The 57671-nt window shown below is 44.6% G+C and carries 37 protein-coding genes (2 of these 37 cut by a window edge); 15 read left to right on the forward strand and 22 right to left on the reverse strand.

Features of this window, described 5'->3' with window-relative positions; all coding sequences use genetic code 11:
• The 9 genes from cydA to sdhC all read right to left on the reverse strand — a co-directional run.
• Positions 1-265: the beginning of a cytochrome ubiquinol oxidase subunit I gene (gene cydA, locus IQ211_RS01070; protein ID WP_189758119.1), read on the reverse strand. 1307 nt of this gene lie to the left of the window's left edge; 265 of the gene's 1572 nt are visible here — the first part of the coding sequence; its start codon is at positions 263-265; the stop codon falls past the left edge of the window.
• Between the two features lie 644 nt (positions 266-909).
• Positions 910-1779, reverse strand: a complete 870-nt coding sequence (sucD, locus tag IQ211_RS01075) for a succinate--CoA ligase subunit alpha (RefSeq protein WP_099131146.1) — start codon at positions 1777-1779, stop codon at positions 910-912.
• On the reverse strand, positions 1779-2945 hold the full coding sequence (gene sucC / locus IQ211_RS01080) for an ADP-forming succinate--CoA ligase subunit beta (RefSeq protein ID WP_189758118.1): 1167 nt from the start codon (positions 2943-2945) through the stop codon (positions 1779-1781). Before sucC ends, sucD begins: the two co-directional genes overlap by 1 nt.
• A gap of 158 nt (positions 2946-3103) precedes the next feature.
• Positions 3104-4315, reverse strand: a complete 1212-nt coding sequence (gene odhB, locus IQ211_RS01085; protein WP_189758117.1) for a 2-oxoglutarate dehydrogenase complex dihydrolipoyllysine-residue succinyltransferase — start codon at positions 4313-4315, stop codon at positions 3104-3106.
• Positions 4316-4329: 14 nt separating this feature from the next.
• On the reverse strand, positions 4330-7137 hold the full coding sequence (gene sucA / locus IQ211_RS01090) for a 2-oxoglutarate dehydrogenase E1 component (protein WP_189758116.1): 2808 nt from the start codon (positions 7135-7137) through the stop codon (positions 4330-4332).
• Between the two features lie 335 nt (positions 7138-7472).
• Positions 7473-8189, reverse strand: coding sequence for a succinate dehydrogenase iron-sulfur subunit (locus IQ211_RS01095; protein WP_189758115.1), 717 nt, complete (start codon positions 8187-8189; stop codon positions 7473-7475).
• Between the two features lie 37 nt (positions 8190-8226).
• Entirely contained in the window at positions 8227-9993 is a 1767-nt protein-coding gene (gene sdhA, locus IQ211_RS01100) for a succinate dehydrogenase flavoprotein subunit (RefSeq protein ID WP_189758114.1), read from the reverse strand.
• A complete protein-coding gene (gene sdhD, locus IQ211_RS01105; RefSeq protein WP_189758113.1) occupies positions 9994-10341 on the reverse strand; it encodes a succinate dehydrogenase membrane anchor subunit in 348 nt (115 codons plus the stop codon). It lies immediately after the preceding gene.
• Entirely contained in the window at positions 10335-10724 is a 390-nt protein-coding gene (sdhC, locus tag IQ211_RS01110; RefSeq protein ID WP_074022583.1) for a succinate dehydrogenase cytochrome b556 subunit, read from the reverse strand. Before sdhC ends, sdhD begins: the two co-directional genes overlap by 7 nt.
• Positions 10725-11345: 621 nt before the next feature.
• On the opposite strand from sdhC, the gene IQ211_RS01115 reads away from it, so the two are divergent.
• The gene (locus IQ211_RS01115) at positions 11346-12629 is read left to right on the forward strand and encodes a citrate synthase (protein ID WP_189758112.1); all 1284 of its coding nucleotides are present in this window, start codon (positions 11346-11348) and stop codon (positions 12627-12629) included.
• A gap of 102 nt (positions 12630-12731) precedes the next feature.
• Here the strand turns inward: IQ211_RS01115 and IQ211_RS01120 are convergent, their stop codons facing one another.
• A complete protein-coding gene (locus IQ211_RS01120) occupies positions 12732-13517 on the reverse strand; it encodes an AraC family transcriptional regulator (RefSeq protein ID WP_189758111.1) in 786 nt (261 codons plus the stop codon).
• A gap of 120 nt (positions 13518-13637) precedes the next feature.
• Between IQ211_RS01120 and IQ211_RS01125 the strand changes: the two genes are divergently transcribed.
• Positions 13638-14786 (forward strand): multidrug effflux MFS transporter, encoded by a 1149-nt coding sequence (locus tag IQ211_RS01125; protein WP_189758110.1) that lies wholly within the window; start codon positions 13638-13640, stop codon positions 14784-14786.
• 84 nt (positions 14787-14870) lie between these two features.
• Here IQ211_RS01125 and IQ211_RS01130 read toward each other — a convergent pair whose 3' ends face one another.
• Both IQ211_RS01130 and IQ211_RS01135 read right to left on the reverse strand, forming a co-directional pair.
• A complete protein-coding gene (locus IQ211_RS01130) occupies positions 14871-15614 on the reverse strand; it encodes a type 2 GTP cyclohydrolase I (RefSeq protein WP_189758172.1) in 744 nt (247 codons plus the stop codon).
• A gap of 327 nt (positions 15615-15941) precedes the next feature.
• Positions 15942-16151, reverse strand: a complete 210-nt coding sequence (locus tag IQ211_RS01135) for a YbfA family protein (protein WP_189758109.1) — start codon at positions 16149-16151, stop codon at positions 15942-15944.
• A gap of 348 nt (positions 16152-16499) precedes the next feature.
• Here IQ211_RS01135 and kdpF point away from each other — a divergent pair, with 348 nt between their 5' ends.
• From kdpF to kdpD, 5 genes are read left to right on the forward strand one after another with little or no spacing between them, the layout of a single operon-like run.
• On the forward strand, positions 16500-16589 hold the full coding sequence (kdpF, locus tag IQ211_RS01140; RefSeq protein WP_065814091.1) for a K(+)-transporting ATPase subunit F: 90 nt from the start codon (positions 16500-16502) through the stop codon (positions 16587-16589).
• Positions 16590-18287, forward strand: a complete 1698-nt coding sequence (kdpA, locus tag IQ211_RS01145) for a potassium-transporting ATPase subunit KdpA (protein WP_189758108.1) — start codon at positions 16590-16592, stop codon at positions 18285-18287.
• Positions 18288-18303: 16 nt separating this feature from the next.
• Entirely contained in the window at positions 18304-20370 is a 2067-nt protein-coding gene (gene kdpB, locus IQ211_RS01150) for a potassium-transporting ATPase subunit KdpB (protein WP_189758107.1), read from the forward strand.
• A gap of 55 nt (positions 20371-20425) precedes the next feature.
• Positions 20426-21025, forward strand: a complete 600-nt coding sequence (gene kdpC, locus IQ211_RS01155) for a potassium-transporting ATPase subunit KdpC (RefSeq protein ID WP_189758106.1) — start codon at positions 20426-20428, stop codon at positions 21023-21025.
• Complete coding sequence (kdpD, locus tag IQ211_RS01160) at positions 21012-23729, forward strand: two-component system sensor histidine kinase KdpD (protein ID WP_189758105.1); 2718 nt, start codon at positions 21012-21014, stop codon at positions 23727-23729. The genes kdpC and kdpD overlap by 14 nt, the downstream gene beginning before the upstream one ends.
• 59 nt (positions 23730-23788) lie before the next feature.
• On the opposite strand, the gene pulA is transcribed toward kdpD, so the two are convergent.
• Entirely contained in the window at positions 23789-26587 is a 2799-nt protein-coding gene (pulA, locus tag IQ211_RS01165; RefSeq protein WP_223281540.1) for a pullulanase-type alpha-1,6-glucosidase, read from the reverse strand.
• A gap of 604 nt (positions 26588-27191) precedes the next feature.
• Between pulA and IQ211_RS01170 the strand changes: the two genes are divergently transcribed.
• Positions 27192-27620, forward strand: a complete 429-nt coding sequence (locus tag IQ211_RS01170) for an EamA family transporter (protein WP_189758103.1) — start codon at positions 27192-27194, stop codon at positions 27618-27620.
• Positions 27621-27658: 38 nt separating this feature from the next.
• Here IQ211_RS01170 and pgm read toward each other — a convergent pair whose 3' ends face one another.
• On the reverse strand, positions 27659-29299 hold the full coding sequence (pgm, locus tag IQ211_RS01175) for a phosphoglucomutase (alpha-D-glucose-1,6-bisphosphate-dependent) (RefSeq protein WP_189758102.1): 1641 nt from the start codon (positions 29297-29299) through the stop codon (positions 27659-27661).
• 81 nt (positions 29300-29380) lie between these two features.
• Entirely contained in the window at positions 29381-29914 is a 534-nt protein-coding gene (gene seqA, locus IQ211_RS01180) for a replication initiation negative regulator SeqA (RefSeq protein WP_189758101.1), read from the reverse strand.
• A 362-nt stretch (positions 29915-30276) separates the two neighbouring features.
• Between seqA and ybfF the strand changes: the two genes are divergently transcribed.
• The 4 genes from ybfF (at position 30277) to IQ211_RS01200 (ending at position 35020) form a co-directional block, all read left to right on the forward strand.
• Entirely contained in the window at positions 30277-31056 is a 780-nt protein-coding gene (gene ybfF / locus IQ211_RS01185) for an esterase (protein WP_189758100.1), read from the forward strand.
• A gap of 187 nt (positions 31057-31243) precedes the next feature.
• Positions 31244-31978 (forward strand): class I SAM-dependent DNA methyltransferase, encoded by a 735-nt coding sequence (locus tag IQ211_RS01190; protein WP_189758099.1) that lies wholly within the window; start codon positions 31244-31246, stop codon positions 31976-31978.
• Between the two features lie 402 nt (positions 31979-32380).
• Positions 32381-33412 (forward strand): methyltransferase, encoded by a 1032-nt coding sequence (locus tag IQ211_RS01195; RefSeq protein WP_420856228.1) that lies wholly within the window; start codon positions 32381-32383, stop codon positions 33410-33412.
• A gap of 69 nt (positions 33413-33481) precedes the next feature.
• Entirely contained in the window at positions 33482-35020 is a 1539-nt protein-coding gene (locus IQ211_RS01200; protein WP_189758098.1) for an FAD/NAD(P)-binding protein, read from the forward strand.
• Positions 35021-35236: 216 nt separating this feature from the next.
• Here IQ211_RS01200 and IQ211_RS01205 read toward each other — a convergent pair whose 3' ends face one another.
• The 7 genes from IQ211_RS01205 to rtxH all read right to left on the reverse strand — a co-directional run bounded on the left by IQ211_RS01205 (position 35237) and on the right by rtxH (position 52417).
• Positions 35237-36073 carry an inositol monophosphatase family protein gene (locus IQ211_RS01205; RefSeq protein ID WP_189758097.1) on the reverse strand — a complete coding sequence of 279 codons (837 nt, stop codon included), beginning with the start codon at positions 36071-36073 and terminating at the stop codon, positions 35237-35239.
• Between the two features lie 153 nt (positions 36074-36226).
• Complete coding sequence (locus IQ211_RS01210) at positions 36227-36448, reverse strand: hypothetical protein (RefSeq protein ID WP_189758096.1); 222 nt, start codon at positions 36446-36448, stop codon at positions 36227-36229.
• 379 nt (positions 36449-36827) lie between these two features.
• Positions 36828-37235: a type II toxin-antitoxin system VapC family toxin gene (locus IQ211_RS01215; protein WP_189758095.1), complete on the reverse strand. Its 408-nt coding sequence runs from the start codon at positions 37233-37235 to the stop codon at positions 36828-36830.
• On the reverse strand, positions 37235-37438 hold the full coding sequence (locus IQ211_RS01220) for a type II toxin-antitoxin system VapB family antitoxin (protein WP_189758094.1): 204 nt from the start codon (positions 37436-37438) through the stop codon (positions 37235-37237). Before IQ211_RS01220 ends, IQ211_RS01215 begins: the two co-directional genes overlap by 1 nt.
• Before the next feature lie 230 nt (positions 37439-37668).
• Positions 37669-51549 carry an MARTX multifunctional-autoprocessing repeats-in-toxin holotoxin RtxA gene (gene rtxA, locus IQ211_RS01225; RefSeq protein WP_189758093.1) on the reverse strand — a complete coding sequence of 4627 codons (13881 nt, stop codon included), beginning with the start codon at positions 51547-51549 and terminating at the stop codon, positions 37669-37671.
• A gap of 21 nt (positions 51550-51570) precedes the next feature.
• Complete coding sequence (rtxC, locus tag IQ211_RS01230) at positions 51571-52032, reverse strand: RTX toxin-activating lysine-acyltransferase RtxC (RefSeq protein ID WP_189758092.1); 462 nt, start codon at positions 52030-52032, stop codon at positions 51571-51573.
• A 34-nt stretch (positions 52033-52066) separates the two neighbouring features.
• A complete protein-coding gene (gene rtxH / locus IQ211_RS01235; protein ID WP_189758091.1) occupies positions 52067-52417 on the reverse strand; it encodes a protein RtxH in 351 nt (116 codons plus the stop codon).
• 642 nt (positions 52418-53059) lie between these two features.
• Here rtxH and IQ211_RS01240 point away from each other — a divergent pair.
• The 3 genes in view from IQ211_RS01240 to IQ211_RS01250 are tightly spaced (at most 2 nt apart) and all read left to right on the forward strand, a layout consistent with a single transcriptional unit that may run on beyond the window.
• On the forward strand, positions 53060-55165 hold the full coding sequence (locus IQ211_RS01240) for a peptidase domain-containing ABC transporter (RefSeq protein ID WP_189758090.1): 2106 nt from the start codon (positions 53060-53062) through the stop codon (positions 55163-55165).
• The gene (locus tag IQ211_RS01245; RefSeq protein ID WP_189758089.1) at positions 55158-56513 is read left to right on the forward strand and encodes an HlyD family type I secretion periplasmic adaptor subunit; all 1356 of its coding nucleotides are present in this window, start codon (positions 55158-55160) and stop codon (positions 56511-56513) included. The genes IQ211_RS01240 and IQ211_RS01245 overlap by 8 nt, the downstream gene beginning before the upstream one ends.
• 2 nt (positions 56514-56515) lie before the next feature.
• Positions 56516-57671: the 5' portion of a type I secretion system permease/ATPase gene (locus IQ211_RS01250; protein ID WP_189758088.1), read on the forward strand. It continues 1028 nt past the right edge of the window; 1156 of the gene's 2184 nt are visible here — the first part of the coding sequence; the start codon lies at positions 56516-56518; the stop codon falls past the right edge of the window.

Consider the following 57671-nt stretch of genomic DNA (forward strand, 5'->3'; position numbering starts at 1 on the left):
CAACATAATGTGAGAAATATGACCAGTTGGTTCCGAACTGGAACTCCATGGTCAAGCCCGTTGCGACACCCAAGGCAAAGTTAATACCAAATAACTTACCCCAGAATTTTGTCATATCTTTATAGATTTGTTTGCCAGAAAGGACATATACCGTTTCCATGATCGCAAGCAAAAACGCCATACCGAGCGTTAATGGGACGAATAGAAAATGGTACATAGCAGTTAAGGCAAACTGTAATCGTGACAGTTCGACAATATCAAACATCTTGACTCCTTGCTCCTAGCAGGAAGACACCGACTTGCGGCAACCCGACTTCGTAAAACGAAAGTCTCGTAACTACCAGCAATAAATGCCTCAAACACAACAATGAATTATTACAAAATCAAAAAACTCAATAGATACCACAATAATATTACGCCTATATTCACATACAATAAATAGCTTTTACGTGACTCAGCTTAGAATTCTGAATATAGGTCAACAATACTATACATTCTTAGGTTAATGCCTATATATACTAGATCAATTTAATCAAGTTTAGCGAATACAATCCAGAGTAATAAATTGATTTTAGTCAATTTTTTCCTTATTTTGTTAAGCTTTACAGTTATTATTTCATTATAGTTTATTTAGTGTTAATAAGTTGTTATTTGCAATGACTCGTAATTTATTTTTTGCTGTAAAACGCATTAGAAAATTAACTTTTCGTTTTCATTCTTTAAAAAATATATTTTTCCGATATTTCCAATTTAATTAATCAAATAAATAGATTTTACTAAAATCCAACTCAATTAAATTGAAAAAAAACTGATCTTATAAATGACTAACCTACTGTTAATATTATAAATAAAAATAAAAGGCCACCCCAAGGCAGCCTTTTTCTATAAAAAGAGTTTATTTTGTGATCTTTATACCAATAACGCTTTTACAGCATCACCAATGTCTGCAAGGCTACGTACTGTCTTCACACCCGCAGCTTCCAGGGCAGCAAATTTCTCGTCTGCTGTCCCTTTACCACCTGCGATAATCGCTCCGGCATGGCCCATGCGCTTACCTTTAGGTGCAGTCACACCCGCAATATAAGCAACAACCGGTTTAGTCACATGTTCTTTGATGTAAGCCGCAGCTTCTTCTTCGGCTGTACCACCAATTTCACCAATCATGACAATCGCTTCTGTCTGTGGATCTTCCTGGAACAGTTGCAGAATATCAATGAAATTTGAACCTGGGATTGGATCACCACCGATACCAACACAGGTAGATTGCCCTAACCCAGCATCTGTGGTCTGTTTAACCGCTTCATAAGTCAGTGTGCCTGAACGAGAAACAATACCCACTTTACCTGACTTGTGAATATGACCAGGCATAATACCGATCTTACATTCGTCAGGAGTAATGACTCCCGGACAGTTAGGACCAATCATACGAACACCAGCTTGATCCAGCTTTTCCTTAACGGTCAACATATCGAGTGTTGGGATGCCTTCTGTAATAGTGATGATCAGTTTAATGCCTGCATCAATCGCTTCCAGAATGGAATCTTTACAAAATGGTGCCGGAACATAGATTACAGAAGCGGTTGCACCCGTTGCTTCAACGGCTTCACGTACGGTGTTGAATACAGGTAATCCTAAATGCTCAGTGCCACCTTTACCTGGTGTTACGCCACCCACCATTTGAGTACCGTAGGCTATCGCCTGTTCCGAGTGAAAAGTCCCCTGGCTGCCAGTAAAACCCTGACAAATCACTTTGGTGTTTTTATCGATTAAAATAGACATTATTTATTCCCCGCTGCGGCTACTGCCTGTTTAGCTGCGTCAGTCAAACTGGTAGCGGCAATGATGTTCAAACCGCTATCCGCCAGCTTTTTAGCACCCAGTTCGGCATTGTTTCCTTCCAGACGAACGACTACCGGTACGTTAACACCCACTTCTTCCACCGCACCAATAATGCCGTCAGCAATCAAGTCACAGCGGACAATACCACCAAAGATATTAACCAAAACAGCTTTAACATTTTCATCTGACAAGATGATCTTAAATGCTTCGGTAACACGCTCTTTTGTGGCACCACCACCCACATCAAGGAAGTTTGCCGGTGCACCACCATGCAATTTGACAATGTCCATCGTTCCCATTGCCAGACCTGCACCATTCACCATACAACCAATATTGCCATCCAGCGCAACATAATTCAGTTCCCACTGTGCAGCCTGAGCTTCACGTGGATCTTCCTGCGAAGGATCGTGCATTTCACGCAATTCAGCCTGACGGAACATCGCATTACCATCAGCACTCAATTTTCCATCCAAACAAACCAGATCACCTTGCGTTGTGATCACCAGAGGGTTGATTTCGACCAATGCCAAATCACGCTCTAGGAACAAGTTAGCCAATCCCAAGAAAATCTTGGTGAATTGACCAACTTGTTTACCCGTCAAACCAAGTTTGAACGCCAATTCACGGCCTTGATACGGCATAGGGCCAGAGAGGGGATCGATAATGGCTTTATGAATTAACTCAGGCGTTTCTTCTGCCACTTTTTCTATTTCGACGCCACCTTCAGTAGAGGCCATGAACACTACACGACGTGTACCACGATCAACAACAGCCCCAAGATACAGCTCCTTGGCAATATCGGTAGCCCCTTCCACCAAGATCTGATGGACAGGTTGCCCCTGTGCATCTGTCTGGTAAGTTACCAGTCGTTTACCCAGCCATTGTTCAGCAAAAGTGCGGATATCTTCTTTACTGCTGACGACTTTCACGCCACCCGCTTTACCGCGGCCACCTGCATGAACCTGACATTTAACGACCCAAGGACCTGAACCAATCTTGGATGCTGCTTCTTCTGCTTCGCGCGGTGTGGTACAAGCATAGCCAGCAGGTGCTGGTAAACCATACCGTGCAAAAAGTTGTTTTGCCTGATACTCGTGTAAATTCATGATGTTCTATCCATAATTTAATTTAAGAAAGGTAAATTACCTTCTATTTTGTTGCTCTGGATATGACCAGCCCCTTGGGGCTGGCCTGCATATATTTTTACATCAACGTCGTACTACTTCAGACTTGGCGGAATTCACACTCTCCGCCGATAGTGATGCTATACATCCAGCAGCAAACGTGTTGGATCTTCCAGCATTTCTTTGATGGTCACTAGGAAGCCGACTGACTCACGACCGTCAATCAGACGGTGGTCATAGGACAGTGCCAGGTACATCATCGGAAGGATCTCAACCTGACCATTTACAGCCATTGGGCGATCTTTAATGGCATGCATACCAAGGATCGCGCTTTGTGGTGGGTTAATGATCGGGGTGGACATCAGAGAGCCGAAAACACCGCCGTTGGTAATGGTGAAATTACCGCCAGTGAGTTCTTCAACAGTCAGTTTACCGTCGCGGCCTTTGATAGCCAGCTCTTTGATGCTTTTCTCAATGTCAGCCATGCTCAATGCATCTGCATCACGCAATACCGGTGTAACCAGGCCACGTGGTGTAGATACAGCAATACTGATATCAAAATAGTTGTGGTAAACCACATCCGTTCCATCAATGGAAGCGTTCACTTCTGGATAGCGTTTCAACGCTTCAACAACCGCTTTCACATAGAAAGACATAAAGCCCAGACGTACACCATGACGTTTTTCAAATGCATCGCCATACTGCTTGCGCAATTCCTGAATTGGCTTCATGTTGACTTCATTGAAAGTCGTCAACATTGCCGTATTGTTCTTCGCTTCAAGCAAACGTTCTGCAACACGCTTGCGCAGACGCGTCATTGGAACACGTTTTTCACTGCGGTGTGGCAATAAAGATGGCTGTTCAGCAGATGTAACAGGCTTATCACTCACTTTTTTATTCGCAGCGACATATTTCTCGATATCCTCACGCACAATACGGCCACCAACACCACTGCCTTTAATGGCAGCAGGATCTAAATCATGCTCTGCAATCAGACGACGGACAGCAGGGCTTAGTGCATCGTTGCTTTCTTCTTCCAAAGACGCAGTCTGACGCTGTGCTGGTGTTGCCTCTGTTTTAGCTTTTACTTCGGCAGGTATACCCGTGCTGTCACCTAAACGGATACGACCTAATAGTTGCCTGGACAGTACAGTGGCGCCCTCTTCTTCCAAAATGGATTCCAAAACACCGGCTTCACTTGCTGGTACTTCCAAAACCACTTTATCCGTTTCAATTTCAACCAGCACTTCATCACGCTCTATGGTGTCACCTGGTTTTTTATGCCACGTTGCCACAGTGGCATCTGCAACAGATTCAGGAAGGTCTGGGACCAGAATTTCTACGCTACTCATTTTCTATCCTTAATTTATTCAACGTTCAGTGCGTCATTAACCAGTGCTTGCTGTTGCTGCTGGTGAACAGACGTATATCCCACAGCTGGGGAAGCAGATGCCGGACGACCTGCATAACGTAAAGAAGCCCCAAATGGGATTGCTTCACGGAAATTATGTTGACTGCAATACCAAGCCCCTTGGTTCAGTGGCTCTTCCTGACACCAGACGAAGTCATGAACATGGGCATACTGCTCAAGTTCAGCTTGCAGATGTTGACGTGGGAATGGGTACAGCTGTTCAATACGCACAATAGCAACATCGGTCTGTTCGTTCTTACGACGCTGTTCCAGCAGATCGTAATAAACTTTGCCAGAACAAAGCACAACGCGCTTAACACCTTTTGGATCTAAAGCGTCAATTTCACCAATCACTGGCTCAAATTTGCCATGTGCTAATTCATCCAGAGTAGACACAGCCAATGGATGACGCAGTAGTGATTTCGGTGACATCACGATGAGCGGACGGCGCATACCACGCAGAGCCTGACGACGCAGCATGTGATAAACCTGAGCTGGAGTCGATGGTACGCAAACCTGCATATTTTGTTCAGCACACAGTTGCAGATAACGCTCCAGACGTGCCGATGAGTGCTCTGGTCCCTGACCTTCATAGCCATGTGGCAGCAACATAACCAAGCCACACATACGGCCCCATTTCTGTTCGCCAGAACTGATAAATTGGTCAATCACAACCTGAGCCACGTTAGCAAAGTCACCAAATTGGGCTTCCCAAATCGTCAAAACACGAGGTTCAGTTGTTGCATAACCGTATTCAAATGCCAATACAGCTTCTTCTGAAAGGACAGAATCCCATACTTTAAATACACCCTGTCCATTGTGGATATTCGCCAACGGCACATAAACAGAAGCATTGTTTTGGTCATGAATAACAGCATGACGGTGGAAGAAAGTACCACGTCCCGCATCTTCACCAGAGATGCGGACAGGAATACCTTCATCAACCAAGGTCGCGTAAGCCAATGTTTCCGCAGCACCCCAGTCAAACAATTTATTGCCATTAGCCATTTCTGCACGGTCGCTATAGATTTTCGCAACACGTGAGTGCATTGACACTTTGGCAGGAACAGTGCTGATGCTTTTGCCAAGATCTTGCAGGCGTTTCATATCCATCTGATGTGGATACTCTTCATCCCATTCGTGGTTTAAGTAGGGTTCCCATGTAAACGAGTGCAGCCCCATTGGGCGCCATTCATCGACAACACATTCACCATGATCCAGTGCATCACGGTACAGGTTCGTTATCTCAGTAACGTCATTGGCTTCCAGCAAACCTTCCGCTACCAGCTTATCTGCATAGATCTTACGTGCAGTTGGTTGTTTTTTGATTTGCTGGTACATCAGTGGCTGAGTTGCACTTGGCTCATCAGCTTCGTTATGACCGTGACGACGGTAGCAGACCAGATCGATCATAACGTCACGTTTGAAGGTATTACGGAAGTCAAGCGCCAGACGTGTGACGAATGCAACCGCTTCCGGATCATCTGCATTAACGTGGAAAATTGGCGCCTGAACCATTTTCACAATATCAGTACAATACTGTGTTGAACGAGCATCTTTCGGGTTAGACGTGGTGAAACCAATCTGGTTATTCACTACGATACGAACAGTACCGCCAACTTCATAACCGCGAGCCTGAGACATGTTCAACGTTTCCTGAACAATCCCCTGCCCTGTGACTGCGGCATCACCGTGGATGGTGACCGGCAGCACCATGTTACTGCGACCTTCATCAAGACGATCACGGCGGGCACGTACAGAACCGATAACAACAGGGCTGACAATCTCAAGGTGAGATGGGTTAAAGGCCAGAGCCAAATGTACCAAACCACCTTCGGTTTCAAAATCAGACGAAAAACCTTGATGGTATTTTACGTCGCCTGTACCCAGATGCTCTTTGTGTTTACCCGCAAATTCATCGAACAGATCTACCGGTTTTTTACCCAAGAGATTGACCAATACGTTGAGGCGACCACGATGAGCCATCCCCAAAACCACTTCACGGGTACTTTGTTTACCTGCGTGGCGGATCAACTCTTTTAACATAGGGATAAGTGCATCGCCACCTTCCAGGGAGAAACGTTTCGCCCCTGGGAACTTAGCGCCTAAATAGCGTTCCAAACCTTCCGCTGATGTTAATTCTTTCAGGAAACGACGCTTTTCCTCTGCACTAAACTGTGAACTGACTGTCACTGATTCCAGACGTTGTTGGATCCAACGTTTTTCTTCCGTATTGGTGATGTGCATATATTCCGCACCAATTGAACCGCAATAAATGCGTTTCAACGCGTCATACAGATCAGCCAATTTCATGGTTTCTTTGCCAATGGCAAAAGAGCCTACATTAAACGTTTCTTCAAAATCCGCTTTTGTTAAATTATGGAAAGCAGGATCAAGATCGGGTACAGGTTCCTGTTTCCATAATCCCAATGGATCAAGGTTTGCATTTTGGTGTCCGCGGAAGCGGAATGCATTGATGAGCTGCAATACTTTGACTTGTTTTGCATCCATTGCTGGATCGCTGACTGAAGTGTGGTAACGCGTGGCATCCTTTGCCAGACGACGGAAATAATCGCGTGTCTGTGAGTGAAGTTGTTCGCCGCTAAGTCCTGCTTCCGGTAATTGTTGGAAAATTTCTCTCCAACTTGCATCAACAGAATTAGGATCGGTTATATAGTCTTCATAGATTTGCTCTATGTAAGACTGGTTTGCACCAGCCAGAAAGCTTGAGTCCAGCCAGTCCTTCATTGCGCCGTTCTGCATTGTGATCCCTTAAGCTTTAAAAGCTTTAGTTTTCGCCGTGGTTAACAAATACCGCTTAATTAGCGGTGTTGATAAAAGGTTCATTTGGACGTGCTTAATGCATGTTCTTCTATGGGTTTTCCTACCCTTCAAGGAACCTTTAAAAACCGAATATCAGTTTTTAAAGATCCCTTTATTTAGAAACAGACTTCGTCTTTAGCAGCAGGCAATTTATCATTTTTCATTCTTTAATGCCCTCCACTGATTTGATATTTATTTCAAAATTGTGGAGGGCAACATTATATGCACTATTTACACACTATTTATGTGTTATTTATGTGCAAATTGTTATTTTGCTATGCACTATGTTTCAGCAACATAGATTTAATATGACCAATCGCTTTGGTCGGATTCAATCCTTTAGGACATACATTGACGCAATTCATAATTCCATGACAACGGAACACACTGAATGCATCATTCAGATTATCCAATCGTGAACTTGTTTCTGTGTCACGGCTGTCAGTCAGGAAACGGTATGCCGCCAAAAGACCAGCCGGCCCGATAAATTTATCCGGATTCCACCAGAATGATGGACAGGACGTTGAGCAGCAGGCACATAAGATACATTCATACAAACCATCCAGCTTTTCACGCTGTGCTGGTGATTGCAGGTGCTCACGCGCAGGTGGATTTTTACCATCATTAATCAGATAAGGACGGATTTTCTCATATTGCGCGTAGAACTGCCCCATATCAACAACCAAATCACGCACCACAGGCAAACCAGGTAATGGACGAATAACGATTTTCTTATTGCCACGGCGCAGCGCTGAAATGGGGGTAATACATGCCAAGCCGTTTTTACCGTTCATATTCACGCCATCAGAGCCACAAACCCCCTCACGACAAGAACGGCGGAATGACAAGGTTGGATCTTGCTCTTTTAGCTGGATAAGCGCATCCAGCAACATCATATCGCGCCCTTCCTCTGCTTCCAGTGTGTAATCCTGCATACGAGGTACATCATCGACATCTGGATTATAACGATAAATTGAAAATTCAAGTTTCATAATCTATTTCTCCGCAACTGGAACATCAGCAATGCAATTAGTAAGAACGCACTTTCGGCGGGAAAGCTTCACGCAGCGTTGGCTGCATATTCACTTCACGACGAGTCATGCTCTCAGTTTGCGGTAAGTAGAGGCTATGGCACAGCCAGTTAGCATCATCACGCTCTGGATAGTCAAAGCGGCTATGGGCACCACGACTTTCTGTACGGAAATTCGCAGCAACCGCAGTTGAATAAGCCGTTTCCATCAGGTTATCCAATTCCAAACATTCAATGCGTTGGGTATTGAATTCTGATGAAGTATCATCCAGACGAGCATTTTTCAGACGTTCACGGATCACTTTCAGCTCTTCCAGTCCTCTTGCCATCGCATCACCTTCACGGAATACCGAGAAATTATGCTGCATACAAGCTTGCAATGCTTTGCGGATTTCCACTGGATCTTCACCTGAACGGGTATTATTCCAACGGTTCAGACGTTGAAGAGCCGCATCGACATCAGATTCGCTAGCATCACGGCTAGCACCCTGTTCCATCAGACACTCTTTCAAATGCAAGCCTGCGGAGCGACCAAATACCACCAGGTCAAGCAGTGAGTTACCCCCCAGACGGTTTGCACCGTGAACAGAGACACAAGCAATCTCACCCACAGCAAACAAACCAGGGATAACTACATCTTCGCCTTTTTCATTGACTGTCAGCGCTTGACCTGTGATCTTAGTTGGGATACCCCCCATCATATAGTGACAGGTTGGGATAACAGGGATTGGTTCTTTTACTGGATCGACGTGGGCGAAAGTACGGGATAATTCAAGAATACCTGGCAGGCGAGATTCCAATACTTCTTTACCCAGATGGTCCAGCTTCAGTTTAACGTGCGGACCCCATGGGCCTTCACAGCCGCGACCTTCACGGATTTCGATCATCATAGAGCGTGCGACTACATCACGGCCAGCAAGGTCTTTAGCATTTGGCGCATAGCGCTCCATAAAGCGCTCACCATCTTTATTCAGCAGGTAGCCACCTTCACCACGACAACCTTCCGTAACCAGAACACCCGCGCCAGCAATACCTGTTGGGTGGAATTGCCACATTTCCATATCCTGAACAGGAACACCCGCACGTAATGCCATCCCCACACCATCACCGGTATTGATATGCGCATTAGTTGTGGATTGGAAGATACGACCAGCACCACCGGTTGCCAAAATAGTCGCCTTAGCTTTGAAATAGACCACTTCACCGGTTTCGATACAAATCGCGGTACAACCGACAATTGCACCATCCTGATTCTTAACCAGATCCAACGAGTACCATTCGGAGAAAATAGTCGTGTGGTTTTTTAGATTCTGCTGATACAGAGTATGTAATAGAGCGTGGCCAGTTCGGTCAGCGGCGGCGGCAGTACGAGCAGCCTGCTCGCCACCAAAATTTCTGGATTGCCCGCCAAATGGGCGTTGGTAAATACGGCCATCATCCAGACGGGAGAATGGCAGCCCCATGTGTTCCAGCTCCAAAATAGCTTCTGGGCCAGTCTTACACATATATTCGATGGCATCCTGGTCACCAATATAATCGGAACCTTTCACCGTATCATACATGTGCCATTCCCAGTTATCGTCATGGGAATTGCCCAACGCAACAGTGATCCCACCCTGTGCTGATACAGTGTGGGAGCGAGTTGGGAACACTTTGGAAATCAAAGCACAAGATAAACCCATTTGTGAAATTTGCAGTGCAGCACGCATACCTGCGCCGCCAGCACCAATAACAACAGCGTCAAACTCTCTTACTGGCAGTTTCATTTATGCACCCCACACCACAATTGTTCCGTAAATCAAATAAGTTAACAGCGCTACGATAATCACCAGTTGCAAAACCAGACGCAGTGCGAGCGGTTTGACATAATCTGTCAGTACCTGCCACATTCCAATCCACGCATGAACCAGAATAGAAAGCAGCGTCAACACAGTGAATACTTTAGTGAGAGATGAAGAAAAGAAACCCCGCCAGACTTCATAGGTAATATCCGACGTTGTTGCGACAAAACTGACAAGATAGAGGACGTACAAAACAATAATAATTGCGGATGCGCGCAGTAGCAGCCAATCCTGAATACCTGTACGACCCAAAGCGGATGCGTTGCTTACCATAATAATACCCCAGCCAGAATAGACAGAATAACCGCGATTGCTATTGCTACTTTGGCAGATGCACTACCGGTAGCAAGATTCTCTTCCAGGAAACCAAAATCCATCAACACATGGCGAATGCCTCCACAAATGTGGTAAGCCAGTGCCGTCAATATCCCCCACAGGATAAATTTGGCGAAGAAGCCAGTCATGATTTCAGATGCTTGCAGGAAGCCTTCTTGCGAAGACAGAGACATCCCCAATAACCACAGTAGAATGCCAACTGCGATAAAGGTGATGACGCCTGAGATACGGTGCAAGATCGATGCTATCGCGGAGACGGGTTGGTTAATCGTCCGCAGATCAAGGTTGACAGGTCTTTGTTTTTTCACAATTTTGCCCACAAAGCTTTTTTTATTTTCCATCCTCCGGTCCTGGGCGGGAATCAGACAGCGCGAAGAGGATACAAAGACACAACATAATTAACTTAAACAATCCCTACTGTTCATCAAAAGTTGTGATTTGGTTACGCTGGGTGCTCCTACATCAGGATAATCCGGAGACCTGTCAGAAGTATAAGTACTTCACATTGTTATTACAATTGCCACACAATATGATTATTAACATTTAGCTTGAACAGTGAGAAAGATCACGCTTCAAACATTTTTCATGAAATTAACAATCTTGTTTGACAAAGATTAAACATTTATCTTACATATATGTCGTTATATATTATTTGCCATCATTTTATGATGCAAAATTAATCTTAACGAAAAATAAAAGTTATGCAAAAGTATCATATAAGCACAAAATGATAACATTTTATGTCAATAATACTTTAAACATAACTTCCAAAAACTTTTTAACAACCTGAAAACCATTGTCATCCGTAATGAGATTTCAGCGTTAAATGTGATACCAGCCTGATTTTAAATTCTCTCCGGTAGCACAATGCCTTCGGCACAGTATAAATTGCGCCTATCTGGTTGTTAGGGGTTATAAAAATAAGCGCTAAGGAGATATAAATGGCTGATAAAAAGGCTACGTTGAACATAAATGGTTCAGCTGCTATCGAACTAGACGTACTAACGCCGACCCTAGGTTCTGAAGTGATTGACGTTCGTACCCTCGGCTCAAAAGGCTTCTATACTTATGATCCAGGTTTTACTTCCACTGCTTCCTGTGAGTCGAAAATCACCTATATTGATGGCAATGAAGGCATTTTGCTACACCGTGGTTTCCCCATCGATCAGCTTGCAACGGAATCGACCTATCTGGAAGTCTGTTACATTCTGCTATATGGCGAACCTCCCACTCCCGAAGAATACGAAAAATTTAAAACTACGGTGACTCGCCATACTATGATCCACGAACAGATCACCCGTCTGTTCCATGGTTTCCGCCGTGATTCCCATCCAATGGCTGTACTTTGTGGTGTGACAGGCGCATTAGCGGCCTTCTATCATGATGCGCTGGATGTCCATAATCCTCGCCACCGTGAAATTACTGCTTACCGCCTGCTGTCCAAAATGCCAACTGTTGCGGCAATGTGTTACAAATATTCTCTTGGACAGCCTTTCGTTTATCCACGTAACGATCTATCTTATGCGGCTAACTTCCTGTACATGATGTTCTCAACACCGTGTGAGGAGTATAAAGTTAATCCAGTCTTAGAACGCGCGATGGATCGCATTTTCATTCTGCATGCAGATCATGAACAAAATGCTTCAACTTCAACGGTACGTACTGCGGGTTCTTCTGGCGCCAACCCATTTGCTTGTATTGCTGCGGGTATTGCATCCCTTTGGGGGCCAGCGCATGGTGGAGCAAATGAAGCCTGCTTGCGGATGTTGGAAGAGATCCAAACTGTCGAACACATTCCTGAATTCATCGCTCGCGCCAAAGACAAAAATGATTCTTTCCGCCTGATGGGCTTTGGTCACCGTGTTTACAAAAACTATGATCCTCGCGCAACAGTGATGCGTGAAACCTGCCATGAAGTACTCAATGAGCTTGGTCTGAATGACAGTCTGCTGGAAGTGGCAATGGAATTAGAGCGTATTGCCTTGCATGACCCATACTTCATTGAGAAAAAACTGTATCCAAACGTCGACTTCTATTCAGGCATCATCCTGAAAGCTATGGGTATTCCATCGACCATGTTCACCGTGATTTTCGCCATTGCCCGTACTATTGGCTGGATTGCACACTGGAATGAAATGCACGATGAAGGCTTGAAGATCGCACGTCCGCGCCAGCTTTATACTGGTCACTCGAAACGCGATTTCAAGAGCCAGCTGAAAAAATAATTGAATCAATAACACTATTCATATTCTGGCACATTTTGAATAGTGTATTTCTGCACCTCTTATGTCAGTTTTTTATTCTGATATTAGAGGTGTAGTTTTGTTTTATCTCTCTGAACCCGCCATATATTCCCTTGGCGGCCTTCCCATGATTTTGCGAAAAAATGTCACAAATGCACTATCATTGGCAAAACCGAGTTCCTGTGCAACATAGGATAACGTTTTATTCTGTGCCAATAACTCTATTGCCTTTACCAATCGCCATTGCTGCCGCCATTGTTGATAATTCATTCCTGTTTCACGCTGAAATATCCGAGTAATGGTTTTCTCACTGGCACCAATATAAGTCGCCAGACTGTGTAATGGTGGCGGCAATTGATCAAATGATAAATATGCTAAACGCCGATCAGAAGGTAACGGCAATAAAGTTGGTTCCCTACGTGCCTCACGGATCTCATCAAAAAACAGTGCTAACAAATTTGCTTCTTTTCCCTGATACCAATCAGAATCAAAAGAAGATATCGCGATACGCTCCAAAAGTGCCTGTAATAGTGGCGTGGCTTCTAATATTTCACTTTGCGTCGGAAGCAATGCCATTTCAGAAAACTCCAAGTAACTGGAATTTAAATAAATAGAACGATAACCTACAGAGCCACGCATTTCTGCCCGATGCCGTATCCTGGGAGGAAGCCATGCCACTCTGGTTGGCGGCAGAACAGAAATCTGGTTTGCCAAGGTAATCTTGATACAGCCCCGTTGGGTAAACAATAATTGCCCCATATCATGTTGGTGAAAGCCAGAATCGTGTTGCCCCATCTCTGCTGCGATCCCTATTACAGGCATATCCAAGCTATCAGGATCAAAATAATCACGTTGTTGCAGCCATGCCATGTTTATTCCTTCTGATTTAATGTCCGATTAAATAAACAAATAGTCTTTATTATCATAAAAAGACAACGGCCATAATGCTAACCTTTCAAACCATGACTTATCAGCAAAAAGAAAAAAATCATGCAAAATAAACCATCAATCTGGCTCGCTATTGCCTTGATGATGTTCCCACAGATCGTAGAAACCATCTATAGTCCCGCATTAATCAATATTGCCGCTGGATTTTCCGTCAACCCAGAGCAAGCCGCCCAAACACTATCACTTTACTTTTTTGCTTTTGCTCTTGGTGTTGTCGTATGGGGACGTATGTGTGATGTCATTGGCAGGCGCCCAACTATTATTACTGGTCTATCACTCTATGGCCTCGCTTCCCTGTTGGCATTATTGACACAACAATTTTGGTTATTGCTCATTGCCCGAATGCTGTCTGCTTTCGGAGCCGCAGTTGGCTCTGTCGGCACACAGACTATTATGCGTGATACTTATCGTGGGGAAGAGTTAACACGTGTCTTTTCTGTTATGGGTATTGCCTTAGCCATCAGCCCTGCCATTGGCATGCTCAGTGGTTCAACATTGAACTATTTTGCTGGCTATAAAGCGGTCTTTGCTGGGTTAGTTATTCTGGCCGTTATCCTGACCTGTTGGTCTATTACCCGATTACCAGAAACTCGACCAACTGATATAACAAAGGTGGCTTTATTTAGCACAGTAATTATGATGATTAAAGATATTTCAATTTGGCGAAATGCCTTTTTGACCGCACTTTTCAATATTTGTTTGTTCAGCTATTACCAATTAGCGCCATTTCGTTTCCAACAATTCGGATTATCACAGAAAGTATTTGGTTATACTGGTTTGTTATTAACTTTCGGCGTTGGATTAGGTTCACTATTAAACAAATATCTATTAAAGCATCAATGGGTATCAATCCAAGTAGTTACCCTTGCTTCATTAATCAGTTTATTCAGTGGGATCGGTGTCTATTTGCTCGAAAATAGCTGGCTCTTTATTTTTCCAATATTGGGAATAGTCATCGCTTATGGGTTGGCGATCCCGAATATTTTAGCTTCTGCATTAACTAACTATTCAGATAGGCGAGGTACAGCCGGTGCTTTACTTGGGTTGTTTTACTATTCGCTGCTGGGGCTTGGTTTGGCATTGGCAGGCTGGAGTCAGGCATTAGGCTGCGTATTAATATGTTGTGGGATCGCAATGATTGTTTTATCTCTCTTTCAAAATAAAAAGCCCCACGTCCCGAAATGGAAATAAAATCCAGAAGCTATATACCCATCTAACGTCAAGATGCGTGTGATTTCTCCCTGCTTCGCGGGGAGAAATCAGGTTTCTAAAAAATCAAGCCGGATTAGGAATATCGATAAAAGTCACATCCAACCCATAATTATTCGCCAGCCATTCACCGAGTGCTTTGATACCATAGCGCTCTGTCGCATGGTGCCCTGCCGCAAAAAAATGCAGTCCCATTTCACGGGCAACATGGATTGTTTTTTCTGATACCTCTCCTGTCACAAAGGCATCAACACCAAACTCTGCCGCCTGTTCGATAAAACCTTGACCACCACCTGTACACCATGCCAGCGTGCGGATCTCTTCGGGGGCATTATCACCACAATGCAGTATCTTTCTCTTCAGGCTTTTTTCGAGACGTTCAGTCAATTCTGTCGGTGTAATAGGTTGATCAAAAGCACCATGAGGAAGAAGAGTATCAATCTCACCGATAACTTTCACACCCATCTGACGGGCCAATTGGATATTGTTACCTAAAACAGGATGGGCATCTAACGGAAGATGATAACCATACAAGTTGATATCATTACAAAGCAGTGTTTGCAAACGGCGACGCTTCATGCCACGGATAACCGGAGATTCATTCTTCCAAAAATATCCATGATGAACGATGACAGCATCTGCCTCAAGGCGAACAGCTTTATCCAACAATGCTTGACAGGCTGTCACGCCTGTAATTACCCGTTGAACATGAGGGCGGCCTTCCACTTGTAATCCATTGGGAGCGTAATCTTGAAATTCACGGATCTTCAATTCCGTATTGAGCACATGCTCCAATTCAACATTGTTCATCACATTCTCCTTGTCACTTAGCATTTTCTTCATCATAAAATACATACCTGCCATGGATTAAGTCAAAATAGATTGGTTATCACTTCAAGATGCGTGTGATTTCATATTGTGTTGTAAATTGCAACTTAAAGTTTAATGCGTATAAATCCAATATAAAACAAAACACCTTGCCAGCATAAACCGACAAGGTGCCAAGATGTTATATCAATCTCACTTCAAGATGCGTTTGATTTCTCCCCGCGAAGCGGGGGAGAAATCAGGTTTCATCGAGTGTTGTAACTTGAAGTTTAATGCGTATGCCTGATTAGGCTCAGTCATCATGCCATTTTAGCGATTTCGAGTCTCTAAAGTCATTTCTGAACGTTCCAGCCATACTGGCTTATCACTGGTTTTTCGCCATACTTTATACAGATAGCTATAGAAACGGGCACGATCACGACGAAACAGCATAACAGGAAGCGCAATGACACCCAGTGATATAGCGCCAATACGTCGCAAGAGAACCTGATGCCAAGAGTATGCACGATATATAGACATTGATACCCCCTCATGGGCTTAACCTGTAATATGCGTAAAATTTTATCTGATAAAATGAAAACTTACTACTCATCCGACCACTTTTTTAGTGGTATAAATCACTTTTTTCTCTGATTTCGTAATTTAATTACAAAATTACACTTAAACAGAAACAAAACAAACAAAGTGAAAACAAAAAATTAACTCAGCATAGTTTGCTACACTTGCTTTATGATGTTTTGTCGATGAATTCCACAGATCATTTATACTTTTTTTACGCTTTCAGGAACCTTTTAATAACTTCTTTGTATGGTATTTCTATGCTGTAACTGACTATTTCTTAAAGAAATAAGCAAGGAGATACACCACATGAATATCTTCCTGATCCTTGGCATTTTTTTGGTGACGCTATTGCTGGGCTATCTCATTTATGCGTTATTGAATGCGGAGGATTTCTAAATGGCAACATCCGCTTTTTTATTGATTGCCAGTTTCTTGCTCATACTATTTCTATTGGGTAAACCGCTTGGTATCCTGATTGCTCGGCTCGTCGAAGGAGAGCTACCTTACTGGCTAACCAAAACAGAAACCATCTTATGGCGTTGTTGCGGCCTGCAAAAACCGGGCAGCAATGTCAAAGAAATGAACTGGTGGCAGTATGCTCTCACCATTCTCATCTTCAATATCGCCGGATTATTATTACTGTTTACACTGTTGATCAGCCAAGGTCACCTGCCACTGAATCCACAACATTTTGCTGGCATGAGATGGGATCTGGCACTTAATACCGCGATCAGTTTTATCACTAATACCAATTGGCAAGCTTATAGCGGAGAAAATACCCTCAGTTACCTGAGCCAAATGGCCGGATTGACTGTTCAGAATTTTCTGTCTGCGGCAACGGGAATTGCTGTGGCTTTTGCCTTAATGCGGGCACTTTCCCGTCAAGGCACTAAAACAGTAGGAAATGCGTGGATAGACATTACACGTATCACTGTATACCTCTTACTTCCGCTTGCAATCATTGTGGCTTTATTCTTTGTCAGCCAAGGGGTTATCCAAAACTTTTCGCCCTATGTCCTTATCCATTCTCTTGAGGGACAACAACAATGGCTCCCTATGGGGCCAGTCGCTTCCCAAGAGGCGATAAAACTTTTAGGAACTAATGGCGGAGGCTTTTTTGGGGCCAACTCAGCCCATCCATTTGAAAACCCAACTTCACTTAGCAACTTTGTCCAGATCCTGGCTATTTTCTTAATTCCTTGTGCATTATGCTTCGCATTCGGTCTAGTTGTTGGCGACAACCGTCAGGGATATGCCCTGCTATGGGCAATGAGCATCATTTTCATTATTGCCACCAGCGTTGTGATGTATGCCGAAACCACAGGTAATGCCCAGCTCATACATCCCAATATCAGTAACCATTTTAATATGGAAGGCAAAGAAACTCGTTTTGGCATCCTGGCCTCTTCGCTCTATAGCGTTGTGACGACAGCCGCTTCCTGCGGTGCCGTAAATGCGATGCATGATTCCTTTACCGCACTGGGTGGCATGATACCGCTCTGGTTGATGCAAATCGGGGAAGTCATATTCGGTGGGGCGGGTTCTGGTCTTTATGGCATATTACTGTTCGTTCTGCTTGCTGTATTTATTGCGGGCTTAATGATTGGCCGCGCACCAGAATACTTAGGCAAAAAAATCGATGTCTACGATATGAAAATGGTCGCACTGGCAATTTTAATCACGCCTTCGCTTGTTTTATTAGGCACGGCTTTGGCAATTTCAATCGATGCAGGCCGCAACGCTATTGCAAATCCCGGTGCTCATGGTTTCACCGAAGTGCTTTATGCTTTCTCATCCGCAGCCAACAACAACGGCAGTGCCTTTGCCGGACTCAATGCCAATAATATCTTTTACAACCTATTGTTAGGCGTCATCATGCTTCTTGGCCGCTTTGGTATCATTCTGCCCGTTCTGGCAATCGCCGGTTCTATGGTTAATAAAAAACGCCAGCCAATTAGCAATGGCACCTTACCGACTTACGGCTCGCTCTTCATTGGACTATTAATTCTGGTCATTTTACTGATTGGTGCCCTTACGTTTATTCCTTCTCTGGCTCTTGGCCCTATCGCAGAACATCTACAACTTTGGCCGTAAGAGTGTGAGGTAGCGCATGAAAAATAAACAACAAGTATTATTTGAACCGACTTTAATTCGCCGTTCACTTATCGATTCGTTAAAAAAATGTCATCCGGCTCAACAATGGCGCAATCCGGTCATGTTCGTCGTTTATGTGGGAAGTTGCCTGACCACCATCTTATGGATTGGCCTATTAATGGGACAACTAACGGGTAGCGCACTTTTTACTGGTGCCATTGCTCTCTGGTTATGGTTTACCGTACTGTTTGCCAACTTTGCAGAAGCACTGGCTGAAGGGCGTAGCAAGGCTCAAGCCTCCAGTCTGAAAGGGGTAAAAAGAACTAATTGGGCAATCAAACTAGCATCATCCAACCGTGAGGCCGCAAAAGAAAAAGTCACTTCTGACACCTTGCGCAAAGGCGATATTGTATTGGTGGAAGCCGGAGAAATTATTCCTTGTGATGGAGAAGTCCTTGAAGGAGGAGCCTCCGTTGATGAAAGTGCTATTACCGGAGAATCAGCGCCAGTTATCCGCGAATCCGGTGGCGATTTTTCCTCTGTCACTGGTGGGACGCGAGTTTTATCAGATTGGTTAATCGTCGAATGCACCGTCAATCCGGGAGAAACCTTTTTAGACAGAATGATCTCAATGGTTGAAGGTGCCAGACGACGTAAAACACCCAATGAAATCGCCCTCACCATTCTGCTCACTGCACTGACCATTATTTTTCTGCTGGTCTGTGTCAGCCTGCTGCCTTTTTCCTTGTTTAGCGTTCAGGCTAACCAATCTGGCGCGCCTATTACACTTACGGTATTGATTGCTTTACTGGTTTGCCTGATCCCCACCACCATTGGTGGATTACTGTCAGCTATTGGCGTTGCAGGTATGAGCCGGATGTTGGGAGCCAACGTTATTGCTACCAGCGGTCGGGCCGTTGAAGCCGCTGGGGATGTCGATGTTTTACTACTCGATAAAACGGGCACTATCACACTAGGAAATCGTCAGGCGTCCCAATTTTTACCCGCACCGGGCGTAACGGAACGGCAATTGGCTGATGCAGCTCAACTCTCTTCTCTCGCGGATGAGACACCGGAAGGACGCAGTATCGTGATCCTGGCAAAACAACGTTTCAATATGCGTGAACGCGATCTACGGGAATTAAATGCCACATTTGTCCCCTTCTCCGCAATGACGCGCATGAGTGGAGTCAATATTGGTAATCGCATGATCCGCAAAGGCGCGGTCGATGCTATTCGTCGCCATATTGAAGCTAATCACAGCCATTTCCCGGATGTGATTGACCAACTGGTACAGCAAGTTGCACATAAGGGGGAAACACCCTTAGTTGTTGCTGAGAACCAACAAGTTTTGGGTGTTGTTGCCTTAAAAGATATTGTGAAAGGCGGAATTAAAGAACGCTTCAGTGAAATGCGTAAAATGGGGATCAAGACTGTCATGATCACAGGTGACAATCATCTCACAGCCGCTGCAATTGCCGCCGAAGCAGGCGTTGATGACTTTTTGGCAGAAGCCACTCCCGAAGCGAAACTTGCCCTTATCCGCCAATATCAATCAGAAGGACGTCTGGTTGCCATGACAGGTGATGGTACAAACGATGCACCAGCGCTGGCACAAGCAGATGTGGCTGTTGCCATGAATTCAGGCACACAAGCGGCGAAAGAGGCTGGCAATATGGTTGACCTGGATTCTAATCCCACCAAGTTGATCGAAGTTGTCCATATTGGCAAACAGATGCTAATGACCCGCGGAGCCTTAACCACATTCAGTATTGCCAATGATATTGCTAAATATTTTGCCATCATTCCCGCGGCTTTTTCCGTAACGTACCCACAACTTAATGTGTTAAACATCATGCACCTGCATTCTCCAGAATCGGCGGTACTGTCTGCGGTTATCTTCAATGCGATAATCATCATCTTTTTACTACCATTGGCCCTAAAGGGTGTCAGTTATCGCCCAATGAATGCATTGTCACTCTTGCGCCGGAATCTATGGCTCTATGGACTTGGTGGCCTGCTTGTACCTTTTGTGGGTATCAAGCTTATTGACATATTGCTCACTGTCTTAATGTTTAACTAACGATCTTTTCACTACAGCATACTTAAAAATCGGTGCTTCAAATAAGGTGATAAAAATGATCTGGTTACGTTCTTCCATTGTTCTGCTGGTATTGCTTAGTTTAATCACGGGAATAGCCTATCCATTACTGGTGACGGGAATAGCAGAATTTTTATTTCCCTATCAGGCTAAAGGATCGCTAATAGAGCAGAATGGCAAACTGGTTGGCTCTGAATTAATTGGTCAGAATTTTACCAAATCCATCTATTTTCATGGGCGGCCTTCCATGACAACTGAAAAACCGTACAACACGCTGTCATCTGGAGGCAGTAATCTCGCAGTAACCAACCCTGAACTGAGCAGCAAAATACACCAAAACATTATCCAGGTACGTTTATTTAACCATCCCGCAACCTATCCAATTCCTGTTGATTTAATCATGGCATCGGGTAGCGGGTTAGATCCCCATATATCCCCTGAAGCAGCAGAATTCCAGGCACAACGAGTGGCGATAGCCCGTCATATGCCACTTGCTATCATCCATAACCTCATTGAGCAACACATTCAATATCCCCTGCTGGAATATATGGGGCAACCCATAGTCAATGTACTGGAACTGAATCTGGCGTTAGATAACCTGGACCCAAAAGGCAGATCAGAATATGGAACACAATGAACCACAGCGCCCTGATCCTGATGAATTGCTGACACTGGCAAACGAAAAGCCCCGCGGTAAACTAAAAATCTTTTTCGGTGCTTGTGCGGGCGTCGGCAAAACGTATGCCATGCTGCAAGAAGCTCAACGGCTGTTGGCGCAGGGGCTAGATGTCATTGTCGGTGTTGTTGAAACCCATGATCGATCAGAAACCGCAGCCTTATTGAAAGGGTTACCCCGATTACCAGCAAAATATTTCCGCCATAATGAACGCCGGATAGCGGCATTTGATATTGATGCCGCCCTTGCCCGCCATCCGGCCATTATTCTGATGGATGAACTGGCATTCAGTAACCCTAAAGGTTCCCGCCATCCGAAGCGCTGGCAAGATGTTGAAGAATTACTGGAAGCAGGCATTGATGTACTGACAACTATCAATGTGCAACATTTGGAAAGTTTGAATGATGTTGTCGGCGGCATTACCGGTATTCGCGTGCGGGAAACCGTTCCTGACCATATTTTTGATCAGGCCGATGATGTTGTTCTGGTCGATCTTCCACCTGATGATTTGCGTCAACGGCTCAATGACGGCAAGGTTTATATTTCAGGTCAGGCCGAACGTGCCATTGAACATTTTTTTCGCAAAGGGAACCTGATTGCCCTGCGTGAATTGGCGTTACGCCGCACGGCAGATCGCGTAGATGACCAAATGCGCGCTTTTCGTGATACGCGAGGAAAAGAACCCGTATGGCATACGCAAGAGAATTTACTACTGTGCATTGGCTACAACGCCGGCAATGAAAAACTGGTTCGAAAAGCCGCTCGCCTGGCAGCAAAACTCAACTGCACCTGGCATGCTGTTTACGTTGAAACCCCCAAACTACATCGATTGCCAGAAGGCAAACGACGTACCATTTTGCAAGCCTTAAAGCTGGCACAAGATCTGGGCGCTGAAACCGCAACACTCTCTGATTCCGATGAAGAAAAAGCCGTCCTGCGCTACGCCAGAGAGCATAATCTGGGTAAAATTCTTATTGGCCGCTATTACAATTCACAGGTAAATTTCTTCGGCTTTAAATGGTATCGTGACTTTTCAGAGCGTCTGGGAAAGCTCGGTCCTGATTTAGATTTGATTATTGTTGCGTTGGAAGATAAAAAAAACGGCGACAAAGAGCCAAAAGATAACCGAACATTCAATGATAAATGGCGAGCCCCGATTCAGGGTTTTTTGATGGCTATCGTACTCTGCGCCCTCATTACCCTCTTTTCCCGCACTTTCTTGCTGACCCTTGACAAAGCCAACCTGGTAGCGCTTTATCTGCTCGGTGTTGTCATTATCGCGCTGTTTTATGGTCGTTGGCCATCTGTCTTTGCTGCTTTTGTCAATGTCATTAGTTTTGATCTTTTCTTTGTCCAACCACGTTGGTCATTGGAAGTCAAAAACATTCAATATCTGCTCACACTGGCCGTCATGCTGATTGTCGGGGCTGTTGTTGGCAACCTTACCGCAGGTATACGCTATCAAGCCAGAGTAGCCCGTTATCGCGAACAAAGAACACGGCACCTATATGAAATAACCCGTACACTGAGCAAGGCCCTGAATGAAGAAGACGTAGCGCGTATCAGCTATTACTTTCTATCCAACAGCTTTCAGGCAAAAACAGGCCTGCTGCTGCCAGATAACAATCAGCGTTTATATCAAGTGAAATCCCATAATGGTGGTCAGATGCAGATCGATGAAGCAATCGCCAAATGGTGTTTTGAGAAAAAACAACCTGCCGGAGCGGGCACTGATACATTACCGGGCGTCCCTTATCAATTATTGCCTATCGCTACGCCCTCGCAGGTTTTTGCCGTTCTTGCCATTGAATCCCCTAACCAGCGCCAGTTACTAGTACCGGAACAACAGCGGCTATTACAAATCTTCACGGGACTTATTGCCAATGCGCTGGAACGCTTGCACCTGACCCGCAGCGCAGAATCTGCCAGGTTAGAAACTGAGCGGGAACAACTGCGTAATTCATTGCTGGCAGCCCTATCTCACGACTTACTTACTCCGTTGACTGTACTATTCGGGCAGGCTGAAATACTGATGTTGGATTTATCGACAGAAAATTCGCCCCATACCCAACAAGTTAATCAAATTCGCCAGCAAATTCTCAGCCTTTCGCGACTGGTCAATAACCTGCTTGATATGGCACGACTGCAATCAGGTGGCATTCAACTTAACCTTGAATGGTGTCCACTGGAAGAAATTGTCAGCAGTGCTTTGCGTTCTTTGGAACATACCCTCAATCGCAATACTGTAGCACTTTCTTTACCCAACAATGTATTGCTGCATTGTGATGCCACCTTACTGGAACGTGTTTTTATCAACCTGCTGGAAAATTCCATTAAATATACCAGTGAACAGACTCCTTTAGGCATACAAGCTACAATCGAGGAAAAAACTGCTCAGAAACAGGTGCATATTGAAATCTGGGATACAAACACAGGAATTCCACCAGAACAAGAAAAACTGATTTTTGATAAATTCTCACGCACCAGTAAAGAATCAGCGATACCTGGTGTCGGGCTAGGTTTGGCGATCTGCCAATCCATTATTGAAATCCACGGTGGAAAGATATGGGCAGCTAATAATCAAAAAGGGGGAACCAGTTTTCATTTTCTTCTGCCGTTGCAAGATCCACCAGATTTACATGGGGCATCTGCGGCAAAAATCTGAAACCGTTTCGCCCCCTAAACATCTTGCTATTAAAAGTAATCAAATAGTTCTCAATTTCGTTATTTCCTGCGAACAGGCAAACCTGTACCACGAATTCCTTCTTGTGGCAAAACTAACACAGCTGCTGACCATGCAGGCATGGTTACTTCACCATTTTCTGTGATTCGTATTCCCGCAGCCAAAGACGCTTCGCCTAATTCACGTTGAATATCATTTAATCTCAGCCCCACGACATTCAGATCTTTAACAGTCACAGACCAGGGTGCAGCATTAATGACGACGACCAAACCATCAAACCGCAAATCACGATCACCCGATGTCAGATTGCCATCATCAATCGTCATGACGAGTAAACCAGGTTGCTGGTGAGGGCCAACATTAATAAAATCAACACGCTCCCTGACAGCCGCACCTTCGCCAAGTGTCATCAACGGTGAAAATTGACGTAATCTCAGTAGTTCCTGATAAAACGCCATCATCTGCAATAATTCCTTTTGGCCTGGTTTTTCCACCTGATTTTTGACCCGATTAATCAGTGGATAATTTTTGCCGTCATTACCGCGTTCAGGTAACCCTACGTCATAATTATTGTCTTTATAATCATAACTAACACGATTAAACCAATCACCCGCATTATAAGAATCACGGGTAAATGATTTTGAACGCAATAACGCTGACCCTTGTTGATCAAAAGCCAGGCCTTGCCCAAGGAATACTGTTGCCAGGGAGATCGCCTGCATACGAACTCTCGTCATCAAATCTGCTTCTTGGGCAGCTTTATAGCTAATAATATCCCACAATGTTTGATTATCGTGTTTAGATACATAATTCACTACTTCAATGGGATCTAATGCATAACCCGCAGCGGTGCCCTTATAATCAATTTCCCTGCCGGTTTTCACCTTTCCATCTTTATCGATCATGATGAAATCTGCCAAATTACCCGCCATACCAAGACGAACCAGATCCCATAAATGACGAACCTTATCGGCATCTAAGCGAGAAATTTCGTTCGGTAATATTTCGGCACCATTTCCTGCGCCCTGATTACTGCGAATACTATCGGCAACATCAAAAGGCCCGCCTCCACGTACCGCATCTCGTAATCGGTCAGAGAAAGTTCCAATGCCACTCCCCTTAAGATTAACTTGTGATGCGGTTTCAAACCGATCATCCTGCCCAGAATTCCAGCCCTCACCGAAAAAGTAGATCGATGGGTTAATCGCCCGAACTTTTTCCAGTGCCGATATAATTTGCGCTTTGGGGTGATAACCCATTAAATCGAATCGAAATGCATCTATCTTATAATCTTTAACCCAGGTTACCAGCGAGTCTGCTATCAATTTGGCAAACATACGATGTTCAGGCGCAGTGTCAGAACAACAGGTATTATTTTCTACATTGCCTGTTATTTCATCTAAACGGTGGTAATACCAGGGCACGATCTTATCCAATACCGACGTTCGGGACACAGGGCCCGCCGCATCGGTATGATTGTAGACAACATCCATGATCACATTCATACCCAATTGCTGCTTGATAGCCTGTATCATGGAGCGAAACTCTTTTATACGACCGGAACCTTCCGGATCAGTGGCATAAGAGCCTTCCGGTACTGAATAGTGAAACGGATCGTAGCCCCAGTTATAGGAATCCGTCTTTGCCACCATCGTATTTAATTCTTGTACCTGCGGGTTATTGATATTGTCATCGCGCCGCAATTGCTGCAAAACCTCCCGTACAGTCAATGTGCTATCGCAATAACCCGCAAAACGGCTATTTTTCACCATTGGATTGACCTGACACAGACGTTTAAAAGAGTGATCAAGATCAGCCACCTGATGGCTAAATTCATTAACGGAGGCAATATCAAACACAGGCAATAGCTCCATATGAGTCATTCCCGCCTGACTCAACGCCTTAAGATGTTTGAACATATCGCTGTTCTTGGCGGTTAGTGCCCGATATTTACCACGCCAATCTGCGGGTATTGTGCTGTCTGCCACGGAAAGATCTCGGATATGCGCTTCATAGATGGTCATGCGGGCAATATCCGTTGGTGTATTTTGCGGATGCGGCATCAACAGGTTATCCCAATTTTGTGGTTTCAGTGACGCATCATCCAAATTGACAACCTGGCTATATTCAGAATTCGTAGACAGGCTATAAGAATAGGGATCGGTCACTTCATAACGTTCCACATTGCGGGAATCTGGGTGGTAGACCTTTAAGGCATAACGATAGTAAGCACCAATCAATTTCTTGTTACCTTGCCAGAACCAGGAACCACTTGCAGCATCGCGCTGCATTGTATGATTGGCAATAATCTGCTTATCTTGATTATAAATCATCAGGCCAACCTCTTGGGCAGTCGGTGCCCACAAGCGGAAAATAACGCCTTTGTCATCTATCCGTGCCCCATATTCCAGCTTATCAGCGGCATCGGCAAAACGATCATCCAACACACCCGCCGTTTGTACTTGAGTTGCCGATATTAACAAACCTTGCTCATCAGCAGCCAAAGCCACCAAATCACCCGTCAGAAGAAGATCAATATCCGTTTCTTCTGGTAGACGGAACGCCGCCCATTTTGCCAGATGGGGAAACTTCCTTGCCGTCTCCTGGCTTAAGTTTGTCGGGGTTAATGTCAGATAGTTATCGTTAAAATAACCTTGCTCATTAGCTTCTACCTTATTGTTGTGATTGTAATATAGGCGAACAATAGGCTGACCTGCTCCACCTGACCATAATAATGTTTGTCGATCAACCCAATGTGCGGAGGCGTGAGAAATTTCTGGTTCAGAATGACAACGATAGATTTGTTCACTGTCGGATATTTGCTTCAAACTATGTGCCATCAGTTCCTCCTGGGTTTTAAACGAATGATTTTTATTTGGGATACAACGCTGTTGTGCGCAACTTGCAAGTAATAAAACAAATAGACTGCTGAATACAATAAAATAAACTTTTCTCCAAAAGTCAGATTTCATAGCAAAACCTTTTTAATAGAAAGTTCACATCAACGCTATTTTTAATAAAAATGAAAATAATGATTAAACATTGTATTAGATAAACTCACCTCATCCTTTATTAATAAATATCAGGAGTAGGATAAAGGATGAGTTACCTTCTGTGATATTCATCAATTGTACTTTCACATGATTAAAAGTTGTGGCAATTTGAAAAATATATATCAATCTAACTTCAAGATAATAAGACGCATATTGCAAGACAATTGGTATATACGCATTAAACTTCAAGTTGCAATTTACAACACGATATGAAACCTGATGTCTCCCCGCTTCGCGGGGAGACATCACACGCATCTTGAAATGAGATTGGTATAGTGCATAAATATTTTTAGCATTTTAGTGGTATTATGCATATTCAGAACAACAAAATTAGCCTATGATGCATTCCTCTGATACAACACGCTAATATCAAACACAAGGTTAATTGAATATGAGTACATGGCTGATTTATGCCTTACTCTCTGCACTAACGGCTGCGCTGGTCGCTATCTTTGGAAAAATTGGGTTGCAAAATTTAGATGCTAATACGGCAACTGCCATTCGTGCTGTTATTATGGCACTGTTTTTGACAGGCGTTGTCATTGTGCAGGGGAAATTGAATCTTATCAGCGAAATTCTCGCTAATCGCAAGGCACTTCTGTTTATCCTATTAAGTGGTATTGCCGGAGCACTCTCCTGGCTATTCTATTTTCTGGCGATCAAACATGGCAACGTTTCCCAGGTTGCTCCTGTCGATAAATTGAGCGTGGTATTTGCAGTCATTCTGGCGGTAATTCTATTTGGCGAGAAAATTTCTCTGGTGACTTGTGGTGGTATCGTGCTGATTACCCTGGGCGCTTTGATGGTTGCTTTAGGATAAACACAAAGAAGCCGCAGCAATCGCTACGGCTTGTATTTTTAACCTGCAGCAAATACCTGATTGACGATTTCCTGAGCCTCTTGTTCAATTTTTTCACGATGCTCCGCACCAAGGAAGCTTTCGCAATAGATTTTATAGGCTTCTTCCGTACCAGAAGGACGGGCGGCAAACCAACCATTATCACTCATCACTTTCAAGCCACCAATGGAGGCGCCATTCCCCGATGCGGTGGTCAGGCGGGCGGTAATCGGATCACCTGCCAATATATCGGCCTTAACCATTTCCGGTGATAGTTTGGCCAATAATGCCTTTTGCTGATGAGTCGCTGAAGCCTGAATACGGCTATAACTTGGTGTACCAAATTTAGCAGCTAGTTTGTCGTAGCGTTGCTGTGGGTTCTCACCGGTAATTGCCGTCATTTCAGCCGCCAACAAGCACAGAATAATACCATCTTTATCGGTTGACCATGGCGTGCCATCAAAGCGCAGGAAAGATGCCCCAGCACTTTCTTCTCCACCAAAACCTAATTCGCCTTTATAGAGTCCATCCACAAACCATTTAAAACCGACGGGAACTTCCACTAATTCACGCCCCAGATCAGTTACAACACGATCAATCATGGCGCTGGAAACCAGAGTCTTACCCACCGCGATATTTTGCGGCCATTGTGAGCGGTGGCGGAATAGGTAATCGACAGCTGTTGCCAGATAATGGTTAGGATTCATCAAACCCGCCGGCGTAATAATCCCATGACGGTCATAGTCAGGATCATTGGCAAAGGCTAAATCAAATTTACCACGCAGCTCCAGCAACCCCGCCATTGCCCAACGGGATGAACAATCCATACGGATCACACCGTCATGATCCAGTGTCATAAAACGAAATGTCTGATCGACTTTATCATTAACCAGTGTCAGATCGAGATTGTAATATTCCCCAATCCGCTGCCAATAGGCAATCCCTGAGCCACCCAGTGGATCAATGCCAATCTTTAAGCCTGCCTGCTGGATCGCTGTCATATCCACCACTTCACCCAGTGTAGTGACATAAGGATCGATCAAATCTTGGGAATGCAGATATTCACTTTTTAATGCCTGTTCATAAGGCAGGCGCTTGATCCCATTAAGACCAGAAGCCAGTAATTCATTCGCACGCTGTTCAATGATTGCCGTCAAATCGGTATCGGCTGGCCCGCCGTTAGGTGGATTATATTTGATACCACCGTCTTCTGGTGGGTTATGGGATGGCGTGATCACGATACCATCAGCTAAACTTTTTCCCTGACGGTTATGACATAAGATGGCATGAGAAATAGCAGGAGTCGGTGTAAACCCATTATTTTCCTGCACAATGACATCCACTCCATTCGCCGTTAACACTTCCAATACGGAGATAAATGCCGCTTCTGAAAGCGCATGAGTATCTTTACCCACATAACATGGCCCAGTAATCCCATGTTGCGAACGCACTTCCACAATAGCTTGAGAAATAGCCAGAATATGTGTTTCGTTAAAGCTATTGCGTCCAGAACTACCACGATGACCGGAAGTACCAAATTTAACCTTATGGGCTGGATTTTCAGGATGGGGTTGTAAGGTGTAATACTGTGAAGTGAGTTGAGCAATATTGATTAAATCATGCTGCTGGGCGAGCTGCCCCGCTCTTGGATGAATGGCCACTTTATTATTTCTCCTGGGAGACCGCACTGGATTATCACCAGCGCGGTACTAATAAGCTAATCAATTGTATTAGTAGTAGAATTAAATAGTACCACACACTTTTTCAATCAAATTTGCCGAAAACTTCATATCCTGCATGATATGTTCGATCATGCTGCGTTTACGGTCAGTGTTGGTATTGGTGATCACCCAAAAAGGCGTACCAGGAACATGGCGTGGCTTCGTTTGCTTACCATTCGCCAATAACGTGTGCTCATCACCGGCGAAATAGGTACGAGTACGGCCATGCATCGTTTCTGTTGCTTTGGAAAAACCCTCGCTGTTCAAGCTATACAGGGTAGACAGGACCAACATAAAGCGTTCAACTGATTTTTTCTTTTCAGCGTACTCATCCGAAAGCAATAATTCACGAATAACGCGAACAGCATCACGGGAATGAGTAACTGGAGTTTTAACAACGGGTGCAGGGTCGTTGGCAGGCTCTGTAATTTGTACTGGCTGCCCGGCGTCTAACTTCAATATGCGCCGTAAAATATCAGATGCACTTTCACCGATATGCAGAGTTTGGCTTGCAATAAAGCGGTAAAGTTCTTCATCAACTTCTATCGTTTTCATTTCTATCCAGTACTGTTCTTAATGAAAAAATTATCTTGGGATTATAAGATATAATGCCACAAAACAAAACAATTAAACTTTCAATAACTTAAAGTGATTCTTTTTAAAATAGAGAATCTTTAGGAAAGTCACTTTCCTTTAAAATAAATCAATTAGTTACAACTATTTCATCCCATTGAGTTTGTCAAAGCTCACGTGTCATGATATTAAGCATCTCAATATTAAACATGGTATATACCAATCTAACTTCAAGATGCGTGTGATTTCTCCTCAGTTCACGGGAAGAAATCAGGTTTCATCGCGTGTTGTAAATGGCAACTTGAAGTTTAATGCGTATAAATGGTATTAAATTCAGGCAAATCATGAAGACAAATTGTCAATTAAATTATCATCTTCACACTGTAGAAAACCTGCAATCTTCAACGCCCATTGTCTTGATTCATGGGCTTTTTGGCGATTTAAACAATTTAGGCGTATTGGGGCGGGAGCTACAGCAACATTATCCGGTGATTCAAATTGATGTACGTAACCACGGTATTTCACCACGTATGGAAAATATGGATTATCGCAATATGGCACAGGATGTCCTGGCACTGCTTGATGAGCTAACCGTGTCCAAGGCTATTATTATAGGGCACTCCATGGGTGGCAAAATCGCCATGAGCATGACGGCTATTGCGCCAGAGCGGATTGAAAAAATCGTGGTGATTGATATGGCTCCTGTCGCTTATCCGGTTCGCCGTCATGACAGCATTTTCACCGCACTGAACAAAGTCGTAGCCGCCGGTGTACAAACCCGACAAGCAGCGGCAGATATTATGCGTCAGGATATTCAGGAAGAAGGTGTTATTCCATTTTTACTGAAATCATTCCATCAAGGGGAATGGAAATTCAATCTTCCCGTTTTGCAAAAAGAGTATGAAAAGATTATCGGTTGGGAAACTATTCCTGCATGGCATAATCCCGCCCTATTTATCCGTGGTGGAAATTCAGATTATATTAATGAAGAATACCGAGAAGAGATTATCAGCCAATTCCCACAAGCAACCGCATGGGTTGTGGCCGGTTGTGGGCATTGGGTACATGCAGAAAAGCCTGAAGCTGTACTCCGGGCAATTCATCGCTTTTTAGGTACAAAATAATGACGAATATCAACCCATATTCTGATGGGTTGATAAAAAAAAGAGTCAATATAAAAATAATTATATCTAATTCATTACTGGCGCCTTAATATACAACAAAGAAAACAGTCAGCCATTATTACACCAATATTAAATAATGTATTCTACAAAAAAATAAAATATCTTAATTTTAATTAAGGACATCATTATGAAAGATAACATCTTATATAATCCTATTGCTCATCTCTACGAAGATTTTTCAGACTCTAGCCCTCAAATAAAAATAGTAGCTCGTACCCTCCTCAATCTGGCAGGGGATGTAAAAGGAAAATCGGTGTTGGATTTAGGATGTGGATATGGCTTATTTAGTCGGGAATTCAGAAACCGTGGTGCCTCAAAAGTGATTGGTGTTGATATATCAGATAAGATGATAGAAATTGCTAAAAACAAATCGCAACAACATGGCGATGATATAGAATATCATATCAGGGATGTCAGCAAAATGGAGTCATTTGGCAAATTTGACCTGATCATTGCCGCCTGGTTATTTTGCCATGCGGAATCACTTGAACAACTTGAAAGTATGTTTCGTGTCATTGCGGATCATCTTAAACCTTCCGGTAAACTCATTGCTTATACATTTGACCCCAATTATCGTTTAGAAAAAGGGAACTATGAAAATTATTGCATAAAGGTTTTAAGTGAAGAGCCTGTGAAAGATACAACGCTTGTGAGGGCTGAATTTCTTACTACCCCACCCAGCCCTTTTACTATGCATCGTTGGAGCCATGACCAATATAAAAACGCCATCACTAAGGCGGGATTAAAATTCGAGTGGCATAAACCCATGCTATTGGAAAGTGACATTGAAAGTTATCCCCCAGGTTTTTGGGATGATTTCCAAAGAAATTGCATTGATGCAGCTTTTGTTTGTCAATTATAAAAAAATAATCCCCTTCTATTTTAGGGAAGTTATTATACCCTGATGTATTTTTCTATTGTATTATTTAATAACTATACCAATCGCCTTTCAATATACATCTTATATCTCCCCCGCTACGCGGGGAGATATAAACAATCACATTGATTTTCAATCGGCAATTTGAAGTTTGATGCGTATATATTCCTCAAAAACTCTCATTATAAACACAACATAACCTCCTCGTAAAAACAACCTTACTCATTATTCTTATTAATAAAAATCATTATAACAATATCCTTTCGTATAAGCTTTTTTGTGATTGAAAAATGAACAATTCTCTGGTTAATAATATGCTTGAAATAATAAGTAAACTTATATTTCTTTAATTTTTATTTTAATAATTACATAATAAATGAGAATCATATGAACATTTTAAATAATAACACAGCAATTTCTAACTACACATCAGCAGCGTTACATTTACTTAATCAAACAATGGGGTATTCTTATCAAGCGGCGCTTCGTGCTGCCGCAGTTCTAGGTGTAGCCGATCATTTGAGCAATGGGCCAAAAACAGTGAATGAACTTGCCAAAACTGTCGGCGCCCAGGAGCAACAACTACACCGAGTTCTGCGGTTGCTCGCCACACGGAATATCTTTCGTGAAACCGAAGAAAATCGGTTTTCACTCACACCAGCCGCAGAGTTCCTGCGCAAAGACACACACCACTCCCTCCGAGCTGCAGTATTGATGCTGACTGACAGGACATTTTGGCAACCTCTTGGTGAGATTGTCGAAAGTGTCCGCGGCAATCCCGCCTTCAAACACCTCTACGGACTTCCTTTCTTTGATTATTGGGCGCAGAAGGACACACCGGCCGATGATTTTCACGCCGGTATGTCTTCAATGTCTAAAGTGGAAAATCTGTTTCTCGTGAACAGTTATGACTTTCCGAAGAACGCGACCGTTGTCGATATCGCTGGTGGATTTGGTGGCCTGTTATTAAGCGTATTACAGGCTAATACCACTCTGCGAGGGATCCTTTTCGACCAACCACACGTACTGGCCAGACACCAACTTGACGCGTTAGGTGACGATACACGTTGGGAGATTACTTCTGGCGACTTTTTCGAGTCATGTCCACAGGGCGATATCTATCTGCTCAAGTACATTATGCACGACTGGCCTGATGAGCAATGTATACGCATCCTACGTAACTGCCGACAAGCGATGTCCCCTGACGGCCGAGTGCTAATCATGGATCCGGTCATCCCTAATGGCAACGTTTCGCACTCAGGTAAGGAAATGGATCTCCTCTGCATGGGGATCTACGAAGGGGGACGCGAACGCACAGAAGATGAGCTACGACAATTGCTGGCTAACGCAGATTTGAAACTCAATCGCGTTATTGATACAGGTTGTTATATTTCGATTGTCGAAGCCACTGCGGGATGAAAGCCTTTGCTTAAGTCAGCCGAATAAAACGTCCTTAATTTCAATATATTTAAAATATAGGAAATGATGATGTCTTTTCAAAAAAGAAGTCTTGCGATTGTCGGAGGCGGGGCTGCGGGCGTGGCAACATTCATCGCAGCAGTGCAACATCGTGTGGCACAAACCATTTATATTATTGAGCCTGGGGCTGTTGGCCCCGGTATGGCCTTTTTCAATCTGGATGGTGATATCCTCTGCAATACCTCAGTTGATACCATGTCCGTCGTGGCAGATAACCCTCTGGATTTTCTGGATTATTTGCATAAACGTGGGCATACCGTTACACCGGAATCTTTCGTACCGCGCCAATGGGTAGGAAATTATCTGAATGAAAAGTTTCTGGAATTTAACACTATCGCTCTCAAGATCGGAATCGATGTTTTCCATATACCCTATGTATTTAAGGGGTTAAAAATCAATTCACATCGGTGTTATACGCTCTGGTACGGTGATACCTTGGCACCTCAATCGCTGGAAGTGACTGATGTCATTTTTTGTACAGGCTTCGGCGCTTCTCGGCTCCCTGAAGTGTTGAAACCCCACTTGGCTCATCCAACTTTTATTCACTGTCCCTATCCAGAGCAAGATATGTTAGCCAGAATACCCTCGCAATCGCGGGTATTGGTTATCGGCAGTAAACTTTCAGCCATCGATGCGGCTATTCTTCTCTGCCGTGAAGGCCATCGCGTCACCATGACATCGCCATCAGGAGATATTCCCGCTGTGCGTTCGCGGCTTATACGAAGTCCTGGAGCCTTCTTTGAGCATGAAAACATAATGTCGATAATGACCCGTAAGGGAAATCAATCGAACCATCCTTTTCCTGACTCATTGAAACGTGCATATCTAAAATATTTCTACCGCGCACTCAACAAATACACCAAGATACCCTGGCGAGAACAGTTTTCTAATGCCAATAGTTATCGGGAACGTCTGCGTGAAGAAATAGCTATTGCCGAGCAAGGAAAGAGTCAATGGCAAGACATGATAGTCAATTTCATGGATGTCATTAATGAAGTGCATTTAAATGATAAAACCTATTTCGACGGTTCATTTCATCCCAACGTCGAAAAAATGCTTCATCGATATATCACTGCCATAGCTTTACCCAATGCACGCAAACTTCTGCACTATATGGATGAGGGTTCTCTGATCATCCAGCAGGGAGAAATTTTAAATGTTGTTATAGAGGAAGGAGAGGCTAATACCTGGTTAGTCAATTTAGGGCAGGATTATCAACCATTTGATGCTGTTGTCGCTGCTGTTGGTTATCACCAACCTGACTTTGTCATTGACGAGGATGGGAAACTTGAGATTGACACTCACGGCCAGCATTCAGAGCGCGCCATATCAATCTCGCCAGAAATGGTCGCCATCCACCCTGACCTTAAGGAAAAGGAAAGCATTTGGTTTGTCGGAACGCCTGCGCATAAGCGGTTATGGGTGCCTAATGCCCTCGTCGTGGTAGCGAATATTGCAACCAAGGTGATTAAGAATATGTTACGCACCGATGTTCAGGCACCATCTGCTGTTGACAACCATGAAAAAGAGCTAGAAATCAGCACATAATTTTAACCCGTTCGTCTGATATGGATCTTCCTTAAGGTTTTAATACCGAAGAGGAAGATCCATGTTAAACATGGTTCATACAATCAGTGGCTTTGTTTAATAACAATCCATGAAATAGCTGATATCATCAAATACAAAATCGTTTAATCTAAACTATACTAATCGTCTTTCAAGATACGTCTTATATCTCCCCGCCTAGCGAGGAGATATAAATAATCACATTGATTTGCAAGCTGGAATTTGCAGTTGGATTGGTATAGATGAATTCATTATCTGCACGACATTATCGAGCAATTTTGGCGTACATGCCGATACCAGGCTACCACCAAATATCACTTTTTCCCGACTGCCATTCAGGGTACAAAAATCACCACCTGCTTCTTTAATACAGGGCAGAATTGCAGCGCTATCCCACGGTTTCATTAAGGTATCAATGGCACAATGCAAGCGACCGGCTGCAACCATGGCATGTTGGTAAGCGTCATTAACAAATGTAAAATCACGCGCTGATTTTACCAGTGAGTCCAAATTATAGGCGACGGTCCCATCGGCAAGATTATAACTCGTACTGTGTATTCCTGAGGCAGTGATCACCGCCTGTTTCACCATTTCTGGTGAATTTTCCGCAATTTTGAGTTGGCGTAGTGGCTTACCTTCGACGCTCATCCAACAACCTTTACCTTTTGCCGCATAAACCACAGTTGAAATCGCCGGAAAACTCATTACCCCAACTACAGGTTCGCCTTGTTCAACAAAGGCAATCAAGGTACTGAACAACGGGATGCCATACAAAAACGCCCTTGTCCCATCAATAGGATCAATAATCCATCCCGATTCAAATTCTTCCGCCCCATTTAATCCAAATTCCTCTCCCCAAACTGGCACCCCCGGACTGCGTTTTTCAAATAGTTCCCGAATTTCTGCTTCCAGCATTAAATCGGTTTGGGTAACAACAGAACGGTCGAATTTATAATCGAACTGCCCCGCACCATAAAAAGCCTCCTGAGTTTTTTTTCTGATAGTGTTCACCGCTTCAAGAGCAATATTTAACATCAGCTTATAGCTCCTTTTATTCTTTCATATATTAGTTTCAGCCGTAATACCAAACCCTGCCTCTAATATACCCTCTTTTTTGAAAGACCAGCCTCCTTTATCATCTGATTCCTAACCAAATTTTACCTTAAGATCACCACTCAGGATTAAATCTCATTGCACTCCATAAAATGCCCCATTTTTATCTTTTTTAACTTCTTCTTCATGCTCTTCTCCCGCTTTACGGATCATGGCAACGACTTCATTCAGTTTATAGTAAGTGGCAAATATTTGAACGACATCGAACCGAAGATTAACTCCTATTAGTGGGCTTGCTGTTATTTCACTGTTAAACTTATAGAATAGATTTGTACCAAGGACGGTTTTATTTCCCAATGTGGCGGTTAAAATTTTATCAGCGAATTCGTATTTTTTATTTATTAACGGCTTTCCTGAGCATTCGTCTGCTCTTATATAAATGGAGAAAAAGATGTAAAACTAATTGCAGGACTTTATTTTAAAAGCCTAAATGGAATGATAGAAGAACGAATACCAAATAAAATACACCTTGCATCCCATTATATAGATAATAAGAGCAAAACGTTTTTTCTACCCGAATATATGTTTAAGTATAATAATGAGTAAATCATGTATATTAGTTTACATCTTATATTTATCAGACTGCCATTAACATTGTTATAAAAAATTAGGATTCATGTGGTTTCAAACCATATGAATCCTATATAAATACTCCCACCAGCTTGACCGGACACTCTCAGGGCGTCACCGAAGGCGTGTCCCGCCCTAATGAAATCGGCTGATAATTCGCATTAAAACGTTTAGCCAGCCCCTCAAGTCGTTTATCTAGCGTCCAGAGCTTCGCTCCTGGTGTTATCATGGTCGATGCCAGCAACGTAATATCAACAAAGCCACATCCAAGCCCGTACAATTTTTTATTTTCAATGAATGCCATCACTTCAGCAATACTGGCGTGATGACTATGTGGTAACAGACCTAGATCACCAAGCGTTCGCTGTCTTGGCGCTGGAGGGGTTCCACAGGCTATCTCAGCCAGTATCATCGGGTGAATTAGAACCAGATCCCAGTTCAGCAACTGAACCAATCCGTCATTCCTGTTTTTGAAGTGGTCAACCCAAACGGACGTATCAACCAAAACAGTCATTATGAGGATGGCTCCTCATGGCGGCGGGGAACCATCTGCATTTCAGGCGATGAACCGCCGAGCGCAGCCAATCTTTTTGCCGCCTGCACACGAACAAACGTTTTCACAGCTTCCCGGAAAATATCGGCTTTATCCATGCCAGGCTCGGCCATTTCTAACGCCTGAGCATATAATGTATCATCAATCGTAACGGTAGTTCGCATAATATTACCTCATTGATTCATATATTGATGCTAATATACATCAAAAATAGAATCAAAACAATTCGACCTATCCCTGCCCGTATGGGTTCCTCATCGTCCTGAATGATAATATTTGGGGACGTATTCACCCGTAATGATGTTCGCCATAAGCGGCTAAATAGTGATAAATCCCAATAACACGTTAATTGAAAAATGGCCCATATTCATGGGCCATTTTGTTAATAAAACTATCAGACTAGTTTAGATTTTCCATTAATGGTATCAGACCAAGCCGTTATAACGGTTGATTTCGATTTACTGTCCAGCGAATCAATCAAGCTGCTGTCTCCCATATTAGGTGCGAATCCACTCATAGCCTGCACCAGGGAATCAACGGCATTGGCAGAGAGTGCTGTATATTCACGCTCGCCCTGTGCATCTTTATCTCCCATTTGGGTGACGATATCCGCTCGGTTGCCATTGAAATAGTCATTGAACGTTACAGAACCCATTGCCTCAAATTCCCCTTGTGCAGAGGTATCTTTGACATTACGCTGGGTCAACAGAACCAAATCGTAACCGCTGCGTTGGAACCACAGGTTTTGCCAATTGATATCGTTGAAAATAATCTTGTCGCCTTGCTTGATATCTTCAACCACGTTATCAATCACATCACCACTGACCACAAAGCTATTCACGCCCGTGCCACCCTTGAAGCGGTTTTGGTATCCACCCAATACCAGCAGATCATCACCATCGCCACCGTTAAGCTGGCTGAACTTAGAGACCACATCGGCAATCAGGTGATCACTACCTGTACCCCCATTGATAACAGCGTGATAACCCATTAATTTGATGGCATTGTTACCTTCCTTGCCATCGACTCGGTTATTGTTGCCGAATACCGTCGCAAAGTCGTTACCTTTACCCAAATCAACCTGATTATTATTGCCAATGGCGACAACGTAATCCTGATCTTCCCCTGCATCAATGCGGTTAAAGTTGCCGGAAGCCACGATATAATCACGTCCCTTGCCGCCATCAATCACGCCACCTTCACCAAAGGCAAAGACCTGATCATCGCCATCTCCCATGTAGGCGTAGTTAATCCGTCCAGCCAATACAGCCACATCATTGCCTGCACCACCAAACATCATGTTTTCACGCCCCATCATGACACCGACATCATTACCCTGGCCTCCTGTGAAAATATTCGAGGTGCCTACGGAATAGAAAACGTCATCACCACGGCCGCCCCAGAAGTTATTGTTATCTCCCAGATACGCACCGAGATCTTTACCGTCACCACCCCAGTTAAAGTTGTAGTTACCCAGAGAAACGTGGATGTCACCATCCCCTTGCAGATGACCGCTATTACGCAGGAAGTCGAAGGTTTTATCCTGCATGTTGAGTAAGTCGGCAGTCAGGTTCTCTTTTAAGTTAGTGACCAGCGATTTCATCTCGGCCTGCTTATCCTGGTTGAACAGCGTTGCAAACAGGTTTGGCAGGTTCAGGGACGTCAGCCCAAAGGCGCGATCTGCCTGTGTCGTTTCTGGTGCTGATGCATCCCCTTTACTGATGGAAACACGCCCTTCCTGATTTTCATCAGGTGCTTTGGCTTTCAGGCCGTGGCTTTCAGCAAAAGATTTCACGCCATCAGCTCCCATATTCAGGCCGGCTTTCAGGCTATCCAGTAATTTTTCTGGATCAGTGAAGGCGTTCAGTTGATCGCCACTGAATTCACCGATGATTTCCAGCATTTCACGCAAAATAGCGACACCATCAACAGACTGACTAGAGCGAGAAACAATACCGCCTTTCGGGGTATAATCCACACCAAAGATATCCGCCAGCGTGGTATCCGCACTAACCCCCGCCAGATTCCCCAGCAATTTGTTTTTGATCTGACGTGGCAAGTCCGTTGGGCTAAAGGTAAACGTGGTTTTTGCCACACCCGTTGAGGTATATTCCTGCGTCATTAGACCAAACAGTGAACCCATATTGGTATCCAGAATCGACTGGATGTTGTCACCAAACATAAAGTTCCAGTTACCCGTCGTAACCTGAATATCCGCACCTTGTCCACCCACGGCAAAGTTGAAGGCTAGTTTTTCATTCGCTTGACGGAATTTATCCGCCCGACTGATTTTACCCATTTCCGGGGTATTGCCATTTCCACTCAACCATTGGTTGTATTTCTTGTTCAGCGTGCTTTCGAGATCATTTTTCAGGCCACGGCTGCTACGTTCATTTTGTGAGTCGAGATCAGTCAACGTCTTATAATCCACACTACTGGTCAAATCGAGACCGGACAGATCACTGACATATTTCTTCGCACTTTCCAATGTCCATTGCTGGTTTTGTGTCGCCAGCCAATCTGGTGAATCAAACGAGCCGGCAATGTTTTGCAATACACCAGAAATACGGGCTGCACCATCAAATGGGTTAACCAACGGTGGGGTTGGAATGGATTTTTCCAACATAACGATGAGATCATTACTGCGTCCCATGTTGAAACTGATGTTGCGGTTGCCGATAAACAGTTGTGCACCCTCAAGTGCCTGATAACCGGCAATATCAATACTGTGCTTGCTGTCACCATTGCCAATGTGAACCATCACATTGTTATCACCAAAGGCCAGAGACTTAAAGCCACCTGTACCAACCTTGATGCCTACGTTGGTCGTGCCCCAGTTAATTGCCGTAAACTCACCATCACCCGCCTGTACCTGAATATTGCCGGAATAACTCAGTTGGTTATTGGATGATGCCGCCGCTGAATGGTTATCCGCCGCATCGCGTTGTTTCGGTGCATGGAATGTCTCGGCATTATCGGCAATCGCACCTTGCGCTTTTGCATCTACACCTGCCTGCCCCACGCGGGACAAATTGATGTCATTTTCAGCAATACCAAAGCGGATTCGTTCGGAGTGACTTTCCACTTCACCGTTGTCATTCCATCCCAGCACCAGCTTATTATCCATCAGCTTGTGAACCCACTGTTCTTGCGCATCTTTTGTGTATTTGCGGCCAATACTGTCTACCGCAACTGCACTGCTGCGAGCCGATACTGTGGTTCGGATACCCTGCTCATCCAGTGCCGAAATAAAGCGGCGAGCAAAACCATCTCGTTTGTCATCACCGATCAAGGAGCAACTGACAAGGCTGATATGATCAGGCATACCAACAGGTTTGAAATCGGTACTGAACTGTTTCAGCCTTAAGGCCAGTTCATCGGCACTATAACCGCTGACACGTGTGTGGTTTTGTAGCGATTTTTCACGCCCATGCCCCACAATCTGCCAGCGTAATTTGCCGGATTGTAATTTATCGGACAAGACAGCGGGATCACCATACACCACACGGTATTGGCCATTGCTGTCGAGCTGAACAATCACAGTGGAATCTGGGTGCTTACCGGCCAAATTCGCGGCAGCTTGCGCAACAATCGGATCATTTTCAGTCTGGATAATAATCTGACCAGCAAAGCGGCTGGCGCTACTTTCAGGCTGGGATTTGACCACAATATTTTCCCAGGCATTGACATCCTGGTTATTCACGTGAATATGACTTTCCAGCGAGTCATCACCTAACGGTTTTTTCACACTATGAGTTGCATCAATTTCTGCCGGTTTCTTGATTGGGGTATCGTCAAACACAGGCAGTTCTAAGATGTCTCGCATCGTGAAGTTCTCAGCCCATCTTGGACGATAAGTTGCCAGAACCTCACCATCCATGACGGCGACACGTTCGAAAACGCTTTCCCCTGCTGCATTCTTCGGCAACTTATAGCTTTGGGCCATGTTTAGATCGGATTCACCGAAGAAACGCGTCACGTAAGCGCCAAACTTCTCCGCCGACGAGAATTCAATAATTCCCACATTGGGATCATAGAAACCATAAACACGATTTTCACCACTGCCTTTCGCCCACGCCGCCATAGCATGGTCTGGGCCATCCAGCTCAAGCAACACTGGCTGACCTTCTGGATTGCCAGCAGTAATTTTCTGGACGACGCCATCGACTGTCAGTGCTTTCGTGTCTTCCAGTTTCTCTTTCCACACTTTCATGGATGTCGCTGACATTGGGTTCTTAGCATGGAGTGCGGCCAAAGATCCCAACAGTTTATTTGCGTTGGCGTGTTCAGCGGCAGAATACCGTTCTGGGTTGTTAAGTACCGCTGCCGCAGAATACATTTTCTCCAGCAATTGACGGGCAACCCCCTCCTGTCCCTCATTTTCAAGTTGTTTCGCAACCAGAACTAGTTTCGACAACGGATCACAACGTCCGCCAAAACCATCATTTGACAGATTCAGCAATAACAATTGGGGTGCCAGTTGTTCACTCGCTTTAGTGTCAGCAATGCCGGTTGAAGCGACATCACGGAACAACCGATTGTATTTTTCAGCTCTTGGCTGGAAGGTGATTTTCAAGGCGCGGCTTTCAATTTCCCAAGCCAAAGCGCCTTTCTGTTCCAGGCTCCAGTTACCCTTAACCAGCAAATCCACCAGTTGTTTGATATTCATGTTTGGACGGAAACCATCCACGATCTGTTCTGCATGGCCTTGTTTGTAACCCGCCAGAAAATCTTCGGTTGTACGAATATCTGTCAGCTTCTTCCCTGGGCCGGCTGGCTGTGGTTTTATTGCTTCACCGTAACGTTTAAGGTCGTTATCAATACCTTTGAGTACTTCTGGTTCGTCAGGCTGAGGTTTCGCATCAAACAAGTTCGTGACAATCTGCTTGGCATACAGATTCATCAAACGACTGCTCTCTTCATGACCATAGGAAGTCAGTTCGCCTGATACCTGATAACCCTCGACCAGCAGTTTGCTACGCAGTTTTTCCCCTTCTTTGCCCAACCCTTCATTATCGGACAATAGCATGATTGGCGTCTGTTTCGAGATACCTTGCAGGTTTTTCTCCACCGAGAACTGGCCATTAAAAAATTTGGCTACTCCTGCTGTGAAGCCCGCAGGGTTCCACATTTCATGGGCGGTAATCGCTTTGGTCATACTTGGCATTGGCCTGTCAAGCAACAAACCAGAGACGGCTTGTCCGTTGCGCTCGGCATAACGGGCAAGATCTGCCGCAACAGCCCCACCCATAGAATAACCATGAATGATGATATTTTCGGGCTTGATGCCACGGTCATTAACTAAATATTTGAACATGGTACGGGCATCCTGATAGAGCCCTTTTTCGCTTGGATGACCATCACTGGAGCCGTAACCCCGCATGTTCACCGCCAGCATATCAACACCCTGTTTTTGGTAATGGATTTGGATAGTACTGGACTGATCTTCCGCAGATGAACCGGTACCGTGGATGAAAAGAACGACTTTTTTGGCCGAGTCAGGTTCATTCTGATCGGTTTGATCGCCACTATGGTAATAACCAGTTAGGCGTCCAGCTTCACCCTGTAGCGTGATTTTATTCGCTGCGCCTTTCGTCACAGCCTCATCTAATATTAATTGAGTGCCATAATCGACTTCACGACGCTGTTCTCTGGCGCCGAAAAGCTGATTGTTCATGAGACGCGTTATTGGATTGGCGGGGTCACTGTCACGCAGTGGTGTGCCATCGTGATCAATAGCCACTTTTTCCAGCACGTCATCTTTCTTATCGGCATGATCCAAAACTTCCAGCTCGCCACTGACAACGCGATTTGGATCATGCAGGATTTTTTCCCCCTGCGCTTCCTGCAATGCCTGGGCAAAGTTGAATAGTTCGGTTGGCGTCCAGACACCAAATTTTGGTCGCCATGTATGACCGATAACGTTATCAGCACCTCCCGCCTTAAGCACTCTGGCAACAATGCTTGAACAGTTTTTTGTCAGAAGTTGATAACGCGTATCTGGTTTTTCGCTGATTTTCCGCCATTCTTCCCGCATTGCGGCCGTATCCAATCCAGCCAGATTGATGCGGAATACTCGCCCATCATCGCCATCACTGGCCTTGAAATCCCGAATATCGTCTAGAAGATGGTCTTGTTTTCGTTCAATAAACTTCTGGATAACATTGGCAACGCGTTTTTTTGTTAATTCAGGGGGTTGCGTGGCAGCCTTGCGCAGAACCTCAGCAAATTGTTTGCCCATTTCAAATACATCCACACCACCCTCTTCCAATTTTCTGAGGAATGGTCGAGCAAACACTTCTGGTATGCCGTAACTGCCCAGCAAGCGAGGATTTTCCAGTAAAGTAGTGGCAAGCTCTTCGCTGGTATCCGCGAATGTTTTATCAACGCCTTTCGCAACCTGAAGTTCTTCATCAAGCTGCTTGTAGACAACATACTGCATACCAAAGTTATCTTGTTCTTCAGAATCAACATCCAGTCCCAGGGTTTGATTCTGGGTTGCAGATTGACTCAAATCACGCCAGCGTACATGAGAAAAATTATTTAAGATATGAGCAGGATCAGAAGACTTACCCCATTTCGGCCACCAACTGACGTAATTTTTCTGATTGAATTCATTGGCATTTTCTGTGATCTGGATACGCCCTTGGCCAATCTGCAAGGCAGCATGTCCCAATTGGCTGTGATCACTTGGTTTCCAGACAAACAACGTTGCGCTCACCGGAGACAGTTGTTGTTCCACCGCCTGATGTATCTTTCTCAAGCCTGAGATATCAATCCCCTTGCCATCTTTCGACAATTCATGGGGTTGCAGGGTTGCAAAGGCGTTTTCTGCTACTGACTGACCATATTCATTGCTCACAGCCGCCTTGATCTGTTCAACCGCTTTTTCTGCACTCTCCGTTTTCATCGCAATCTGGATATTGGATTTACCGCGGGTAACAAAATTCCCTTGTTCATCAATATAAAGATGCTTGGAGTCTTTGAGGTTAGCATTACCCAGTTTGTTATAGAGATCGCTAAAACTACCTTTACCTGAACTTTCGACGGTCGGTTCAGCCAATGTCAGCGACTCTTCTATCCGCACATTGATCTGTGACAGCAAGTTTTTCAACGCCGGGGTACGTTCTGAATCAGGGTGCCCTAACAGATAACTTTCAACCTGATGACGCAAATGTGCCAGTTTTTCCACTGCTTCCAGTTCATAATCCTGGCTGTCTTGCAGAGTATTTTCATAGCTTTTTAATGCTTCCAGGACATTACGATAACTGTCGCCCAGAATTTTGCCCTTAACATAGGCCGCTTCCTGTAACTTCGTTGCAGACATCAGGTCAGTTTGCGGTTTATAACGCCAGCTACCCTCCGCTTTTTCAGCGATAATGCGAGTACGTCCGTGTTCGTGGGAAACAATGCGATCTTTCACCAAATGCAATTCATCAGGCAATTGGTCGTAATGGTTATAGTTGGCGAGAATAAAACGCTCAACAGATTTAATCTGAGCGGAATCTTTTGGATTTTCCAACATGATAGTTTTGAAGCTATCACTGTTCTTACCCGGCCAAGGGCGGACTTCAAAACCCTCACCCTCAGCTTCACTCACCAACAAATTGCGTTCTGCACGCAAGCCATAGAATGGTAAGGCTTGATTCAGCAGGTTATCAATGGCACTGGTTTTGATATCCAAATCAACCAATGTATACGGTTTATATTTGTCAGGGTCCAATGCAAGCAGCCTTTCCTGCTCTGCAAAGCTGAGAGAATTAAAACGCACTTTTACAGTCACACCGGCTTCAGTCAATCTGCGGCCAAGGGATTCAGGTGACGCGCCTTTATACTCTTCATCAGCTTTATCCAACAGGCGAATTTCCCCGATCAGGCCCTCACGCTGTAATTGACGCAACACAGGTAATTCAACATTCCAGAAATAGTTGCCAAGAGGCAATCCGCCTTCCGAAATGAGATAAACATCGTTACGTGAGCCAGTTGCATAGAGGGAACTCCAGAATCCGGTATTGCTGCGTGCAGAAGCCAAAATGGACGATTTCACCGTTTCCTTTTCCGCAATCCCACTAGGCGATAAGCTAGTCCAATTCATCAGCATTCTGTTCAGGGCAATAGCAAACTCGTTACCTTTGACATCAATATCGTAAACCACCTTCTTGCCATCAGTCTGTATTGCATCAAGAATTTCACGGGATTTCTCAAGCCCCTTAGGCCCCTTGCCAGACCAAAAGGTAACAATACTGTTATCACCATGTACAGGCTCGAAACTATAACCATAGCTTTCCAGTTTCGAAACGAATTCAACGCGCTTGTCCCAGTCGTAATCAATGGTGGCATCAACAAAGAGTCTTACCAGTGAAGGGAACTGGTCTTTCGGTATAATCGTATTCTTTATTTTTTTAAATAATTTTTTCAGTGAAGCGATCTGGGCTTTCGATAGATTACTCGTATCCCCTAACTGTGGATCAATAATATAGGCGACCATTTTCTGTCTGAGGTCATCCGGTATATCTGCATCCACGCGATCAAACCCCGGCACGGGAATATATTTTTCCTTTTCCGGGGCAAGTTTGTTGTCTTTATCTAACCAACGGTAAACATTGGCGACTTTTTGTGCCTTGCTTGCAACAGAATAACCAGTTTCAACCGGAGCCACCGAATCTTGCTGGGCATGTTCTTCACCCAGCGCTTTCAGGCCACTGAGATCCAATCCCGAAATTCTCGGAGTATCCCTGATCCATTCAGTCACCACGGCAGAAGGTTGGCTAATCACCTGATTATCTGACGTTTCGCCATGAACAGACGTTAACACTTTTTTGGCACGTATCCCTGCATTGATCTGCAAGCGGTTTAAGGCAGCTTTGGCATTATCAAGTTCGCTCAGATCCTTATCCAGCTCTTGTAATTGCTCACTGAATCGACCATCAGCCTGAACAGTCGAATTGGCATTGATATTACTCTTGGATTTTTCTGCTTGTTCAATGTTTTCAGAGTAATTAGCGTTATAAGTTTTACCGGACAGACCACTGCCTGTTGCGCCTGTACGAGCCGGTTTATGGCTGTTATCCAGTTTTGAACCCTTGGCATCATGTTGCACTTGCGCAGTTTTATTGTCTGCCGCAGAGACTTCATGCTGACCATGCTGCTCTGCTTGTTGTACGGCCAGATTACCCACATGTTCTGCCCGCTTAGCTTTTAGCTCACGATCAAGGGCTTCTTTCTTCCTGTTTCTAGCCTGAATGAGCGCGTCTTCAATATCTTGCTCAGCATCTTGTTGATTTTGCTCAGCCTTAAGTGCACCCATTTCTGATTTAGCGACAGCATCTTTAGTATCGCCCAAACGCGCTGCTATCACTTCCTGGATATTATCCAATTGATTCTGCGCAGTTTCACCAGACTGATTCAATTCGGTTTGAATACGCTGCTGTAAACCAGCCGCGAACTGATCACGCCATTGTTGGCCTGATTCACCATGATGGCTGGCATGGATATCCAGTGTTTCCAGCCCCTTAACCTGCGCCAGCATCTCATCTGTCACCGCCTGCGCTTCTTCTTTGATGGCATTACTCTGGCTCTGCCCGTTAGCGTTCAGGGCATCCAGATCTGTCGCTTCCAGTTGTGACTGGGTGCCAGCAATCGCTGCAAGTTGCTTATCTTTTTCCTGAGCCAAACGTTGGCTATCGGCTTCTGCTGTGTCCTTGTCCTGCAAGGCATTGTGTGCCGCTTTATCCTGTTTCACATGGTCAGCAACCCCACTGTCTTTCAGTTCAGCAGTTGCAACTACATTATCCAGCACATAACCAAAACCATCATTTAAGCCAATTCCAGAAAATGCCAGCCGGTTACTTCCCGCATTGGCGGTTAAGGTCAGTATTTTGTTTTGCCACTCACTGTCACCATTGGAGGCTGCAAAAACAACCTTGCCATTCCACCACACTTCCAGCCCATTATCCGCAGAGCTGTCAGCACGCCTTGCAAAATCGAACTTAACCGTAATTTCTTCACCCGCCGTTAAGTTCTGGATATCCTGATAGATATTTGTGTTACCACTGACATCAAGTTCACTGACCCGCTTACCATGCCCTTCATCACTCAATCCATATGCCTTGGCTGAATGGTTAGCTTCAATGCCATTGGTGGATTTCCATCCCACAACACCTTGTTCAAAATCACCATTGACGATTAAATTGGGTGGTCGATTCGGGTTCAGATATTTTTTACTGCCAAGTGTCTTATCGATCCCTGCAATATCTGGGGTATCTACACCGGTCACAGCCCCTTTCAAATCTTTTGCCAAATCTGATGAGATTTCATTAACTTCGGTCAGTTTGAAACCATTTAAGGAAGAAACCTCCGGCAGGTCAATGGCGCCTCGCCCTTTATGGGTTCCTGATGTCGTGGCTTCATCGCCATTCACCAGATAATTGATGCCCTGACTGCCCGCGTGACCCAGTACGGTTTGTTTGAGATTGTCAAACAGTGCATTCAGTTTATTGCTCTGGGTATTGCTTTCCGCCACCGCAAGGCTATAAAAATCACCATTACCCACCTGAATTGCCACGTTGTTACGCGCATAAGAAGCGTTAACGTTCAGGCCATCACCCACACGGATATTGGCATTGCCCTTGCCCTTCATGACGGAAACATTCAGACCGTCACCCACACGGGTATTGACGTTGAATTTACCCCAAGCCACATTGACGGAAACCCCATCGCCGACTTTGGTATTGATGTTCAGGTCGCCATGAACCGCAGTCACGCTAAGGCCATTCCCCACTGTGGTGGTGATATTGCCCTTACCTTTGGCCGCCGTAACTTGCATACCATCACCCACTTTGGTGACGACATTGCCCTGGCTCCATAACACATTGAAGCTATCCCCATGCCCGATTTGGGTGACGATATTAGCCTCACCCTTAGCGAGTACAACGTTACGACCATCACCGACTTTGGTGATGACATTAGCCTTGCCCCACGCACCGGTATAGTCATCACCGTTGCCAACATGGGTGACGATATTGGCTTGCCCTTGGACAACGGTCACTTCCTGACCATCGCCGATCTTAGTAATGATATTTGCATCACCTTTGGCAAAGTTATAGCGATCGCCGTGACCAGCCTGAGTCAAGATATTGGCTTTACCCCAGGCGGCATTGATGCCCAACCCATCACCCACTTTAGTGATGATATTGCCTTCCCCTTTGGCAAATCCGACCGTTGTGCCGTCACCAACATGGGTCATGATATTGCCGATTTTAGAAACCAGCAGGCCGACCGCACTTCCATCACCGACTTTGGTCAGGATATTGCCTTTGCCCATCAACACGGCTGCCGTTGTGCTATTGCCTTCCTGATTAACATGGGTCACCACATTGGCTTCAGAAGCGGCCACAACGCCCATAAAATCATTGCCGACTTTTGTCACAATGTTGGCTTTGCCTAATGCCAATACACCGGTTAAACCATCACCGACATGGGTCATAATATTGGCTTCGCCAAACATGGCGGCCAATGTTGTGCCATCACCCACTTTGGTCATGATGTTGGCTTTACCCGCAAACAAACCAATGCTGGTGCCGTCTCCGACATGGGTATAAATGTTGGCGTTACCCACCATCAATGCTGCGGTCAGATCATCCCCCACTTTGGTCAGCACGTTTGCTCCACCAATCATGGCCGCAAAAGTGGAACCATCACCAATCTGGGTAAAGATATTGCCTTTACCAATCATGGCAGACAGGGCATCGCCATCGCCAACTTTGGTCGCAATATTGCCTTTGGCGATCATCAAAGCAACACTCTTGCCATCACCAACGTGGGTGTATACGTTGCCTAATGCCAGCATCAAGGCCAGTGCATCGCCATCGCCAACTTTCGTGAAGATATTGACTTTCCCGCCCATCAACGCCCAGGCATTGCCTTCACCCACATGAGTGAAAATATTGCCTGCACCAATCATCGCCGCAATGGTTGTACCATCACCCACTTTGGTGAAAATATTACCCAGCGCACCCATCACACCCAGCGTTTGCCCATCACCAACATGGGTCAAAACGTTACCCAGACCTAACATAATGCCGGTCGTATCACCCTGGCCAACTTTGGTCAGGATATTGGCTCCACCCAACATAACACCGGTCGTTTTGCCATCCCCCATATGGGTCAGGACATTACCGCCACCGCCCATGACGGCCTGGACATTACCTTTGCCCTTTTTCGTCAGGATATTGGCACCGCCCAACGCAATTGCCGATGTATTTGCAGAACTGGAATCCGACGCTTCATTATGGCTAATATGGGTAATAATATTGGCTCCACCTAGCATGGAAGATTCCAAATCACCTTCACCGACTTTGGTCAGAATATTAGTGCCACCCGCCAGTATTGATGCGACATTACCGTTCCCCATCTTGGTCAGAACATTGGCACCGCCAATGCCCGTCCAGAACGCATCACCATGACCGATTTGGGTATGGGTATTGAAACCACCGCCCATTGCAACGCGACTGTTGCCGTTACCTTTGTGAATAGAGATATTGCCAACCGCCAGAAGGTGAGCAAGATAGCGGCCATCGCCAACGCGAACCAACACGTTTGCTGCCCCACCCGCATTGACATGCATCTCGCCGCTCCGGCTTTGGTGCAGCAATACGTTGGCAATGCCAGCACCGTCAAAGTCCAGGTTACCTTCTTTGCCTTTTTTGATGATGATGTTTGCGCCACCACCACCTGCGAAGGTGGTATCACCGAATTCAGAGCTATGTTCAATTACGTTCGCAATGCCCGCACCTTTGAAGCTGACATTGCCACGAGTCACGTTGGATTTGATGAGGTTGCCACCACCGGCACCAACATAATAAATATTACCGGAACTGTCATTACTGCCAGTTGCTGAGTTGAACAGTTCAAGATCACTATATTCATGCATATCAGGCACACGACTGGAGGTTGTGCGCACAGTATTAACGCTGTAATGCAGATCACTTAGTGAGTAGCTACCGGTTCCCATATAGTGGTAACCATTGGCAAGAGAGATATCGGTGTTCGCCAGATTAGCGGTATGGTTGCCTTCTTTATACCAAGGGCGAGCGATATATCGCAGCACGCCTGTATTAGGATCATTCTTTAGTTCAACTACCACGACCTTGGTATATTCGCCAAGTTGCTTACCATAAATATAGGTGTTCGGCATCCGGTTGGATTTGACGGCTTTTACATCAACGGTGGTTCCATCACGATAAATAGCATAACCGCCCATTTTGGCATCAGACAAAGTAATATCTGCTGCGTTAATCTGGACACCATTACCATAATCTACCCATTGGTTTTCTGTCAGCTTTTTCTCAACCGCATGGATCGTGATCGGTTTCTGTTGTTCAACGATCAGGTTTGACAACGTGTATGCGCCGTCTTCATCGACTGAATTAAAACCACCTTGATCTGAAATATCTTGTTTTTCCAGCCCCTTGAGATGTTTCCCCGCTTTAAACCAGGCAGTCGAAATGTACCTCAATTTGCCTGTTTCGGGATCATTGCGCAGTTGAACCTTGTTGATTTTAGTGTAAGTACCATCCTCAAACGCAAACAGGTAAGTGTTTGGCTCCCGCGCCGATTTAACTCCTGTCACCTGATGGGAGTTGCCAATCCATGCGCCACTCATGGTTGCCGTTGTCAGCACAACCTCTTCAGCTTTGGCGTATTCCATCCCTTCGCTGCTGAAATCATTGGCGGCTCCTTTGCGGATAATTTCGTTATAAGCACCGCCACCTGTAAAATTGATATTACCGTGCGCAACATCAGAGTAAATGCGGTTATAACCGCCTACGCCTTCAAACCGGATATTCCCACGAGTTTCAGAGTAGGTATCAGTCGCCTGACGTATACGCTCGATACGGTTATAAGCCGCACCACCACTGTACGTAATATCACCGTCCTTGCCCGTGTGCGTTATCGATACCCCACCAGCAACACCAGAAAATTCAATATTTCCGTCATTATCTTTGTCAATTTCTGCGTAGCCTGCTCCTCCTTTGACCGTCAGGTTTCCAGTGGTGTCAATAATCTTAAGATAGGCGGCTCCTCCTACAACGGTATCATGTCCAGATCCCGTATACACCGTAGCCCCAATCGATCCCACTGTAATATGGTCATTGCCGCCGTAAGCATATATATTTCCGCCAAATCCAATGGCCTTAATGCTGTTATCACCATCATCGGCGAAGTAATTCCCCGTAACGAAGTATTCAACACTTCTCCAAAATGGTTTTCCCATATATCAATCTCTGAGTAAAAGTTAAATCGAAAACCACTGTACCCGACGGATACAGCGGTTATTTGGCACATCCAGCATTCCCCTGACTGTGCAGGCTTTTTGCCCTTTCCATGCGGCGAAGACACGCCGGCGCAGATCGCAGGCAATGTCACGCGCATGTCCGAAAGGCGCAATCATTTCTGGAAAAAAAATATGCTGGCCGGAACGCCAATCTTCCTGTGAAATTTCCCGTTCACCGGCAAGAATGGCATCCCGACTGCTGTCAGACAAAAAAGCCCAATTACAAAAAGCAACTGGGCGTTGATGTTTATCTTCGTAATAGCAAAACTGATTGAGCTGGAATGATGGCAAAATACGTTGTTGCCATTCAGCAACTAAATAACGTTGGTGCAAGGGGGAATGCTGACAAAGCAACATCACCCCACCCATCATTGCCTGTATTTCATGCGCACTCAGTGTTGCTGAATGATGTGTGATCACCATAAGTTAGCAACTGCCTGATAAAATTTTGCTGATACTATTTTGTGGTTTCAGAATTGCGTGTTGAACGCTTTTTCGGCTCTGTAGCGGCAGCTTCCGTCGGTTTTTCACTTTCGTTGATCTCAGGCATCGGTAAAAAACCTGCGGCAATCAGTTTATTGATTTCGGCTTCCATTCTTGGGTCTTCAAGCATACTTTTGACCATGGAAACCATATACATAAAACCAGAGGCAGGCATATGGATCACTTGTTTTAACTGCAATTCCTGATCATTTTCCGCCAGCGTACCCTTCGCCATTTGATTAGGCTCCTGGCCGACAAAATAAAGAGAAAATACGCCTTTGTTATAATTAACGCTTGAGATGGTTTGAACAAATTTTTCAGACATAGCATTATCCATTAAATAATTATTAATTTGATGTTAATATTGCATTAAATTAATATGATTAAATCATAAATGAACCCATATACATGATGGCTTCATTTATGATTTAACCTGATGACTACGGCTCATCAAAGTCAGTTAAAGCCATTTATATTTCCCTTATTTTTCAATCGCTATTTTTGAAAAACTGATCATTTTGAAAGAACTATACACATTAAACTTCAAGTTGAAATTTATAATACGATATGAAACCTGATTTCTCCCCCCGCGAAGCGGGGGAGAAATCACACGCATCTTGAAGTTAGATTGGTATATTCAAAATACAAAATAGCAAGTAAAGTATGGGCCGATTTAAGTATGACTCTATCATCAGATGGTTTACTGACAATGCATTACTAACTATCGTTTGCCAACGACTTTGGATAAAGATATAACTATTTATTGGCTAAAATCAACATATAAATAGCGCATGTCTATTCAGACTCTGCATTTTATTCTAATTACTGGCATTTACAGACTCTTTGATAGCAGATAATATTTTTTATTGATTTGTTAAAATAAGTTAATATATTAACATTTCGAGCACTTTTAGGTTATCTGTTTATATCAAAAATGTGATTTTTTATTTAAAAAAGATTTAACTTAATGAATGAAATAGAAAAAACAATAATATCATTAATTAATTTAATAATAATGATATCTAATAGAGATCATACGTCCATATCAAATAAAACCTTAAATGATGGTGATGATTATATTTCTACTCTCAAGCAGCTACAAAAAGAATGTAATATTAAAATCAAAAATAAATACTCTATAAATAAGAAGTTAAGTGCCATATCTTTGCCAGCCATTTTGTTTAATAATGATGGACAACCTTTCATTCTGGCGAAATATGATGAACAGCGGGTTTTAATTCAAAAACCTTATCAAGATACACCGGAGATATTAGGTAAAGAAGAATTTATCAATCTATGGAGTGGCAAGTGGATAAAAATAACACAAAAAAGCAACCAATTTAATATCCGCTGGTTTATTCCTGAATTTGTCAGACAAAAGAAGGATCTGACGGAGATACTCCTGTTCTCCTTTGTTCTACAGATCCTTGCGCTTATCTCTCCTCTGGTCGTGCAAGTTGTCATGGATAAAGTGCTTGTGCACCAGGCGCTTTCCACATTGGATGTGCTGATTTTTGGGCTGGTGGCGGCCGGACTGGTTGAAATCATTCTGCGTGGATTGCGTGAATATCAGTATGCCCACACCGCCAACCGGATTGATATCAAACTGGGGTTGAAGCTGGTTAACCACCTGTTTGGCTTGCCATTGCTGTTTTTTAAATCTCGTCAAGTGGGCGCAATTGTGACACGAGTACGGGAATTGGAAACAGTTCGCGAGTTTTTAACCGGCTCTATGTTCACCTTGTGTATCGACGTTTTGTTCATGTTCGTCTTTATTTATGTCATGAGCTTATTGTCCGGTATGCTGACGCTGATCTTCTTGCTTACCCTGCCCTGCTATGCCCTGCTGGCCTGGTGGGTGACACCGAAAATCGAAAAAGCGGTGGAAAAACAGTTCACCCATGCCGCAATAAATACCTCTTTCCTGACCGAAACCGTTGCCGGTGCCGAGACGCTAAAAAGCCTTGCCGCTGAACCCCGCTTTATTCGCCGCTGGGATAGCCAGACCGAAAAGATGGTCAGCACCAGTTATGATGTACAGCAATGGGATAATCGCTCCGGTCATCTGGTAATGGTGCTACAAAAAGTCACCAGTGCCATCATTATCTGGCTGGGTGCTTCGGAAGTGCTTTCCCTGCACATGACCATTGGTCAACTGATCGCCTTCAACATGATGGTCAGCCACACCCAGCAACCTCTGGCTAAGTTAGTGCAACTGTGGGGACAATTTATCCGTTCACGCATTGCCATTGAGAAGCTGGGAGATATGCTGAATCTGCCAACAGAGCAGCAATCAGGTAACGAACAGGTGACCTTGCGTGGGGCAATCTCATTTTCTGATATCGTCTTTCGCTATCAACCCGATCTCCCCCCCACTATCAACCATTTCACCCTAGATATTCGGGCGGGGGAAACTGTAGGCGTTGTCGGCACCTCTGGTTCCGGGAAAAGTACCCTTGCACGTTTGCTGTTACGGCTTTATACCCCAGAAAGTGGGGCTATCACGCTGGATGGCGTTCCCTTGCAAAATTTCAATATTGAATCCATCAGGCAGCAGATCGGCATCGTTCTGCAAGAAAACTTTCTATTTAATAAAACGGTGTATGAGAATTTGTCTCAATCCTGCCCTGATGCCCCGTTATCCGCGATCATCGAAGCAGCGAAGCTGGCTGGGGCACATGATTTTATTCTCAGATTGCCAATGGGATATGACACGGTGATCGCAGAAGGAGGACAGTCGCTATCAGGCGGCCAGCGACAGCGTTTGGCTATAGCCAGAACCCTGCTGTCAGATCCCAAGATCCTGATCCTTGATGAAGCCACCAGTGCACTGGATGATGAATCACAAGCCATCATTCAATCTAACATGGCTGAGATTGCCCAAGGCAGAACCGTCATCACCATTGCACATCGTCTCTCTACAGTACGCCAATGTGACCGGATTATTGTATTACACCAAGGCCAAATCATCGAACAAGGTAGCCATGAACAGCTTCTGCAACAAGGCAAACACTATCGGAAACTTTGGCAGTTACAACAAGAGCTAAAACAGGAGGAGCCTGCCCATGTTTAAGGCTATCTTTCGGAAAGGAATCAAACCGTTACGTACTGCCAACCCGCATTACGATTTTTTGCCAACCCATTTGGCATTGTCACAACGTCCACCTTCGCCGTTCGCCCGTTATACGGCAATAACGCTAAGCATTAGCGTTTTGCTAGCCCTGCTATGGGCTTGTCTGGGGAAACTGGATGTACAGGCAACCGCAACCGGACGCTTGATAGGGTCTGGTCGTTCCCAAATCATTCAGGCTTATGAGCAGAGCCGCCTGATTGCTATCCATGTCAAAAATGGTCAGCATGTTGAGAAAGGCGCACCTCTGCTTACACTCAATACGCTGGGCGTCAATCAGGATATTGCCCGTTTAAGCGAGCAACGTGATTATTTGGTGGAAGAGGAAATCCGTTACCAGGCCCTGCTTGAAAAACAGGATCCCAAATCCCTGCCACTTTTCCAGCAACAATCCGCAGATAGACAGACAAGCATTCTGACGCATTACGCTCACGAAAAGCAGGAATTTGATTCAATCATTACCAGTATCCATACGGAAATGGCAGAGAACCTGACTTCCCAACAGGCACGAAACAGTGATATTCGCTCATTAACCAACTTGCGTGAAAATATCAACCAACGTTTACAGGCCAGAAAAACATTGAGCCAAAAGCAGGTCATCAGCAAAGTGGAATATCTGGAGCAAGAAAAGGAATTTCTGGAAACAGAAAGGCTGATCGCCCAACAAAAATCGGAACTCGATATTCTGATAACGAAGTACAAAAGCCTGGAAGAACGCTTAAAGGGCACCAAAATAAAAAAAGAGCGGGAATGGTTTGAGAAAAGAAAACAGGCAGAAATACAGTTGGCGTTAACGCATCAAGAAATTTCGAAAATGCAAGAGCGGGAAGAGCTTGAAGTTGTACGTTCTCCCGTAACCGGCACCGTTCAACAATTAGCTGTCCATACCCTCGGCGCGGTACTGCAACCTGCACAGAATTTGATGGTGATTGTTCCTGATGAACATGTGCAACTCGCTGAAATCCAGATTTTGAATAAAGATGTTGGTTTTGTCCGGCCTGGTCAGCATGTCACCGTCAAAGTCGATGCTTTCCCCTATACCCGCTATGGCACGATTGAGGGAGAGTTACTTAGCATTTCGCGGGATTCCACCACCGATGAACAGTTAGGCCTGGTTTTTCCTGCACAAATCAGCCTCAAACAGAACAATATTATGGTAGAGGGGAAACCTGTTGAAATCACGGCGGGTATGTCTATCGTTGCGGAAATCAAGACAGATCAGCGAAGAGTGATTGATTATCTGCTCAGCCCAATCCAGGAATATCAATCTGAAGCGTTGAGGGAAAAATAATCATGGCTGATACTTTTACCTTCACCTGTAATACAGATGCAGACCAAACAGACGACAATACAATCGGTGAAAATACAAACAATTATGCGCTGGATTGTATCGCCCATTTAGGGAAACAGTTCCACAAGGTGGCTTCTGTCGAACAATTACACCATATTCTGGGTGTGGACTCCCTGACACTGACAGATCCACAGCTACGTGAAGCGGCGGATGCCATTGGGTTACGCAGCAAATTTGAACGCCTGACACCGGATACCGCAGCCACATTACCTTTACCTGCATTGGTTGAATTGGATCAGCGCTGGTGGGTATTGTCAGAAATCCATCCTGATACATTTACGTTGTTCGATCCTGCCACCGAAAAATATGAAGTGCGTGCATTATTGCACGATGAAAAAACAAGTGGCAGCCAATCTAACCAATACAAGGTGCTACTGGTCGCAGATAAGTCCCTGACCAGGCAACAGGTTAAATTTGGACTAAGCTGGTTTTATCCCTCTATTTTCAGGCAAAAAAACCAGTTACGGGATATTTTCCTGTTTGCCATCGTGTTACAACTTTTTGCCCTGGCTGCCCCCTTGCTATTTGAAAATGTCATCGACAAGGTATTGGTTGGACGGAGCATTTCCAGCCTGCATGTATTAGGGATGGCGATGCTGGCACTGGCATTGGCAGAACCCCTGTATGGTTTTCTGCGCAATACCGTGTTTGGCCATACGGCCAGTCAAATCAATGCGGAACTCTCCGGCAAGTTGTACCGTCATCTCGTAGGATTGCCCTTACCCTATTTCAAACAACGGCAAACAGGGCAAATTATCGCCAGAGTTCGGGAAATGGCGCAGATCCGCCAGTTTTTGACCGGCTCTACCCTTATGCTGTTGCTTGACCTGATTTTCATCATTCTGTTTCTGGGCGTGATGTTCCACTACTCCTCCCTGTTGACATGGCTCGTCATCAGTTCGCTGGTTCTCTATTTCTTGCTCTGGATCGCCGTCGGCCCCATTATTCGGCGCAAGGTAGAAAAAGAGTATGAAGCCGATGCCAATGCCACCAGCTTCCTGACAGAAGCGGTTACGGGTATTGAAACCATCAAAACCACAGCGACAGAAAAACGCTTTTTGTCCCAATGGCAAAAGGTGTTGAGCCAGCAATTAATTC

Origin of the sequence: Xenorhabdus griffiniae, from assembly GCF_015163655.1 — a bacterium.
Lineage (GTDB): Bacteria > Pseudomonadota > Gammaproteobacteria > Enterobacterales > Enterobacteriaceae > Xenorhabdus > Xenorhabdus griffiniae.

What these genes read in the sequence shown, in the direction of transcription:
- rtxA (WP_189758093.1), bottom strand. Translation starts at nt 51,549, where the DNA reads ATGGGAAAACCATTTTGGAGAAGTGTTGAATACTTCGTTACGGGGAAT.
- sucA (WP_189758116.1), bottom strand. Translation starts at nt 7,137, where the DNA reads ATGCAGAACGGCGCAATGAAGGACTGGCTGGACTCAAGCTTTCTGGCT.
- IQ211_RS01220 (WP_189758094.1), bottom strand. Translation starts at nt 37,438, where the DNA reads ATGCGAACTACCGTTACGATTGATGATACATTATATGCTCAGGCGTTA.
- IQ211_RS01130 (WP_189758172.1), bottom strand. Translation starts at nt 15,614, where the DNA reads ATGAACAATGTTGAATTGGAGCATGTGCTCAATACGGAATTGAAGATC.
- IQ211_RS01120 (WP_189758111.1), bottom strand. Translation starts at nt 13,517, where the DNA reads ATGGCATGGCTGCAACAACGTGATTATTTTGATCCTGATAGCTTGGAT.
- kdpD (WP_189758105.1), top strand. Translation starts at nt 21,012, where the DNA reads ATGGAACACAATGAACCACAGCGCCCTGATCCTGATGAATTGCTGACA.
- sucD (WP_099131146.1), bottom strand. Translation starts at nt 1,779, where the DNA reads ATGTCTATTTTAATCGATAAAAACACCAAAGTGATTTGTCAGGGTTTT.
- odhB (WP_189758117.1), bottom strand. Translation starts at nt 4,315, where the DNA reads ATGAGTAGCGTAGAAATTCTGGTCCCAGACCTTCCTGAATCTGTTGCA.
- IQ211_RS01245 (WP_189758089.1), top strand. Translation starts at nt 55,158, where the DNA reads ATGTTTAAGGCTATCTTTCGGAAAGGAATCAAACCGTTACGTACTGCC.
- rtxC (WP_189758092.1), bottom strand. Translation starts at nt 52,032, where the DNA reads ATGGTGATCACACATCATTCAGCAACACTGAGTGCGCATGAAATACAG.
- seqA (WP_189758101.1), bottom strand. Translation starts at nt 29,914, where the DNA reads ATGAAAACGATAGAAGTTGATGAAGAACTTTACCGCTTTATTGCAAGC.
- kdpA (WP_189758108.1), top strand. Translation starts at nt 16,590, where the DNA reads ATGGCAACATCCGCTTTTTTATTGATTGCCAGTTTCTTGCTCATACTA.
- pulA (WP_223281540.1), bottom strand. Translation starts at nt 26,587, where the DNA reads ATGGCACATAGTTTGAAGCAAATATCCGACAGTGAACAAATCTATCGT.
- kdpC (WP_189758106.1), top strand. Translation starts at nt 20,426, where the DNA reads ATGATCTGGTTACGTTCTTCCATTGTTCTGCTGGTATTGCTTAGTTTA.
- IQ211_RS01095 (WP_189758115.1), bottom strand. Translation starts at nt 8,189, where the DNA reads ATGAAACTTGAATTTTCAATTTATCGTTATAATCCAGATGTCGATGAT.
- IQ211_RS01170 (WP_189758103.1), top strand. Translation starts at nt 27,192, where the DNA reads ATGAGTACATGGCTGATTTATGCCTTACTCTCTGCACTAACGGCTGCG.
- IQ211_RS01215 (WP_189758095.1), bottom strand. Translation starts at nt 37,235, where the DNA reads ATGACTGTTTTGGTTGATACGTCCGTTTGGGTTGACCACTTCAAAAAC.
- IQ211_RS01240 (WP_189758090.1), top strand. Translation starts at nt 53,060, where the DNA reads ATGAATGAAATAGAAAAAACAATAATATCATTAATTAATTTAATAATA.
- IQ211_RS01200 (WP_189758098.1), top strand. Translation starts at nt 33,482, where the DNA reads ATGTCTTTTCAAAAAAGAAGTCTTGCGATTGTCGGAGGCGGGGCTGCG.
- IQ211_RS01205 (WP_189758097.1), bottom strand. Translation starts at nt 36,073, where the DNA reads ATGTTAAATATTGCTCTTGAAGCGGTGAACACTATCAGAAAAAAAACT.
- IQ211_RS01135 (WP_189758109.1), bottom strand. Translation starts at nt 16,151, where the DNA reads ATGTCTATATATCGTGCATACTCTTGGCATCAGGTTCTCTTGCGACGT.
- rtxH (WP_189758091.1), bottom strand. Translation starts at nt 52,417, where the DNA reads ATGTCTGAAAAATTTGTTCAAACCATCTCAAGCGTTAATTATAACAAA.
- kdpB (WP_189758107.1), top strand. Translation starts at nt 18,304, where the DNA reads ATGAAAAATAAACAACAAGTATTATTTGAACCGACTTTAATTCGCCGT.
- IQ211_RS01125 (WP_189758110.1), top strand. Translation starts at nt 13,638, where the DNA reads ATGCAAAATAAACCATCAATCTGGCTCGCTATTGCCTTGATGATGTTC.
- IQ211_RS01195 (WP_420856228.1), top strand. Translation starts at nt 32,381, where the DNA reads ATGAACATTTTAAATAATAACACAGCAATTTCTAACTACACATCAGCA.
- sdhA (WP_189758114.1), bottom strand. Translation starts at nt 9,993, where the DNA reads ATGAAACTGCCAGTAAGAGAGTTTGACGCTGTTGTTATTGGTGCTGGC.
- ybfF (WP_189758100.1), top strand. Translation starts at nt 30,277, where the DNA reads ATGAAGACAAATTGTCAATTAAATTATCATCTTCACACTGTAGAAAAC.
- sdhD (WP_189758113.1), bottom strand. Translation starts at nt 10,341, where the DNA reads ATGGTAAGCAACGCATCCGCTTTGGGTCGTACAGGTATTCAGGATTGG.
- IQ211_RS01115 (WP_189758112.1), top strand. Translation starts at nt 11,346, where the DNA reads ATGGCTGATAAAAAGGCTACGTTGAACATAAATGGTTCAGCTGCTATC.
- kdpF (WP_065814091.1), top strand. Translation starts at nt 16,500, where the DNA reads ATGAATATCTTCCTGATCCTTGGCATTTTTTTGGTGACGCTATTGCTG.
- sucC (WP_189758118.1), bottom strand. Translation starts at nt 2,945, where the DNA reads ATGAATTTACACGAGTATCAGGCAAAACAACTTTTTGCACGGTATGGT.
- IQ211_RS01190 (WP_189758099.1), top strand. Translation starts at nt 31,244, where the DNA reads ATGAAAGATAACATCTTATATAATCCTATTGCTCATCTCTACGAAGAT.